This window comes from Criibacterium bergeronii (assembly GCF_001693775.2).
Classification (GTDB): domain Bacteria; phylum Bacillota; class Clostridia; order Peptostreptococcales; family Filifactoraceae; genus Peptoanaerobacter; species Peptoanaerobacter bergeronii.
Genome location: NZ_MBEW02000018.1, coordinates 1 through 41728, shown reverse-complemented (window position 1 = coordinate 41728; position 41728 = coordinate 1). Strand labels below are relative to the sequence as shown.

Annotated in this window: 47 protein-coding genes, 2 tRNA genes and 1 pseudogene; 38 read left to right on the top strand and 12 right to left on the bottom strand. The window is 34.3% G+C overall.

From position 1 onward, the window contains the following. The 4 genes from BBG48_RS07905 to BBG48_RS11300 form a co-directional block, all read right to left on the bottom strand. The coding region (locus BBG48_RS07905; RefSeq protein ID WP_199560398.1) for a replication initiator protein A at positions 1–166 on the bottom strand (166 nt) is incomplete at its 3' end. 89 nt (positions 167–255) lie between these two features. After that, on the bottom strand, positions 256–537 hold the full coding sequence (locus tag BBG48_RS07900) for a CD1845 family protein (protein ID WP_026074037.1): 282 nt from the start codon (positions 535–537) through the stop codon (positions 256–258). Positions 538–540: 3 nt separating this feature from the next. Next, on the bottom strand, positions 541–702 hold the full coding sequence (locus BBG48_RS07895) for a hypothetical protein (protein WP_001843395.1): 162 nt from the start codon (positions 700–702) through the stop codon (positions 541–543). Next, positions 699–2321: a class I SAM-dependent RNA methyltransferase gene (locus BBG48_RS11300; protein ID WP_068913836.1), complete on the bottom strand. Its 1623-nt coding sequence runs from the start codon at positions 2319–2321 to the stop codon at positions 699–701. Before BBG48_RS11300 ends, BBG48_RS07895 begins: the two co-directional genes overlap by 4 nt. Before the next feature lie 272 nt (positions 2322–2593). On the opposite strand from BBG48_RS11300, the gene BBG48_RS07885 reads away from it, so the two are divergent. From BBG48_RS07885 to BBG48_RS07815, 15 genes and pseudogenes are all read left to right on the top strand, one after another. Continuing rightward, on the top strand, positions 2594–3160 hold the full coding sequence (locus BBG48_RS07885; RefSeq protein ID WP_068913837.1) for a chromate transporter: 567 nt from the start codon (positions 2594–2596) through the stop codon (positions 3158–3160). Beyond that, positions 3157–3711: a chromate transporter gene (locus BBG48_RS07880; RefSeq protein WP_068913838.1), complete on the top strand. Its 555-nt coding sequence runs from the start codon at positions 3157–3159 to the stop codon at positions 3709–3711. The genes BBG48_RS07885 and BBG48_RS07880 overlap by 4 nt, the downstream gene beginning before the upstream one ends. Before the next feature lie 204 nt (positions 3712–3915). Next, positions 3916–3992: transfer RNA gene (locus BBG48_RS07875), tRNA-Arg, on the top strand. A gap of 709 nt (positions 3993–4701) precedes the next feature. After that, positions 4702–7854, top strand: a complete 3153-nt coding sequence (locus BBG48_RS07870; protein ID WP_068913839.1) for a stalk domain-containing protein — start codon at positions 4702–4704, stop codon at positions 7852–7854. A 427-nt stretch (positions 7855–8281) separates the two neighbouring features. After that, entirely contained in the window at positions 8282–9130 is an 849-nt protein-coding gene (locus tag BBG48_RS07865; RefSeq protein ID WP_068913840.1) for a flagellin N-terminal helical domain-containing protein, read from the top strand. A gap of 169 nt (positions 9131–9299) precedes the next feature. Continuing rightward, on the top strand, positions 9300–10382 hold the full coding sequence (locus tag BBG48_RS07860; protein ID WP_068913841.1) for a glycosyltransferase: 1083 nt from the start codon (positions 9300–9302) through the stop codon (positions 10380–10382). Between the two features lie 50 nt (positions 10383–10432). Next, a complete protein-coding gene (locus BBG48_RS07855) occupies positions 10433–11491 on the top strand; it encodes a glycosyltransferase family 2 protein (RefSeq protein WP_068913842.1) in 1059 nt (352 codons plus the stop codon). A 45-nt stretch (positions 11492–11536) separates the two neighbouring features. Then, positions 11537–12622, top strand: a complete 1086-nt coding sequence (locus BBG48_RS07850; protein ID WP_068913843.1) for a tetratricopeptide repeat-containing glycosyltransferase family 2 protein — start codon at positions 11537–11539, stop codon at positions 12620–12622. Between the two features lie 44 nt (positions 12623–12666). Then, positions 12667–13728 (top strand): tetratricopeptide repeat-containing glycosyltransferase family 2 protein, encoded by a 1062-nt coding sequence (locus tag BBG48_RS07845; RefSeq protein ID WP_068913844.1) that lies wholly within the window; start codon positions 12667–12669, stop codon positions 13726–13728. Between the two features lie 17 nt (positions 13729–13745). Continuing rightward, on the top strand, positions 13746–14816 hold the full coding sequence (locus BBG48_RS07840; protein WP_068913845.1) for a tetratricopeptide repeat-containing glycosyltransferase family 2 protein: 1071 nt from the start codon (positions 13746–13748) through the stop codon (positions 14814–14816). Between the two features lie 208 nt (positions 14817–15024). Next, positions 15025–15101: transfer RNA gene (locus BBG48_RS07835), tRNA-Arg, on the top strand. A 230-nt stretch (positions 15102–15331) separates the two neighbouring features. Further along, complete coding sequence (locus BBG48_RS07830) at positions 15332–15667, top strand: hypothetical protein (protein WP_068913846.1); 336 nt, start codon at positions 15332–15334, stop codon at positions 15665–15667. Between the two features lie 21 nt (positions 15668–15688). Beyond that, entirely contained in the window at positions 15689–16051 is a 363-nt protein-coding gene (locus BBG48_RS07825) for a hypothetical protein (protein WP_147292838.1), read from the top strand. 61 nt (positions 16052–16112) lie between these two features. After that, entirely contained in the window at positions 16113–18365 is a 2253-nt protein-coding gene (locus BBG48_RS07820) for a U32 family peptidase (protein WP_068913848.1), read from the top strand. A gap of 150 nt (positions 18366–18515) precedes the next feature. Beyond that, positions 18516–18656 (top strand): annotated as a pseudogene (locus BBG48_RS07815) (type II toxin-antitoxin system RelE family toxin); the annotation flags it as partial. Positions 18657–18717: 61 nt separating this feature from the next. Here BBG48_RS07815 and BBG48_RS07810 read toward each other — a convergent pair. Together BBG48_RS07810 and BBG48_RS07805 are read right to left on the bottom strand one after the other, a co-directional pair. Beyond that, positions 18718–19236 (bottom strand): flavin reductase family protein, encoded by a 519-nt coding sequence (locus BBG48_RS07810; RefSeq protein WP_068913849.1) that lies wholly within the window; start codon positions 19234–19236, stop codon positions 18718–18720. 118 nt (positions 19237–19354) lie between these two features. Continuing rightward, a complete protein-coding gene (locus tag BBG48_RS07805; protein ID WP_068913850.1) occupies positions 19355–19843 on the bottom strand; it encodes a ferritin in 489 nt (162 codons plus the stop codon). Positions 19844–20091: 248 nt separating this feature from the next. Here BBG48_RS07805 and BBG48_RS07800 point away from each other — a divergent pair, with 248 nt between their 5' ends. The 4 genes from BBG48_RS07800 to BBG48_RS07785 all read left to right on the top strand — a co-directional run bounded on the left by BBG48_RS07800 (position 20092) and on the right by BBG48_RS07785 (position 23640). Next, a complete protein-coding gene (locus tag BBG48_RS07800; RefSeq protein WP_068913851.1) occupies positions 20092–20520 on the top strand; it encodes a GNAT family N-acetyltransferase in 429 nt (142 codons plus the stop codon). Positions 20521–20544: 24 nt separating this feature from the next. Further along, positions 20545–22470 carry a 1,4-alpha-glucan branching protein GlgB gene (gene glgB, locus BBG48_RS07795; protein ID WP_068913852.1) on the top strand — a complete coding sequence of 642 codons (1926 nt, stop codon included), beginning with the start codon at positions 20545–20547 and terminating at the stop codon, positions 22468–22470. After that, a complete protein-coding gene (locus BBG48_RS07790) occupies positions 22463–23167 on the top strand; it encodes a response regulator transcription factor (RefSeq protein WP_068913853.1) in 705 nt (234 codons plus the stop codon). The genes glgB and BBG48_RS07790 overlap by 8 nt, the downstream gene beginning before the upstream one ends. A 62-nt stretch (positions 23168–23229) precedes the next feature. Then, positions 23230–23640 (top strand): flagellar protein, encoded by a 411-nt coding sequence (locus tag BBG48_RS07785; RefSeq protein ID WP_068913854.1) that lies wholly within the window; start codon positions 23230–23232, stop codon positions 23638–23640. A gap of 84 nt (positions 23641–23724) precedes the next feature. Here BBG48_RS07785 and murI read toward each other — a convergent pair whose 3' ends face one another. After that, entirely contained in the window at positions 23725–24552 is an 828-nt protein-coding gene (gene murI / locus BBG48_RS07780; RefSeq protein WP_068913855.1) for a glutamate racemase, read from the bottom strand. Between the two features lie 268 nt (positions 24553–24820). Between murI and flgM the strand changes: the two genes are divergently transcribed. From flgM to BBG48_RS07715, 13 genes are all read left to right on the top strand, one after another. Beyond that, the gene (flgM, locus tag BBG48_RS07775; protein ID WP_068913856.1) at positions 24821–25096 is read left to right on the top strand and encodes a flagellar biosynthesis anti-sigma factor FlgM; all 276 of its coding nucleotides are present in this window, start codon (positions 24821–24823) and stop codon (positions 25094–25096) included. Between the two features lie 80 nt (positions 25097–25176). Then, positions 25177–25674: a flagellar protein FlgN gene (locus BBG48_RS07770; protein ID WP_068913857.1), complete on the top strand. Its 498-nt coding sequence runs from the start codon at positions 25177–25179 to the stop codon at positions 25672–25674. Between the two features lie 112 nt (positions 25675–25786). Further along, positions 25787–27508: a flagellar hook-associated protein FlgK gene (gene flgK, locus BBG48_RS07765; protein ID WP_068913858.1), complete on the top strand. Its 1722-nt coding sequence runs from the start codon at positions 25787–25789 to the stop codon at positions 27506–27508. Positions 27509–27528: 20 nt separating this feature from the next. Further along, on the top strand, positions 27529–29067 hold the full coding sequence (gene flgL, locus BBG48_RS07760; RefSeq protein ID WP_068913859.1) for a flagellar hook-associated protein FlgL: 1539 nt from the start codon (positions 27529–27531) through the stop codon (positions 29065–29067). Between the two features lie 254 nt (positions 29068–29321). Further along, positions 29322–29522 (top strand): hypothetical protein, encoded by a 201-nt coding sequence (locus BBG48_RS07755; RefSeq protein WP_068913860.1) that lies wholly within the window; start codon positions 29322–29324, stop codon positions 29520–29522. A 10-nt stretch (positions 29523–29532) separates the two neighbouring features. After that, positions 29533–29958: a flagellar assembly protein FliW gene (fliW, locus tag BBG48_RS07750; RefSeq protein WP_068913861.1), complete on the top strand. Its 426-nt coding sequence runs from the start codon at positions 29533–29535 to the stop codon at positions 29956–29958. 2 nt (positions 29959–29960) lie between these two features. Continuing rightward, complete coding sequence (locus BBG48_RS07745) at positions 29961–30209, top strand: carbon storage regulator (RefSeq protein WP_068913862.1); 249 nt, start codon at positions 29961–29963, stop codon at positions 30207–30209. A gap of 62 nt (positions 30210–30271) precedes the next feature. Then, positions 30272–30706, top strand: a complete 435-nt coding sequence (locus BBG48_RS07740; RefSeq protein ID WP_068913863.1) for a MaoC/PaaZ C-terminal domain-containing protein — start codon at positions 30272–30274, stop codon at positions 30704–30706. Between the two features lie 7 nt (positions 30707–30713). After that, positions 30714–31304: a dephospho-CoA kinase gene (gene coaE / locus BBG48_RS07735; protein ID WP_068913864.1), complete on the top strand. Its 591-nt coding sequence runs from the start codon at positions 30714–30716 to the stop codon at positions 31302–31304. A gap of 4 nt (positions 31305–31308) precedes the next feature. Further along, the gene (locus BBG48_RS07730) at positions 31309–31866 is read left to right on the top strand and encodes a lytic transglycosylase domain-containing protein (protein ID WP_243446767.1); all 558 of its coding nucleotides are present in this window, start codon (positions 31309–31311) and stop codon (positions 31864–31866) included. 9 nt (positions 31867–31875) lie between these two features. After that, on the top strand, positions 31876–33135 hold the full coding sequence (gene brnQ, locus BBG48_RS07725) for a branched-chain amino acid transport system II carrier protein (RefSeq protein ID WP_068913866.1): 1260 nt from the start codon (positions 31876–31878) through the stop codon (positions 33133–33135). Between the two features lie 249 nt (positions 33136–33384). Further along, complete coding sequence (gene tpx / locus BBG48_RS07720; protein ID WP_068913867.1) at positions 33385–33903, top strand: thiol peroxidase; 519 nt, start codon at positions 33385–33387, stop codon at positions 33901–33903. Further along, a complete protein-coding gene (locus tag BBG48_RS07715) occupies positions 33896–34684 on the top strand; it encodes a TrmH family RNA methyltransferase (protein WP_068913868.1) in 789 nt (262 codons plus the stop codon). The genes tpx and BBG48_RS07715 overlap by 8 nt, the downstream gene beginning before the upstream one ends. Positions 34685–34736: 52 nt before the next feature. Here the strand turns inward: BBG48_RS07715 and BBG48_RS07710 are convergent, their stop codons facing one another. Then, entirely contained in the window at positions 34737–35309 is a 573-nt protein-coding gene (locus tag BBG48_RS07710; protein ID WP_068913869.1) for a zinc dependent phospholipase C family protein, read from the bottom strand. A gap of 247 nt (positions 35310–35556) precedes the next feature. On the opposite strand from BBG48_RS07710, the gene rpsF reads away from it, so the two are divergent. The 4 genes from rpsF to BBG48_RS07690 all read left to right on the top strand — a co-directional run bounded on the left by rpsF (position 35557) and on the right by BBG48_RS07690 (position 37920). Next, the gene (gene rpsF, locus BBG48_RS07705; protein ID WP_068913870.1) at positions 35557–35844 is read left to right on the top strand and encodes a 30S ribosomal protein S6; all 288 of its coding nucleotides are present in this window, start codon (positions 35557–35559) and stop codon (positions 35842–35844) included. A 9-nt stretch (positions 35845–35853) separates the two neighbouring features. Continuing rightward, positions 35854–36312 (top strand): single-stranded DNA-binding protein, encoded by a 459-nt coding sequence (locus BBG48_RS07700; protein ID WP_068913871.1) that lies wholly within the window; start codon positions 35854–35856, stop codon positions 36310–36312. A 26-nt stretch (positions 36313–36338) separates the two neighbouring features. After that, positions 36339–36593 carry a 30S ribosomal protein S18 gene (gene rpsR, locus BBG48_RS07695; protein ID WP_068913872.1) on the top strand — a complete coding sequence of 85 codons (255 nt, stop codon included), beginning with the start codon at positions 36339–36341 and terminating at the stop codon, positions 36591–36593. Positions 36594–36894: 301 nt separating this feature from the next. Beyond that, positions 36895–37920, top strand: coding sequence for a PDDEXK nuclease domain-containing protein (locus BBG48_RS07690; RefSeq protein WP_068913873.1), 1026 nt, complete (start codon positions 36895–36897; stop codon positions 37918–37920). 66 nt (positions 37921–37986) lie between these two features. On the opposite strand, the gene BBG48_RS07685 is transcribed toward BBG48_RS07690, so the two are convergent. The 4 genes from BBG48_RS07685 to BBG48_RS07670 all read right to left on the bottom strand — a co-directional run bounded on the left by BBG48_RS07685 (position 37987) and on the right by BBG48_RS07670 (position 39805). Beyond that, on the bottom strand, positions 37987–38205 hold the full coding sequence (locus BBG48_RS07685) for a DUF2922 domain-containing protein (RefSeq protein WP_068913874.1): 219 nt from the start codon (positions 38203–38205) through the stop codon (positions 37987–37989). A gap of 245 nt (positions 38206–38450) precedes the next feature. Beyond that, positions 38451–38663: a DUF1659 domain-containing protein gene (locus BBG48_RS07680; RefSeq protein ID WP_068913875.1), complete on the bottom strand. Its 213-nt coding sequence runs from the start codon at positions 38661–38663 to the stop codon at positions 38451–38453. 313 nt (positions 38664–38976) lie between these two features. After that, on the bottom strand, positions 38977–39132 hold the full coding sequence (locus BBG48_RS07675; protein WP_068913876.1) for a YvrJ family protein: 156 nt from the start codon (positions 39130–39132) through the stop codon (positions 38977–38979). Between the two features lie 145 nt (positions 39133–39277). Then, the gene (locus BBG48_RS07670; protein WP_068913877.1) at positions 39278–39805 is read right to left on the bottom strand and encodes a sigma-70 family RNA polymerase sigma factor; all 528 of its coding nucleotides are present in this window, start codon (positions 39803–39805) and stop codon (positions 39278–39280) included. Between the two features lie 337 nt (positions 39806–40142). Here BBG48_RS07670 and BBG48_RS07665 point away from each other — a divergent pair, with 337 nt between their 5' ends. Then, positions 40143–40979, top strand: a complete 837-nt coding sequence (locus BBG48_RS07665; RefSeq protein WP_068913878.1) for a peptidoglycan recognition protein family protein — start codon at positions 40143–40145, stop codon at positions 40977–40979. A 208-nt stretch (positions 40980–41187) separates the two neighbouring features. Beyond that, positions 41188–41613 carry a type II secretion system protein gene (locus BBG48_RS07660; protein WP_068913879.1) on the top strand — a complete coding sequence of 142 codons (426 nt, stop codon included), beginning with the start codon at positions 41188–41190 and terminating at the stop codon, positions 41611–41613. Positions 41614–41728 lie beyond the last annotated feature (115 nt).

Here is a 41728-nt window from a genome sequence, read left to right as displayed (position 1 = left end):
CCCAGTTATTCTTAAAGGACATTCCTGTGCGTTTCAAAAGCATGGAGTATAGGATAACGGCTTCAGCAGACAGTCCCTTAAATTCTTCTCCGTCTACCAATATTTCAGGCACTTTTAGAAAGTTAAATCTTTCCGCTTCTCTGTTATAGAAATAGTCAAAGTCCATGCAGGATCACCTCCCTCCTTAAAAATTTGCAAAGAAAAAGACGATAGTTTTTTCTCTATCGCCTTTGGTAACCATTTTTATGAAATTTTTTAGATTGATTTTATTGCTTCATTGATACCTTGTAAAAAAGCTATAACTGCTGCTCCAACCATCGGTATTCCGTATGGACTTAACAGGAATCCTAATATCAATGCTTCTATTCCGATGGTAACTTCTTTTTGCAGAAAAGAGGCAATTGCTCCAAATATGCAAAACATCATCAGCAAATATAGTAGGGCTGTTCCAATACCAAGTAGAAATGTCAGAAATGCTGTGAGGATACTTAACACCAAGCTAATTGGAAACAAGATTATTTTTATTATCCATCTCATCATTTAGTAGTCCTCACTTTCTAAAGCATTCTTTGTATCTCCACACACCATATCAATGCAAACATTCACATCAATATAATTTTTTAAGACTTTTTTTCGTCCTCCCTCTCCGTCTTCTACAAATACATAATGCTTGTAAAACTGCTTAAAATGCAGTATTTTCACGATTTCACTCTTTGTATCAACGCTATGCACTCTACATGCCAAGTATTCGGGAACATATCGACTGCCTTTATATCCTTTACCTCATACCCTGCGTCTTTTAGTTGATTTAGGTCATTTACAAACGACTTTGGATTACATGAAATATATACTAGATTTTTTGCTCCAAAGTCTATTATTTGCGGGAGAGCCTTTGGCATTATACCGCCTCTTGGCGGGTCTAGGACTATTACGTCCGGGTGTATCCCTCTTTGTGCCAAGTCGCCCACTTTTTCACCTACGTCACCGCAGATAAATTCTATATTTTCGATATCATTTCTTTCAGCGTTTATTTTTGCCATTTCTACGGCTTCTTTGACTATCTCTATAGAGTATACCTCATCAGCCACATCTGACAGAGCAATCCCGATTGTACCCGTACCACTATAAAGGTCAAACAGCACTATTTTATCGCTGTTCATATCGGCGGTTTTCATAATCGCTTTTCCAAAGCAAGCTACATCATTTTCGCCCAAAGCTTCCACATACATAGGCGACACACCATTACAATTACTACCTTTTGTGCTCACATTACCAGTACCTATAATCGATTTCACCATATCGATTGCTACACTGTATAAAGTCTGCGCACCCTTTGTATTAGTTTGAAAAAATGAAAACGGCGATATAAGGTATTGTTTACCTAGGACGACTTCTTTTAAAATTTCTTCGCCGTACAAAACCTCTAACTTATCCGCCTGCACAGTATCTGCAAGACTGTCATTTACAGTGTGCAAAATCCCGATAATTTTATCCCTAAAACCACCTGTAAATGAGAAAGAAGTAGAGCCGTTCACGTTCATAGCATCACTTAAAGACTTAGCCTCGCCAAAGTCACCATCACAGGCAAAGCTTTCACAGTCATTCTTGTCAAAAGCCCCATCAAGCGAAAGCAAACCTCTTACATATTCTGATAAATCCAGCTCCATCTGCGAAGTAGTCACCAAATTTACCAAAATCTGACCGGTATTTATACCACGCCTTAGCACCAAGTGGCGTAGCACACCACTATGGCTCATGATATGATAATGAGGAATATTTTTTGCCCTAAAAAACTCACAGGTAAATTTTAAAATCCTCCTGTAGTCCTCACTCACCAGCATACAATCACTCGCATCCAGTATACTCATTGACGAAGCCTTCCTATGCAGACCGATATTCAGCTCGCCGCCCTTTATCTCGTTTCCAAAAGTAAACTCCATCTTATTTTTATACTCTCTGTCAATGGGACTGCCGATTATCTCAAAATCTGATATATCCTTGTGACCGCCCTTAGCAAATAACTCCTGTAGCATCTGCTTTTTATATATCAGCTGTTTTTCATAAGGTACGCTAAGATAAGCACACCCGCCACACTTGCCAAAGCTTTTGCACACGCTTAGAGTTTCATCAGTGGATTTTTCCACCACCTCGATTATATTCGCCTCGACCTTGTCCTTCCTAATCTTTTTAACATAAGCTTTGACAATCTGCCCACGTATCCCTCCGGACAATACTACCCTTTTACCCTCGACCTCGCCCTCAGTCTTACCGCCAAAGTGCATTTTATTTATCTTCACATTGATTATATCTTTTTTCTTCATTATAATATCTTCCATAAGCTTAAATGTTATATTACTAATTATCTCATTTGCAAATATGAAAGTCAATTTTGATTTAAATATTTAAAAGTACAACACATCAAAAACCAATGATAATAGGTGGACTTAGTCCGCCTATAAGCGTAAGCTTTTATAAATAATTATCATTAAACCAACACATTTTTTTATTAGATATAAAAAAACTTTGAAAAATTTCCAAAAAATAATTATACTTATTAATAATATAAGAAAATCAAAACAAACAGGAAAACATAATGGAAAACAAATTAACAAAACTAAAAACCCTATTTCTAAGCAACCTCTACGTCAGTGCCTTCACCTTTGGCGGCGGCATGGTCATAGTAACCTTTATGAAAAAAAAGATGGTCGACCAGCTCCACCTCATAGACCAAGAAGAAATGCTCGACATCATAGCCATATCACAGACAAGCCCGGGCGTAATAGCAGTAAACGCATCCATATTACTCGGATGGAGGATAGCCGGCTTTGTAGGTATGCTAGTGTCAGTATTTGCCACGATATTGCCACCAATGACCATAATCCTGATCATCAGCAAATTTTACGAAGCCTTTATAAATAACATATATATCTCCACCATGCTAAAAGGTATGCAAGCAGGTGTCACAGCCGTCCTCATGGACGTGACAATCAGCCTGCTGTCAAACGTCTACAAGCAAAAAAATCCACTACACCTATTTATAATGGCAGTATGCTTTATAGCAAATTTCCTTTACAACGTCAACCTAGTATACCTTATCTCATTTGGCATACTAGTGGGCATAATAAGCGAATACATCAAACTGAAAGCAGGCAAACAATGATATACCTACAACTATTTATACAGTTTATGAAAATCGGAGTAATGAGCTTTGGCGGAGGCTATGTAGCAATCCCACTGATACAAAATCAAATCGTCAATACTAACCAATGGATAACCATGAAAGAATTCTCCGACCTCATCACCATAGCCGAAATGACACCCGGACCAATAGCCATAAACAGTGCTACCTTCGTAGGCTATAAAGTAGGGGGGTATCTCGGAGCAGTCCTAGCCAGTATAGGCGTAATCTTCCCATCACTATTTATAGTCTCAATATTATTTTTAATCTACAACAAATATAAAGACATCTCAATGATGAGCGGCGTACTAGGCTGCATGAGAGCCGTAGTAGTAGTGCTGATTGCAGACGCAGCATTTAGCTTTTTTAACCTCATGGCATTTGAAGGTAGATTTGCTGATATCAGCAGTATAGATAAATTTTCGTTAACTACATTTATATTGGCACTCATCGCCCTTAGAAAATTCAAACTAAGCCCAATATTAGTAATGCTAGCCTGCGGACTGGCTAGACTATTTACACTAATGATATAAAAATGGGACATAGGGACGGAGTTGGTATCGCATTTTATAGGATACCTACCCCGTTTCCCATTTTGATAGTAAATATTGAAGATTTTATACATAATATTATTTGTGATAGGCTCAATTGATAAAAAGAATGCAAAAAAATAAAAACACCTTGCATTTTCTGCCCAATTGTGAGATAATAATAAAGCCAAAAAACCGGATAAATATGCACCCATGGCTCAGCTGGATAGAGCGTATGGCTACGGACCATAAGATCGGGGGTTCGAATCCCTCTGGGTGCACCAATATGTTTTACAAAGTTTGGTAAAATAGATTTTTATTGAAATATCAATAAATTAAATTCAACTATATTTAACTATATTTGAATAAAACGTAACAATTTAAATCTCATATCTATCGGAATTTAATCCGCTAGGTATGAGCTTTTTAATTTGTTTATGAAGTCTATAAAATTATCAATTGTAGCTTGTTTTTGATTTTTTGTTAAGAATGAAAGACAAAGAGCTTTTGAGTCTGTTTTTAAAAAATGGGCGGGAAATAAGACGTATAATTTGTAACACATTTGTAAGTTTACAAACCTGCATTTTAGATTATAATCAAAATAAGCAAAGGAAAATATATGTGCAGCCACTCATAAACCTAACCCATATTATAAAGGACAGATGCATATCAGTATGCGGACAAATATATGGCTATAACCATAGCCGTATGTAGCCGTATATTTGTCCGTTAACATTAATAGAGGCTGTATAGATAGTGACATTACAATACCATCACCAGCTACCCGACATGACGATATTTACATCACATTGCCTTAGGACATATCCTAAGTGGCATATCAGCCGATGCAGGCAATAAGGTTATTTTACAACTGCATTACAATATATTTAATCACTTGACTTAAAAAAATGCCGGTGATATAATTCCATGGTAAATTACTTTAAGACAAGTAAATGGGCATACCGCTCAAAATTTTAAGGAGGACTTATAAACATGAAGAGAAAATTAGCTCTTGTAATGGCGTTCATGATGGCTGCTACATTAGTACCGGCAGTACCGGCAGACGCTGCAACAGAAAACTCTGTTAACAAACAGTTAACACTAGAAAGAAACGCTAACGTAACTACGAGTAATGGTCAGTATCTAAGAATAGAACCTAAAAACTCAGTTGTTGATAATTTGACAGCAGGTCAAATTTTTGAGTTACACCTAAACTATGGTGAATGGGATTTCGGAGTTGACTCTAAAGGAAATTCACTACCAGTAGCAATAAACAACGGTGGCGCTACAACTTTAGCTACTATGACTAAAAAGACTGACACAATAGCAGAAGTAAAAATAGCTGATGGCGTTACTATAGGTGAGGGATTAGGTTCTACCGCTAAAGCAGCAGCTACAGGCGGAGTTACTGAAACAAAAGTAGATAAAATAAAAGTATCTTCTGGAGCAGAATTTAAATGGACCAAGGTTACTGGCCTATCTGCAGGTGATAGCGTTAACTTAAAAATAACTGTTAACGGAACTGAAACAACAATAAACGTAAAGGCAGATGCTGCTAAAGAAATCAAGAGTGATGCAGTTGTTGATGCTATAAATAGTAATGAAAACTTTAGAAAAATGTTCTATACAACTGTAGTGACTGGCACACCTGACCAAGTTGTTTTAACAAGTAAAGACAACACTGCTGTTAATTCATTCACAGTAGAACAAACATACGATTTAGCAAATCCAACAGCTCCAGTAGGGATGGGAGTTAGTGCTGCAGCAAAAAGACCAGCAGAATATGAAAGACCAGAAATATTAGTTCCTTATGCTGAAATTTCTACAGCTACTCTTCCAACAGCAGGATATACTTTAACAGTAAAATTGGAAGGAACAGAAAAAACTTTTACTGTAAAAGCTGATGCTGATACTGATAACGATAAAAAAATAAGTGCTACTGAGTTTGCTAATGCACTTGTAGGTTTGCAAACTAGCTGGACTGCAGCTCCAAGTGGAGATAATATAAAATTCTCATACGGTGGTGCTGTTAAAACAGAAACAAAACCAGAAGATTACCTTATAAAAGGTGCTTTCGGTGCTGCCGATGCAGTTGCTAATGCCCAAGCAGATGAACTAAGAATACCAATGCTTTACAAAGCGTCTGAACTTAAAGAAGAACCTATGAAAGTAACTATAGTTCCTAGAGATACTACAATGACTGAAGGAACATACACACTTTCTACAGTAAATGCTGATGAATTAAAGATATCTACAGACAAGAAATACAAAATCTCTCGTTCAGGAAGCTCTAACGAAGTTAAGTTTGCTATCTCAGAAGTAAACAACAAAGCAATGGATGGACAAACAGTACAATTTAAGTTGCCTACAGGCTTTGCTTGGGATTTATCAAATGTTAAAAATCCTGATGCTACAGATGTAAAAATATATGATGAAGTTGTTGATGGAAAGACAAAAACTTACAACAGAATATTGAGCGTTACACTTAAGAAAGGTAGCGATACAAACCTTGATGTAGCATACATCAACGCTAATATTATACCTGACAGAGATGCTAGACTTGGTGATGTAGATATCACTGTATTACAAGGTGACATAGCTCCATCTTCTCTAGTAATAGCTGAATACGTTATAGATGGTGTTTCAGTTAAAGTTGACAAAGTTCTTGACGTTATAGCCGGTAAAGACGTAGAAAAGAAATACGAAGCTAAAGTAATCGTTGACGAAAACGTAGCAAATGCTCTTCTTGATGGAAGATATGTTGAATTCTCATTTGTAGATGATGCTGCATTCTTACAAGATGGTGAAGTATTAAAAGTTAAATCTTTAGATGGCTCTGCAGGAGATGCTTTAAATATAGATATTAATTCAAACAACGATTTGTCCGGCAAAGCTGACGCAGCAACAATTGATGGTGCAGGTACAGATGTTGGCTCTTTCTGGGATATGAAAGTAGTTCAAGATGCTGATAAGACTAAGAAAGCTAAATACGAAATCACAGTACCATTCGTAGTAAACTCTGACTTTACCGGTGACCTTATGTTAAACGTTAAGGGCGCTGGTGTTACAGGCGACGCTAAAAATGGTGGTGTAGATGTAAAAGTAGCTAACGTTAAAGCTCCAGTTACTATCGAAGCTGCTAAACCACTTCCACAAGTTAAGATAGGGCTTCAAAACCAAGTAGGTTCTGATATCACTATCAAAGAAACTGAAGCTGGTGCATTACAAGATTACGTTCCAAATGTTTCTAAAGATGATGCAACATACGAATTGGTTCCAGAAAAGCTTGGTTATGCAACATTTGATAACGCCAAAGTAGAAGTTACAGATGGTAACCTTTCTATAGATAAAGATGCATCTGATGTAGATGATGTTAAAGAACACAACAATGTTTATAAAGATGGTCGAATCAAGATAGTTGTTGACAGAGTATCTACAAAACCATCTACTATTAAAGTATCTGATATTAAAGCAACTCTAGACAGAACAGTACCTTACGGTAAACTTCAAATGAAGGGAAAATTTGGTGTTGTAGCTGCTAGACATTCAAGTAAAAAAGATATTGAAACAAACAAAACTGTTAAATTTGATTACTTCACAACTGTAACTCCAGTTGATGAAACTAAGAGAATAACTACAGTATTTACTATCGGTGAAAAGAACTACACTGAAGTAAACGGAAAAATCAAAGAAGAAAAGACTGCTGAAGTAGCTCCATTCATTCAAAATGATAGAACTATGTTACCAGTTAGATACGTTGCCAATGCTCTTGATGCAGCAGTATCTTATGACCCTAACACTAGAGTAGCAACATTCACTAAGAACCAAATCGTTGCAACTATCAACATAGACAAAGACATCATGTATGTAAATGGTTCTCCAGTACAACTTGATGGCAAACCAGCTAACGTAGAAGGCAGAATCTTCTTACCAGTAGCTAACATAGCTCAAGCATTTGGTCTTGAACATGGAAAGACTATAATCTGGAACGCAGAAGCTAAGACAGTTACAATCCTTCCTCAAAACGCTACAGAAGCTGAAATCAAAGAAGCTAAAGAAGGAAAAACTCTTGAAAATGCTGTAACTAAAGAAGAAACTAAAACTGAAGCTCCAGCTGACACTAAAACTGAAACTCCAGCAAAATAGTTTTGACTAAATAGTTATAACGGACAAGTACTGGGATAAATTCGTATAATTTAAAATTCAATTCGAATATAGATTATATAAGTAATTACAATATTCAGATATAAGTCCTAAAAAACCCTCCATTATCTTGGAGGGTTTTTTGTTGTACTTTTTTGAGTGTGGCGGTGAGTATGATGTTGAATATTATTATAAAAATAAAAATAATTTATAAAAAAGCTAAAGTAAAAAAAACTATGTCCGATATATTGAGTGTAAGGCAGATATACTGAATGAAAACTAAATATATAATTACTGACGATTATGCAGTCACGGCGCGCATGGCTATGTGAAAATTGGTATTATATTTATGTTACTTACAGTATATTTTAAATTATAATTTAAAATATTAGGGCAAGAAGCCCAATTACAAATTTCAGGAGGAAATAAAATGATAATTAACCACAATATGATGGCTGACAATGCACACAGATTTATGGGTGTTAACTCAAGCGGAATGGGCAAGAACGTAGAAAAGCTTTCTTCAGGTATGAAAATAAACAGAGCTGCTGATGATGCTGCCGGTCTATTTATATCTGAAAAAATGAGATCTCAGGTTAGAGGTCTTAACCAAGCTTCTCAAAACTCTTTAGATGGTATTTCTGCAGTACAGACTGCTGAAGGTGCACTAGATGAAGTACACGCTATGCTACAAAGAATGAGAGAACTAGCTGTTAAAGCCGGTAACACTACTTTACAAAGCTCTGACGTACAAGCTATCCAAGATGAAATTTCTCAGTTAACTTCAGAAATAGACCAAGTTGCTAAAACTACTCAGTTCAATAAAACAACTTTATTAAACGGAGACTTCAAAAATAAGATGCTTCAAGTAGGTGCAAATGCAGGACAGACTCTTGCTCTTTCTATATCTGCTATGACTGCTAAAGGTCTTGGATTATCAGGAACTTCTATAAAAGTTGGAGCCGGTGAAGCTAAAAAGATAACTGCTGCAAGCAACAAAGCTGCTACTACAGTTCTTAAAGCAGTAGACAAAGCTATCGCATCTGTATCTAAACAACGTTCTAGCCTTGGTGCTATCCAAAACAGACTTGAACACAAGATCAGAAACTTAGATAACGCTGCTGAAAATACTCAGACTGCTGAAAGCAGAATCAGAGATACTGATATGGCTAAGACAATGTCTAAGTTCACTAAGGATAACATCCTTACTCAGGCATCTCAGGCTATGCTTGCTCAAGCAAATCAGCTACCACAACAAGTTCTTCAATTACTAAGATAGTTTTGAAGATTAGTTTCGAGCTATATTATCATGAAACAGAGACCGTAAGGTCTCTGTTTTTTTGTTGTTAAAATTGCAGGTATGATGTATAATTAAATAAATTGCATTTATTAATTTTAACTTGATATTGTTTTATAACAATTATAATAAATTAGTTGATGGAGCTATGATGATATCTATATGTATTATTACAAAAAACGAGTCAAATAAAATTAAAAAGTGTCTTGAAAATGTATCTAAGCTGGGATATGAGATAGTGGTAGTAGATACCGGCTCTACTGACGATACAAGGAATATAGCGTTGCAATATACTGATAAGGTGTATGATTTTGAATGGGTTGATGATTTTTCGGCAGCTCGTAATTTTTGTGCATCCAAGGCTAGTAATGATTTTATTTTCGTTATTGATTCTGATGAATATTTGATTGAATTTGACAAAAAATATATACAGAACAAATTGCTTAAAAATCCACAATGTTTAGGTAGTATCAAGAGGAATGAAAAAGCTCCTTTTTATGGAGAAAATATAGCAGAGCTGCAGATTTCTTATGCAGATAGGATTTATAACAAGAATAAATACCATTATGTGGGATATGTGCATGAGCAAATAAAGCCGATAAATCCTTTGCTTAAAAATGTAGAGGCTAGTGATTGTGTTGACTTACCGGTGACGGTTGAGCATGATGGATATATGCAGACTCCGGAGCAAAAAAAACACAAGGCGAAAAGATATGTAGACTTGCTGGAAAAACAGCTTAGAGATGAGAACATTAATAAGTATATTCAAAAAGAATACACGATGTATCAGATAGGTAAATCCTATGTATATGGTGGAGATTTTGTCAGGGGATATGCATATTTAAAGGCTACACTTGATTATGACTTAGAGCCTAGGACTCCGTGGGTGTTGGATTTAATAATTACTTATATGCAGGTGCTGGTAGAGTTAAGACAATACGATGAAGCGTTGCAATTGTATGGAGTATATGATGCATTTGATTATTCTGCCGACTTTGTTTTTTATATGGGATATATTCATTATCTTATAGGAGATTATGAAAATGCAATCAGCGAGTATAAAAAAGCTACTAAATTTGAAAATAGCATCGTTAAAGGGCGTAACTCGTATTTAGCGTTATATAACATCGGGGTAATATATGAAGGGCTTGGAGATATGGAAAATGCAAAGGCTTATTACAAAAAAGCTCTGCCATACACCATGGCCAAAGAATCTTTAGAGCAGATTAAGTAAGTATGGTTTTTTAATACAACTACAATTGACTAATATTATGGAGAGAATCTATGATTTCGATATGTATCCTAGCTAAAAATGAGGCAGGTAGGATAGAGCATTGTCTAGAAAGGTTATCTCATTTGGGATATGAGATTGTGGTGACGGATACAGGCTCTACTGATGATACAAAGAAAATAGCGAAGATGTATACTGACTGTGTGTATGAGTTTGAATGGGTGGATGACTTTGCTCTTGCTCGCAACTTTTGTGCGTATAAGGCAACTAATGACATGGTAATGTTTGTAGATGCAGATGAATATTTGATAAATTTTGATAAAGAACAATTTGAAAGTGAATTAAAAGCTCACAGCGATTATATAGGAAAGATAACAAACAACATTGTTATGAATTACAATGGTAAGAAAGCTATATCAAAATCTAGTTTGGCAAGGGTATATAACAGAAATTTATATCATTATGTTGGTATTGTGCATGAGCAGATTGCAAGGATATGTCATGACAATGAGCCGATTTTATATTATGATTTGCCTGTAGAGTTTGAGCATTTTGGATATGACCAATCTTTAGAGCAAAAAAAGAAAAAGGCAAATTTTTATTTGAAGCTTTTGGAAATTGAGAACAAAAAAAATCCAAACAACCCATACACTTTGTATCAGATGGGAAAATCTTATGTATATATACAAGACTACGCTAAGGCATATGATTATTTTAAGGGGGTTATGGACTACGATTTAAATCCAAAAACAGACTGGGTTTTAACTTTAGTACTGATGTATGCTCAGGTCCTGATGAAGCTGAGTAAATATGATGAGGCGATGCAGATGTTAAATATTTATGATGAATTTTCGTATTCGCCTGATTATGTGGCTACTATGGGCAATATATTATTTAACTGCAAATTATATGATGATGCATTGGTGCTGTATAATACGGTTTTGAAATCTGACATTCCTATGATGTATGACAATATCAGGAATGTAAGCTACAATATGGGTAATATTTATCTAGCTAAGGGTGATAAACAGGGTGCTATAAAATATTTTAAAGATGCTTTGCCACTTGGTGTTGCCAAAAAGGCTCTTTCAAAATTAGGTATTGTATCTTAATAATAAATTATTAGTAAAAATAATTATGGGGTATTGGGGATTTGTATGATATCTATTTGTATTATTACAAAAAATGAAGCCGGCAGGATTGGAAACTGTTTAGAAAGATTGGTGCCACTAGGCTATGAGATAGTAGTGACGGACACAGGCTCTACTGATGATACAAAAAATATTGCAATGAAGTATACGTATAAGGTATTTGACTTTGAATGGATAAATGATTTTTCAGCGGCTAGGAATTTTTGTGCGTCTAAGGCATCAAATAAATTTATAATGGCACTTGACTCAGACGAATATCTTACAAGGTTTGACAAGAAATGGGTGGAAGATACTCTAAAAAAACATCCGAATTATATAGGTCAAATTAAGATAAATAATAAGGTTGGGACTACTGATGTAAACGACTCTATAGAGATTAATTCTCTTTATATACCAAGGGTTTACAATAAGCAAATCCATCATTTTGAGGGCTATGCACATGAGCAGATAAAGTTTAGAGTGGCTACAAGCTTTGACTCACCTATAAAGGATTTTCCGATTGAAGTAGACCATGTGGGATATTTACAGACTGTAGAGCAAAAAAAAGAAAAGATGCAAAGAAATATTGCTCTTTTGGAAAAACAGCTAGTAAGTGGATTTGAAAAAGAATATACTATGTTTCAAATAGGTAAGACTTATGCTTATGGACAGGATTTTATTAGAGCTTATGGATTTTTAAAGGCGACATTAGATTACGATTTAGACCCAAAAGAAGAATGGGTCTTAGAGCTGATGTTGACTTATATGATAACTTTGGTGGAGCTTAATCAATATGATGAGGCGTTGCAAATAGCAGGAGTATATGATGCGTTTTCTTATTCTGCTGATTTTGTTTTCTTGATGGGTAATATTTATGAGCAAACCAAGCATTTTAATGAGGCAATTGTAGAATATAAAAAGGCTACGACTTATGACAGTTGTAGGGTAGATGGCAGGAATTCTTACTTAGCATATTTCCAGCTTGGCGGTGTCTACTATCAGATGGGTGATATTGAAAATGCTAAAAAATATTATAAAAAGGCTCTGCCGTATGAAGCAGCTAGAAAAAATCTTGAAGAACTGGCAAAATTGGATAAATTTGATAAAAATTAATTAAAAATGAGATTATATATCAACCGCCTTTGAGGAGCTTATCTATGATTTCTATATGTATAATTACAAAAAACGAAGAGGATAAATTGCAAAGATGCTTGGAATGTGTGAAAAATCTTGGGTATGAGATAATAGTCACAGATACAGGTTCTACTGACAATACTGTAGAGATTGCAAAGAGATTTACAAAGAATGTCTATTATTTTAAGTGGATAGACGATTTTTCCGCTGCTAGAAATTTTTGTGCATCTAAGGCGTCAAATGACTTTGTTTTTGCTCTTGATGCGGATGAATTTGTACTTGATTTTGATAAAAATGTTATAGAGACTACTCTAAAAAAGCATCCGGACTATATTGGAGCAATCAAGAGAAATGAAATATCAGCGACTATTGGTGAGGAGGAGTCGTCAAGGCAAACAGCGATAACTTACGCCACAAGGATATATAACAAAAATTTGTTTCATTATGTAGGGTTTGTGCATGAGCAGATTAGATATATTTCAGGGCAAGGAAACGAAATCTATGTAAAATTTCCTGTCACTGCTGACCATGTGGGATATATGCAGAGCCTAGAGCAAAAAAAGGCAAAATCCCAAAGGGAGCTAAATCTACTACAAAAGCAGCTACAAACCGGTGAAGATAAGGAATATACTATGTATCAAATAGGCAAGGCTTATGCGTATTCGGGTGAATTGGTCAAGGCTTATGGATTTTTGAAAGCAACTATGGACTTTGACATTGACCCAAAAAAAGAATGGGTCATCGATATGATGATTACATATATGATTATACTGATAGAATTAAAGCAGTACGATGAGGCTTTGCAGTTACAAGGGGTTTATGACGTATTTGACTATTGTGCGGACTTTGTATATTATATGGGTAAGATTTATGAGCTCACCGGAAACCTTGAGCCTGCTATACTGGAGTATAAAAAGGCGACGACTTTAACCGATTTTTACGAAGTAGGCAGAAATTCTTTTTATGCCTATGACAGCTTGGGTGATGTATATGTGAAAATCGGTGATGTGGTAAACGCTAAGAAATATTATAAAAAAGCCTTGCCATATCAGCCGGCAAGGGAAAAGCTGGAAAAGCTTAAATAAATTTTATGGAGACTGGTATGATTTCTATATGTATTATAACTAAAAATGAGTCTGAACGGATAGGCAAGTGTCTTGAAAGGTTAGTACCTCTAGGGTATGAAATCGTGGTTGCGGATACAGGCTCTACTGATGACACTAAGCAAATTGCGTTAAAATTTACTGATAAAGTGTATGATTTTGAATGGGTGGATGATTTTTCAGCGGCTCGTAATTTTTGTGCATCAAAGGCTTTTAACAATTTTATTTTTGTGCTTGACTCTGACGAATATCTTTTCGAGTTTAACAAAAAATGGGTAGAGTCAAATTTAAAAAAATATCCTAATCATATTGGAGAAATACAGATAAATAATTTGGTAGGGACTACTGATGTAAATGCTTTGACAAATGTGGATACTTCCTATGTACCAAGAATTTATAACAAAAAGCTTTACCATTTTGAAGGTATTGTGCATGAGCAAATAGAAAGTATTTCAAACATTAAAAAACTTCCTATAGAAGCTTTTCCGGTGACTGTTGAGCACGTGGGATATATTCAAACTTTAGAGCAAAAGAAGATTAAAGCTCAAAGAAACATCGCTTTACTTGAAAAACAGTTAAGGACAGGCAAAGACAAGGAATACACGATGTATCAGATTGGCAATACATACGTCTACGAAAAGGACTACATCCGTGGGTATGCGTATTTAAAGGCAACGCTGGATTTTGACTTAGACCCTAAGAAAGACTGGGTTTTAGACTTGATGATTACTTATATGATAGTCTTGCAAGAGTTAAAGCTATATGATGAGGCTCTACAAATAATCGGGGTCTATGACGCATTTGACTACTCTTCTGATTTTTTATATGAGATGGGGCAAATATATAGACTTACTAATAATCCTGACCAAGCCATAGAGGAATATAAAAAGGCTACAAAAATTAAGACGTCTTTAGTAGATGGAAAGAACTCTTATATGTCATATTACAGCATAGGTGCGATTTACTATGAAAAGGGCGATATGGAAAATGCTAAGCTATACTTTAAAAAGGCTCTGCCTTTTGAAATGGCAAAGGATAGTCTGGAGATTATAAAAAATCAGGAAAACTAGTAAGTGATATAGGTGATAAAATAGAAAAGCGGTGTGTGCATTATTATACAGTGTTTAACAATACTCAGCTAACTAAGGATTGTGGACTTGTACCATATTTTTTGTATAAAAATCATGGCTTTGACAGCTATATGTTATCTGCAAAATTAGGTTAATATCCTTGACTATAAGTTTATTTTAATATATAATTATTAAGCCAAGATATAAAGTATCCGTAGCTCAGGTGGATAGAGCAGCAGTTTCCTAAACTGTGTGTCGGGGGTTCAAGTCCCCCCGGGTGCACCAATATGTTTTACAAGCAATTCGTAAAACTAGATTTTATTGAAATATCAACAAAGTAAATTAAACTATATTTAATTATATTTGAATAAAACGCAACAATTTTCACAACAATTGGAAAAGCTCCTTTCTTATGTGATAAGAGCTTTTTATTTACAATTTTTGTTTTAAGTGTATATGATATCTGTTGAGGGTTGGTAACTCTCAGCAGATATTTTTTGGTTTGAAAAATCAAATTGAAAGATAAAGTGAAAAATGATATACTAAAAAATAAGGGCTCGGTAACATATATTGGGGGTTGTGGAGATACCCATGAGAAGGTTGCACAAGCAAATGCAATTAATAAGGCTAAACGTGAAAAAGAGGCAAAACAGCGCAAGAATTTATTAGAACGTAGCCAACAGGAAACATATCAGCAGAGGCTACTCATAGAAAGAAAAAATCAGGATAGAATTTTAGTGGATTTTCTTAAAGAAAATGGATTATATATAATGACCAACGATGTTACAGCATCGAGTTATGCAGTATCTTCACATGGTATTTATGAAAATAAAATTAATAATTATAACTAAGGAGTATAAAAGAGCGAAGGTATGATTATGAAGAAAATAATTTCTTTGGTATTGATATTTTCATCATTTTTCTTAATGGTTGGGTGTTCTATTAAAAATAAAGACTGGGATAAATTATCTACAAAAAAGGTTATCCAACTTTCTCAAAAGGGAGCTGAGTTATCATGGCGAGATTTTGAAAAGTATGAAGGTAAAGAGGTTGGTTCAGGATTATATATTCTAAAATATGAAGTGGATGATGAATATTATCTACTTATTGGAGGTCCGGGAAAAGATGAAAGACCTATGTATATTAGACTAGTACGCAATGACAATAAGAAGGACTATATAGATATAACAGAAGAGAGCGTAGAAGAATTTATTAAAAGCCACAATTTAAAATAGCTATTAAATTTATAGGGACACAGGTACTGGCGATGTGTCCCATATTTATGGAAGGTAAAACATGAAAACAGAACTACTTGCTCCTGCAGGGAGTATGGAGGCATTAAAGGCTGCTATTGCAAATGGATGCGATGCGATATATCTTGGCACGAAAAAATTTGGAGCTAGAGCCTATTCAGTAAACTTTGACTATGATATGCTTGAAAAAGCGACTAATTATGCACACCTTAGAGGTGTAAAAATTTACGTTACTATGAACACCATTGTCTTTGAGGACGAAATAAAAGACATGAAAGAGCAGCTCGAAGTTTTATACAATATTGGTGTTGATGGAGTAATTGTGCAGGATTTGGCTGCACTGAATGTAATTGTGTCGCTTTATCCGGACATGGAGGTTCATTGCTCCACTCAGATGGGGATTGATGATGCTGAAGGGGCATTACTTATGAAAGAGCTTGGGGCAAAAAGAGTAGTGCTGGCAAGAGAAGTGCCGATTGAAAAGGTAAAGCAAGTTCGTGAAAAGGTAGATGTTAAGGTAGAGGTTTTTGCCCATGGGGCACTTTGCGTATCATTTTCCGGAAACTGTCTAATGTCAGGACTAATTGGCTTTAGGTCAGGCAACAGAGGCAGATGCGTTGGTTCATGTCGCAAGGAGTACGATATGATAAACACAACCACCGGCGACTCACTGGGTAGCAGCTACATTTTATCCATGAAAGACCTTAACACTGTCGATTATGTATCAAAATTGGACGGCATAGACTCCTTAAAAATCGAAGGCAGAATGAAAGAGCCTGAATATGTGGCAAATGTCGTGGCAACGTATAGAAAAGCTATTGACGGCAATGCAACTAAGCAGGATAAAGCAGATTTACAAAAAACATTTAACCGTACTTATACAAAAGGCTATCTATTCCATGAGGACAAAAAAGACATCACAAACACTGACAGACCAAACAATTTTGGCTATGAAATCGGGAAAGTGAGCAAATTTGTAAAAGGCTATTATGAGATAAAATTAAACAAGGCTTTACACCAAAATGACATAATAAGAATAAGCCATGGCACTGAGGACGTAAATTTAAAAGCGGTAAAGCTTTACGATAAAAATGGTAATTTAATAAATAAAGCCGACAAAGAGGTCTACATCAAAATCAAGGAAAAATTAAATATTGGAGATTTGGTATACATCACCAAGGACTACAATTTTTATAAAGAGCTGGATAATCAGCTAGACGGAGAATACAAAAGATTTGCTCTGGATATGCAAATAAGAGCCTACATTGGCAATCCACTTGTCATAGATGCAAAGGGACTGGGGGAGTCTTACAGATACCAATCGGAGGAAACACTGGATGAGGCTACAAATTTGCCATCTGATGATAACCAAGTAAAAAAACAGCTTGGAAAACTGGGGGATACTGTATTTACACTTGGAAAAGTCGATTATCATGCGAATAATGTATTTATTCCATCAAAACTGTTAAATAACGCAAGAAGAGAAATAGTGCAGGCACTTTACGATAGAAGGCTCACCATCGTAAGAAAAAAAATTAATAAGAAAAATTTACTACCGGAGGTAAAAAATTTTTGGAATGAAGAAAAATCTTACCTAACCGCTACAGTGAGTAACAAAGAGCAATATCAGGCGTGCAAAGACGCAGGCATAAAAGATATTTATTTTGAAAATATTATCCCAAGAAATTTAAATGAATACAAAGAAATGGACGCAGAGGTTTTAGTAGGCGGATATGGAGGTATACAAAGGTATAAAGCTACAAATCCGTTTATTACAGACTATTCATTAAACGTAGTAAACAGTGCAAGCGTAGCAATATTACAAGAGCTTGGAGCAAAGAGAGTTACACTTTCATACGAAATGAACAGCAATCAGATACAAGAGCTGGTAGATGCCTATCAAGAAAGGTATGAAAAATTGCCAAACCTAGAGTTGATTGTCTATGGCAGAGCACCGCTAATGGTTACAAACTACTGTCCGTTAAAAGCAAAAGGCAAATGCACAGATTGTAGAAAAAATAGCTACGAATTAAAAGACAAATACGGCAGTTTTCCATTGGTATTTCATCAGGATTGCACAGTAACTATTTTAAATGGTCGTGTACTAAATCTATTAGACGAAATGCCAACAATACATGGAATAGAGGCTTTTAGATTAAACTTTACCACAGAACCTGTTGAGGAAGTAAAAGATATCGTAAAAAAGGCACAAAAAAAATTATCGGGTGAGCTTTGCGAATCAGTGTTTGAACCCAAAGGACAGACAAGAGGACATTTTAATAAAGAGATTTTGTGATTTTAATAAAAAGTGCTGAAAAATTAGACAGCAACTAAGTTTTCTTGTGACAGATATCTCACTTGATATTTTGTCATATTAGTATTACAATGTACTACAAAGAGGTGGTTATTATGAGTTTTTCTATAGGGTTGTGAAAATCCTAGACTTCATGGCAAGGCACTCACAGCCAACTTGAGTGGATTATGGCGATACCGAATAGGTGATTACAGATTAATATGTAAAATTGAAGACGAAATACTTATAATAACAGCAGTCAATGTGGGACATAGACGAAAAATATATGAATAACAAAAAAGACTGAGTTCAAACAATTTTTTTGAACTCAGTCTTTTTAGATAAGATATAAAATTTATTTTTGCTGCTCAGGTGGTACATAGGTTGCGGCTTTTTTAGATGTTTTGCCACGCAGTACCCTATGATAATATTCATATGTCATTGGCTCACAGCCTGTTTCAGGGTTCACCTCTGCATTTATTACTTCACCCAAAAATATTGTGTGTGTTGGAGCCTCCAGTTGACCTATTACTTTACAGGTTATATATGATGATACGTCCTTTAGTACAGGTAGGTCATCAACTATTTGGTATTCAAAATTTTCAAACTTATTTTTGTCCTTGCTTGAGAAAAATCCAAAGGTTCCGATAATTTTTGGGTTTGAATGTTCGCTTAATACCGATATTGCAAATTTTTTAGTTCTTTGTATTATATCGTGCGAAAAATTATCATGGTTGATTGATATTGCTATTGTCACCGGGGTAGCGGTAATTTGTACGGCTGCATTTATTGTGCATCCTACTAATTTATCTGCTTCTTTGGCGGTTGCGATATAAACCCCATAATTCATTTTTTCTAAAGCTGCGTAATCCATAAATTCCTCCTGTTAAAAAATTCACATAATAAATTGTTTTGATTATTATGTATTAAATTTATAAGTCCAAGTTAAATTTGGACTTATAAATTTATTAAATATATTTATTTAAAAAAAATTATCTTTGTCCAAGACTAAGGTTGAAGTTCATTACAGCGTTTATATCACCGTTGATAAAGTCAAGGGTTTCAACTATTTTTCTAAAGTTGTCCTCTTCTTCAACCTGTTCGTCTACAAAGTGACGTAGGAAGTTTTCAGTAGCATAATCTTTTTCAGCTATTGCAGTCTCCAATAGCTCTATGATGGATTTAGAGATATATTGCTCATGTTCGTAAGCTTTTTTGAATACATCTATGAAATCGCTATAGGCTGTAGGTGGTTGAGGGATTGCCTTTAGCTCAACTTTTTTGTCTACAGAATGTAAAAAATTCATCATTTTGTAAGTATGTTCAATTTCTTCTTCGGCTTGCTTTTTCATAAAATGTTCAAATCCGGAAAAATCATAAGAGTTTGCAAGATACTGCTCCATTGCAAAATAAATGTAAGCGGACTGGATTTCTTTATTCACCTGCTCAGATAGCAATTCAGCCATTTTTTCACTAACCATTGTATACCTCCATTATTCTATTTATTTTTTTCATTGCTTTTATTTATACTTACCCTATTAATTTCTTTATATTCGCATATTTTTTAAATAATTGATAAATCAATTAAGTATTTTGAAATCGATACTTTTTATTGAAATATAGTATTTTTAATGGTAAAATGGAATAAAATAGAATAAGTATATTTAAAGTAAAAATAACATCATATAAGTTTATAAATAAGCATATCATTCATATATTTGGAGGGATTATGCACATAAGATTAAAGGAATACGAGCTTTACGATACACCCACAATGCAAGAAATGATACAGAGCTTTTGCCAGCAGACAAATTTGCAAGCATATGATAAGGAAATTGCGATTAGAAAGCTCAATCAGGGTAGCCCATCTTATAAGGCGTTCATTTGCATGCTGGATAAAAAGGCTGTAGGCTATATACTGGTTGAATTTACTTATCCGATTTATCTTGATGGCATGATTTTGCTAATTAGAGAAATTTTTGTAAAAAATGAATACAGGAAAAAAGGTATCGCCAAGCAAATGATAAAGACAGTCATGAATGATTATGACAAGGCAATATCAGTAGGTGTGCTGGTAAATAAAGAAAATGATATAGCAATGAAACTGATGCAAAGTATGAAATTTACCCGAAAAAATGTAGAGCTTTTTGAAAAATAATTTGACTTACCAAAGAGGTGTGCTATGGATTTAAAGGAGTTTTGGCAAGGAAACTGTTTTGACGCATATGAATATTTTGGAGCACATATACAGGACGAAGGGGTTTGTTTTCGTATATATGCACCAAATGCCAAAAAAGTCAGCCTCATTGGTGATTTTAACGGTTGGCAAAATGAAACTGTAATGAATTACAACTTTAATGGCGTATACGAAATAAAAATACCTAGTGCAAAAAAAGGTCAAATGTATAAATATAAAGTATATTCTGACGAATATAATTATGTAGAGCATACAGACCCATACGCATTTTATATGGAGCTAAGACCTGCTTTTGCATCTATTATTACCGATTTAAATTCTTATAAATTTACTGATGAAAAATATTTAGAAAAAAGGACAAAATCCTTTGACGAGCCGTTAAATATTTACGAAATGCACTTGGGTTCGTGGAAAGAGCCAAAGGATAGGGATAAACAAGAGTTTTTGAGCTATGTGCAAATAGCAGAGCTGTTAGTACCTTACCTTAAAGAGCATGGCTACAATGCGGTTGAGTTTATGCCACTTACAGAGCATCCTATGGATATATCGTGGGGTTATCAGTCTACGGGATATTTTTCGCCTACGTCAAGATATGGCACACCTGATGAATTAAAGGCTCTTATTAACACTTTGCACCTAAATGATATAAAAGTAATAATGGATTTTGTGCCGGTGCACTTTGCCACAGATTATTATGCTCTTGCAAAAATGGGCGGCAGAGCATTTTATGAATATCCTGATGATGAAATGGAGCTAAGTGAGTGGGGTAGCTACAACTTTATCCATGCCAAGGGAGAGGTCGCATCATTTTTGTGTTCCTCCGCAAATTATTGGCTAAAGGAGTTCCACTTTGATGGTCTTAGGATGGATGCAATCAGCAGGATTATATATTATCATGGTGACTCAAACAGGGGAGTAAATCTAAACGGAGTAGAATTTTTAAAAAAATTAAATATAGGTCTTAACAGAATTAATAAAAACATTATAATGATAGCAGAGGATAGCTCAGATTATAAAAAAGTGACATTTCCTGTCTATGATGGAGGATTAGGCTTTGACTACAAATGGGATATGGGCTGGATGAATGACACCTTGGATTTTTTCAAAAAAACCCCTAGTCAAAGAGCAAAGGTCTACAATCAGATTAGCTTTTCGATGATGTATTTTTATAGTGAAAAATTTTTATTACCATTTTCCCATGACGAAAATGTGCATGGAAAAGCCACAATCATGCAAAAAATGTACGGTATGGACAAATTTGCACAGGCAAGGGCATTATATATGTATATGTATACGCATCCGGGTAAAAAGCTAAATTTTATGGGTAACGAGCTGGGACAGCTCAGAGAATGGGACGAGACTAGACAGCAAGATTATGATATATTAAGATTTCCTATACACGACTCATTTAATAGATATATCAAGGATTTAAACGCACTATATTTAAACAATACGGCACTTTATCAGCAGGACTACAGGGTTGGTGCATTCAAATGGATAGCTGTAAATGATGACATCGGAGTTACCTATGCGTATGTGAGAAAAAGTGACGACCAAAAAATATTTTGCGTGTTTAATTTTTCAGATAAAATTCATAAGGATTATGGATTTGAATTCGATAATAAATTAAGGATAAAAGAATTATTAAATTCTGACTGGGATATTTATAGCGGCAGTACAAAATACGAAAAAGATAACATCTTATCTACGATTTGCATAAAAAAAGAAGAAATAGTAACCTCATACAAAGACATATTCACCACAACAAAAGATGTGATAAACTCCGAAGCAGATATTATAGGCTGCGAAAAGAAAGTATATTGCAAGCATTATTTGAAAATGGATTTGCAACCATTTTCTGCTAGAATGTTCTTAGAGCTACCCATTGAAAGAGAGGTAAAATTTGAATAATAACGTACTTATAGTTGAAGATGAAAAAAATATATCAGACATCATAAAATACAACCTAGAAAAAGAAGACTTAGTTTGCGACCAAGCCTATGATGGAGAAGATGGACTAAATAAAGCACTTGAGGATAAATACGACCTTATACTGCTAGATATAATGCTGCCGGGTATGAATGGCTTTGAAGTATGTAAAAGAATAAGAAAAACATTAAGAACCCCGATAATCATGCTGACAGCCTTAGAAGAAGAAAATGATAAAATAAAAGGACTTGAAATCGGTGCAGACGATTACATCACCAAGCCATTTTCACCAAAAGAGCTTATAGCAAGAGTAAAAGCCAACATTAGACGTATGAATATGAACTCCACTGACGAGGAGGCAGGAGAGGGCAAGCTTATCTTTGGAGATTTAGAAATAGACATCGCCACATATACAGCCTACAAAAATGGACAAGAGCTAAAGGTCACCTACAGAGAGTTTGAGCTGTTAAAATTTTTAGCCATGAGCCCGTCTAAAATTTACTCTAGGGAGCAGCTGCTCACCTTAGTATGGAAGTATGAATACATTGGAGTAGACAGTGAACGTACGGTAGACGTCACAGTAAGAAGACTTAGAGAAAAAATTGAGGACGACCCGTCTAATCCAAAATATATAATCACAAAAAGAGGGGTGGGCTATTACTTTAAAGAAGAGGACTAAAAAATATAAAAAAACCTTGTAACTATACAATTAAAATACATTATATTATGAAAGGAATAACCATGGAATTAAAAACTTGTGAAGAATGTGGAAGAACATTTGCCGCCGAAAACGGCAGAACACTTTGCAAAAGATGTTTTGACAAAAAGATAGATAATGACTTTAAGCTGGTAAGAGATTATCTTTATGACCATCCCGGAGCAGATATAAAGGAAGTCGCTGATGAAACCGGAGTTGATGAGGCAGTTATCTTAAAATTATTAAAGCAAGACAGAATAGAAGTAGTCGAAGAGGCAAACACCTTGTTGAGATGCGAAAAATGTGGTAAATCCATAAAATCCGGCAGACTTTGTGATGACTGTAAAAAAATGGATACAATGAAACAGATGAGAGATGTAAGAGACCAAATGAAAGAAAATCTTGATAAGTCACAAGAAGCAAATAAAAATTCAGTCACCTATCACTCAAGATAAGAGACTAAAAAATATTTATTTAAAAAAAACAAGCACCATCTAATATTTATTAGATTATGCTTGTTTTTTAAATACATTTAAAAATTATTTATTTGACTTTTCAGCTAATTCCTTTTCAATATCCACATGATGTATATCTGTAAGCTCAAAATCAACTAGATTTTTAGCTACTTCTATAAAAGACTTGACAGTAGAAGTGACAAAATATTTTATAGAGCCATGAACACTTGAATTTGTCAGCATAGCTTTTTTAGTCAGTATATCCATAGCAGTTTTAGCAGTGCTTAGACCAGGGTCTACAAGATTGCCATCATAGTATTTTTTAAATACATCAGCTATCATTGGATAATGAGTGCAGCCTAATATTAGAGTATCTATATCCTTGCCGTCAAACCTGCCTACAAATTCTTCTATTATATGAGCATCTTTTTCTTTGTCAAAACCGCTTTCTATAGTATGAGCCAAGTCTATACTACCCTCTTCAAACACTTCGATATTTTTGTCTTTAGCAAACTGTTCAATCTTATCTTTATAGGCATGGGAGTTCGCAGTAAAGCAGGTTGCACACACACCAATTTTAGCATTTTTAGTGACCTTGATAGCATCCTTTGCTCCGCCCTCTATTACACCTATTATATCTATATCTTTAAACTTGCCCTGTAGATATTCCAAAGAGGCAACAGTCGCAGTATTACAAGCTATGACAATTATTTTTACATCATGTTTAATCAAAAATTCAGCGATAACCTCACAAAGCGTTTGCAACTGCTGCTTTGTTTTTTGCCCATAAGGGTTATGCCCGCTATCTCCAAAAAAAACATAATTTTCATTAGGCATAATTTTTACTAACTGCTCCAGCACTGAAAATGCACCTACACCTGAGTCGAAAACCCCTATTGGTCTATTATCCATGACATCTCCTTAAAATAAAACTGCTTACAAAAATTATATATCAACAAATTTAGAAAACATTTTCTCTTATAAAATTATATAGCAGGAAAAACAAAATGTCAAAAATAAAATTCCAGTTATATTGTGTGATAGGCAGACGTGGCTGTTAGCCTGACATATTTTTAAGTCATATATTTAATATTCTTTTATAAAAATATTTAAAAAATCAAACTACCTGTCGATATAATTAATACATTGAAATAATCAACAAACAGACAAGGAGTTATTTATGAAAGTATCAAGTACCAGTTCAGTAAATGGCATTTATAATACTTATAAGAAAAGTGCAGTTAGCCAAAGTACATCACCGGCAGCCAGCGGGTTTGATGTTCAGATTTCTAAAACTGCTATGGATTTTTCAGTTGCAATGGATAAACTAAAAAATCTTGAGCCTATCAGGACAGGAAAAGTCGAAAATATTAAAAATCAAATTAGTAACGGCAGTTATGTTGTTGACTCTTCTAAGATAGCTAGAGCAATGCTATTAGGAGAGATTAACGACTAATATCAATCTTATAATAGCAAGAATAGTAAAGATTACTTTGTTTCATAAAATTAAGTTAAGTGAACTGGAGTAGAAAGAGTATGGACTCACAGCAATATAATAGCCTTGTGGATACATTTAAAAACCAGCTACAAGCTACAAACGAATTAATTACCCTTGCAGGCAAAAAAATGATGGTAATACAAAATAATGACACCTCAGAGCTTTTGGAAATCACAAATAAAGAAGAAAAGCTTGCAGCTCAGATAATAAATTTAGAGAAAATTAGAGACTCCATAATTAAAGAAGAAGAAAAGGCTCAGGGCAAAAAAATTACAAATATCAGGACGGTGATTGACACATTGTCTCAGGAAAAATCCATGGAGCTTGCGGAGATTGCAAAACAGCTAAAAAATTCTATGGAGATGCTGAAAGACCAAAATGACGTCAATAAAGACCTAATACTCTTTATACTTGAAGAAATAGAGATAGCAAACAATCTTTTGGTAGGAGATGCTCAAATGACCACCTATAATGACATTAAGGGTAAAACGAAAAATAATGTCGTCGGGGGGTCACTTTTCGATAGCAAATACTAAAAAGTTATAAATAAGCATTAGCTAAAATATGCCCATTTATAACTTTTTAATTTAAACATTGTATATAAATATTCAACTTTGATGAGTTTAAGAGCAAAAGTTGGGAGGAAAAATGAGATCTACATTTTCTGGCTTTAATGCAGCAGTATCTGGATTATTCGCAGCACAAAGAGCTATGGATGTCCTAGGGCACAACATAGCAAATATAGACACCGAAGGCTATACAAGACAAAGGTCTGACCAAGTAAATGCAACTCCTACATATGATGGGACTAGCGGTTGGCTTGGTACAGGCGTTAGAATGAAATATATAAAACAGATTAGAGATGAGCTAATCGATATAAGATATAGAGCAAAGCTAAGCACAAAAGAGTATTGGAGCGAAACATCTGCATCACTTAGAAATCTTGAAAATATCTTTGCAGAACCAAGTGACAAGGGAATTACATCAATTATAGACAACTTTTTTAATGCGATAGATGCTGTCATAAAACACCCCGAAAATAACACGACAAGGTCAAATTTTATCACCACAGCAATTACCATGACAAACTACTTCAACAGCTTGTCAGAAAAGTTGGAAACAGCGGTTAAAGACTTGGACAAAGATGCAAACGCAATGGTAACAGATTTAAACTCTATGTTCCATCAGGTTGCAACACTAAACCAAGAAATATTTATCAGCGAGTCAGACGGCTCAATGGCAAACGACCTTAGAGATAGACGTAACAATTTAGTAGATAAAATATCAGAATTAGTAGACGTAAAAGTGCAAAAGCAAGTACTAAAAGACTCCACAGGCAAACCACAAGAGACTTGGAATCTTATAGTAGACGGTCATCCGGTAGTAATGCACAATGACGTATTTGAGATAAAAAATGCCGGTAAAGTTACTACAGATTTAAACAATGTAGCTCAAAATTATAGAACTACAACAAGCTCTAAAGACGCAAATGGAAATGCACTCAAAGAGGCAAAAGATAAAGATGGTAACCTTATAAAAGATGCAAAGGGCAACCAACTGTATTATGAACCTACCACAGATGCCCTAGGCTTGCAAGTGACTAGGTTTGAGTTTTATGACGGACAAAAAGTCGACATGAACAATGTTGGCGGAAGATTAGGTGCAGCATTACAGCAAAGAGACAGCGTTGGTGACCCATCTATGAACCACAAGGTAAAGGGTGTACCATTTTACATCAGAGCTACCAATGAATATATGAAGGCTTTTGCAGAAGAGGCAAACAGAATTCATACATCAGGAATAGATGCAAACGGAGAGCAGGGAGAGCCGCTATTTGAGTCCTTCGGACAGACGATGGCAGATGGTAAACCTGCACCAATAAATGCAAAGAATGTCAGAGTAAACTCTCACATAGTCAACTCCACAGCTAAGCTTGCAATAGGATTGGTAAAAGGTAAAGACGGCAAGGCAGACCAATCAGACCAAGAAAACTTCCACAGATTTTTTGCAATGAAAGAGTCACAGCTAAGCGTGGAATTAAACATAGTAAACCCTAATGCCTTAGATGCTAAAGGTAAATCAAGGATGGTTACAATAGGTAAAGGTATACCTGAGGATATCATAAAGTCAGTAGTTACATCAGTATTAGGTGTAGATGCCAAAGAGGCAAAGGATACGCTTAAAAATGCAACTATAGAAGAGCTAGAGCTAAACATGACCCGATTATCAGTATCAGGAGTTAGTGAAAACGAAGAGCTGACAAATATGCTAAAATTCCAGCACGCATACAATGCCTCAGCTAGGATGATAACCACAGTCGATGAGATGCTAGACGTCATAATCAATCGTATGGGTAGAGTAGGTCTATAATATAGTTAAGGAGTAATAAAATGCTAAGAATAACTAATCAAATGACATCTGCAAGGACGTTGTTAGACCAGTTTAATCATTTGAACAAAATGGATAAAATATACAATGATATGTCATCAAGATATAAACTTCATAGACCATCAGACGACCCTATTGCAGTGGCAAGGGCGCTTAGACTTATGTCTGAGGTAAGTGTCAACGAGATGTATAGACAAGACGTATTAGATGCCGACTCTTGGACATCAAAAAGTGATGAGTCAATGAGGTCACTTAACGATATGATGAAGAGGATAAAAGAGCTTACCATCAGCGGAGCATCAGACGGCAAGACAGTAGAAGATAGAAAACAAATACAAAAAGAAATAGAGGAGCTGAAAAATTCGTGCATTACAGTAGCAAATGATGACTTCATGGGTAGATTTCAGTTTTCAGGCTATGACACCACAAAAAAATTTGTAAACAAAGATGGAAGATACAACACGGATTTATATCTAGCAGGACTAAACTATGAAAAAATCAACTACAACATAGGTGTAGGGCAAAAAACAGGCATAAACCTATCAGGAGTAGACATCTTCGGCAACGAATACTTCCATACATCAACCACAGCGAAAACAGATATCCCGTTTGACAAGGACAAAGATAAGTCCGTACATCTAAATATAGATTTAAGCATAGATTTGCAAGAATATGACTTAATGAACACCAAGTATGACGGTACAAATACATTTGCACAGACAACAGTTGACGGATATAAAATAAAAGGCACGCAAACAAACGGCATTGGCTTAGATACAAAAATCAATGATAAGGATAAAGCTGTAAGTACAAAAGTATCAAATGACTTGAAGAACGCAAAAGATAAAGTAGACGCTGCCTATGAGAGCCTTACAAAGCTCACAGCCACAGGCCCAAATGCAACACCTATTAAAACTAAACTTCCTACAGTCAATGTTAAATTAGAAGGGGACTTTAAAGCAAAGGACTTAACAGATATAATTAATAAATTAAACGAAAACTTGAGAAAACAAATTCCGGATGTTCAAATCGGACAATTTGTAAATGACGAAGGCAAAATAGGTTTTGTATCTGATAAAAACTATGGGGCAAAAATAACAGTAAATAAAGCTGAAGTTACTGACCCGATAACAAAAAATGTAATCCCTTCAGATGGTAGTTGGTTGCCTACTACAAATGGCGAAATGAAAGAGCCTGAACGTGAGCATATGGGATTTTTTGAAATGATGGACAGAATTTCAAAATTCCTAGGAGAGGGAAACACTCAAGGCTTATCTAGAATGCAAAAGATGGTCGAAGCCCATGAAAATAACTTCCTAGCTTGCCAAGGTAAGGCAGGAGCTAGAATGAATATGTATAGCATAATGGACTCAAGAGCACAAAGAATAAACTTAAACTATCGTGATGTTTTGTCAAGAGTACGAGATACAGATTACAACGAGGCATCCATGCAGTTATCACAAGCATATTATGTATACAAGGCTGCACTTTCAGTATCAGCAAAAATATTACAGCCGTCCTTGTTAGATTTTATAAGATAGTGAATTGATATAAATAAACTATGCAAAAACTGACTTGTCTTTGAAAATAATTTCATCGACAAGTCTTTTTTTAAAGAAAAATTAATTACAAATCTCAAAATCTATGCTATACTAGAAAAAAATTTATTTATAGGTATGGCTTTACCATTTTTAGTAAAGAGGTAGAGTTTTTTAACCGATAGTAAAAATAAATATCTCTTGATTATTAATTTATAAAACATATTTTAATGTATATGTAAACAAAGGAGAAGATTATGTTAATTAAAAGTGTATTAGAAAGAAGAGACAACCTACGTTCATACATATATTCCATTTCAATTGCAAAGAATTATTGTGACATAGGTATAGGAAATAAAAAAATGGTTGAGGATTTAGAGGCAGTTTTAGACGAACTGCAAAAAGAATTTGATGACCTTGACACGAGCCTAAGACAGATAGAAAATATTGAAATGTAGAGGTGCAGACATGAAAATATCTACTAGATACCATGGAGAGATGGATATAGAAGAGTCAAATATACTCACATTAGACGAAGGTATGCTGGGCTTTGAAGATTTAAAAAGATATATCATCATTGTAGAAGAAGATATATTTTTGCAGTATCTACAATGTATTGATGAAAATATAGCCTTTGCTATTATGGATCCATTTTTTGTAAAACCTGACTATTCATTTGAGATACCTGATAATGTTATGAAAAAACTAGGCATTACTTCTGAACAAGATATAGTTATCAGAACCACAGTAGTGATACCTGATGATATAGAAAAAATCAGGACAAACCTTCAAGCTCCAATCATATTTAACAGAGCAAACAACAAGGGAATGCAAATCATACTTGGAGACGAATATCCTATGAGATATGAATTTTATCATAGGGAGGGAGAATAATAATGCTAGTTCTCAAAAGAAAATATGGAGAATCAATCATTATATCTACTGCTGACGGTACAGAGTTTGAAATAAAAGTCTCTGACATATCTGAGGGCAGAGTAAAGTTAGCCATTGACGCTCCAAAAAGTGTTCATATCATGAGAAAAGAAGTAGTAGAAGAAGCTAAAGAAGAAAACAAGAGTGCTCTAGAAATGATAGATTTCGACAAGGAAAAATTAAAAGGCTTACTTTCAAAAAACAATGATTAGTTAGCTTATGTATCCTTAGCTCATAGCTGAGCTAAGGATATTTTGTAGACGGAGGAGCTAAGGTGTATTTGCAAGAGTATGAACCGGGGAAAAAATATATACTTGAGCCTATCGAATTTACCTTGGAGGACATAAAAGATTTTGCGGCAAAATATGACCCAAGATATTTCCATTTAGACGAGGAGGCTGCCAAAAACACAAGGTTTAATGGCATTTTTGCGTCAGGCTTTCACACCTTAGTCGCCTGCTGGGCTCAATGGGTAAAAACCGGCATAGACGCAGCCCACATGATTGCAGGGGCACAGATTAATTATGCAAAATGGCTTGCACCGGTATATCCGGCAGACGTACTATCAGGTATAATTACAATTACAGGTATTAAAAAAAATTCTAACGGCAAGACAGGTCTAGTAGATTATCAATTATTAGTTACCAATCAAAAAGGTATACAAGTTTTAGATATGTCAGCAAAGGCTTTAGTAGAGGCAAAGCAATAGTAAAATTATGAAATTAATCGGATTGACAGGCACGATAGCCAGTGGAAAAACTACAGTCAGCAAATATTTAATACAAAAAGGCTACAAGATTATAGACGCAGATAAAATCTCCCATAAGGTTACAAATATAGGCAATAGAGGATATAAGGCTATCCTAGAGCTTTTTCCGCAAGTCATTGATGCTGAAAATAATATAGATAGAAAAAAATTATCCGGAATAGTTTTTTCGGACAAAAATCAATTACAGCTTTTAAATGAAACCCTGCACCCAATCATATTAGACGAGATAGATAATAAAATAAAAGAAAGTCAAAGTTATCATATTGTTTTTTTAGATGCACCATTACTTTTTGAGACAGGCTTGGATAAAAAATGTGATTTAGTGCTTTTAATAGCTGTTGACGAACAAATTCAAATACAAAGGCTGACCAAAAGAGATGGCATAGATATCTTTACCGCAAGAAAAATTATAGCCTCACAAATGGGTATAGAAAAAAGAATAGAAAAATCAGATGTAGTAATATATAACAATGAGGACTTAGTCCAATTAAAATTGAAAATTGATGAGTTCTTATTGAGAATAGATAAAGGAAATTAAGGCTTTGAAAATAATAATCGGCTTACTAAAGCTTATAGTCCTAGTGATAGTCCTACTTTTTGCGGCAAATTATTTTTTGTCTGACAAAGTAAATGACTATACATATCCAATCAGATACAAAGAATATGTAGACAAGTATTCTAGGCAGTACAATGTAGATAGAGCACTTATATATGCAATTATAAAAAATGAGTCGGATTTTAACCCTTACGCTGAGTCAAATGCACAGGCAAAGGGGCTTATGCAGATAATGGATACGTCCTATGAGTTTGCAAAAAAAAGTATAGTATTAAATAATGATGATATCTTTGACAAAAAGACTAATATTCAAATAGGTACATGGCTTTTATCACATTTAACGCAAAGATTTGGCGACATAAGATATGCAGTAATGGCATATAACGCCGGACCTGAAAATGTGGCAAGCTGGATAAACAGTGGGTATCTACCGCAAGACGCTAACTACAGCACATGGAATATCCCCTTTGGCGAAACCGCCATATATTTAGACAAGGTCATGAAAACCAAAGAAATATATCATAAAAAACTACAACACAATTAAGGAGTGAAGATGAATAAAACAACAAGAGACGTACTAGTAGTATCTTTTGCGTTATTTTCAATGTTTTTTGGAGCGGGAAACGTAATATTCCCACCATTTTTAGGATTAATATCAGGTAAAGAATATTTAATATCAACATTAGGGTTCGTAATCACAGGCGCAGGACTGCCAATACTTGGCATAGTGGCAATATCAAAAGCAAAGTCCTTTGAAAATTTTGCCGGAAAAGTTGCTCCCGGCTTTGCAACCCTTCTTGGTGCAGTAATAATGATAATGATTGGACCACTACTTGCAATACCAAAGACAGGAGCATTAACATACGAAGTGCTGCAAAATACAGTTGCACCCGGACTAGTTAATTATGTAGGACTTGGCATATTTTTCATAGTAACAATATTCTTCTCACTAAATGAAAACTCAGTTATAGACAAGCTAGGAGCGATACTTACACCGGTATTATTAATATCATTGATAATTTTAATAGTAAAAGGCTTTGTTTCACCAATAGGCGATATAGTAGTAACTGAAACCCCAAAGGGCTTCATAGGAGGCTTCGTTGAGGGCTATCAGACAATGGATGCCATAGCTGCAATCATGTTTGCCTTTACAATCATAAAATCAATCAATGAAAAAGGCTATGTCGGAAATCAAGCAATAAAATTATCCTCACTCACAGGAGTGATAGCAGGCTGCTGCTTAGCGTTAATCTATGTAGGCTTATCACACATAGGTGCTACAGCAAGCACAGTATATCCTAACGATATTTCAAGAACACAGCTGTTGATATCGGCATCTCAAGCTATACTAGGCAATTTCGGCATCATAATATTAGCTATGATTATATCTCTTGCCTGTCTTACCACATCAGTAGGACTTACAACGACAGCAGCATTATACTTTAGAGATTTGAGTAAGGGCAAGCTAAACTATAAAGCGTTGGTTTTAATAATAAACGTCATAAGCTTTTATTTTGCCCTAAACGGAGTTGACAAGATAGTCGCAATATCAGGACCGATACTTTCTGTAGTCTATCCTGTAGCAATAATACTTATGCTACTAAATGTATTTGGAGTAAAAAGGAACATGGTCTACTCACTTTCTGCCTTACCAACACTAGTATTTTCAGCCCTAGTAGTATTTTTACCGGCAGATACGGTAAAAATGGTAGAAAGCTTTTACCCAATGTTTTCAAATGGCTTTGGCTGGATACCTATAGCAGTAATTGGCGGAATTATAGGATATTTCATATCACCAAAGGCGACTGAATAATATAATTAAATAGCGAATATCTTATACAATATAAAATCCGTAGGGGCGAACTTTGCTTGCCTGAATTTAAAAAAATATTTTAATTTGTTTACTGGATTTTGCATAAAAAGATATTTGCTATTTTTTTACATAATGTTAGATTATAATATAAAGAATAAGGGTATTTTAAAAAAGCAAAAGCAAATTTATACTTCAATACAATACTAAAAAAGTATTTAAATTAAAAAAATAAATTAAGAGGAGTCTATCATGAACGAAAGAAAAAACGTAGTAACATTTGCATCAAATCCGGTAACATTAATAGGTGACGAAACAAAAGTAGGAGAAAAAGCACCTGAATTTACACTTGTAAAACAAGATTTATCAGAATTTAAACTTAGCGAAACATCAGGCAAAATCAGACTAATATCAATAGTGCCATCACTTGATACCAGCGTATGCTCACTACAAACAAGAAAATTTAACGAAGACGCATCAAAAATCAAAGACTTACAAATAATAACAATCTCAATGGATTTACCATTTGCACAAGGTAGATTTTGCGGAGCAAACGACATAGAAAATATACTAGTGGCATCTGACTATAAAGACAGAGCATTTGGCGAAAAATACGGCTTTATCATGAAAGAAAATATGCTCCTTGCAAGAGGTATTGTAATTATAGATAAAAATGATAAAATAAGATATGTAGAATATGTACCGGAAGTTACAAATGAAGTAAATTTTGAAAAAGCCTTGGAAGTAGCTAAAGAATTAGAAAATGAATAAAATCGCATCAAAACAAAACAACGTAATAAAATTAATAAAAAAATTAAAAGAAAAAAAATATAGATATCAGTACAGATTATTTTTTGATGAGGGGATAAAAAACATAGATTTATCCCTATCATCAAATTACATAATAAAATATCTAATAGTAAGAGAAAATTTTAAAGAGCTGGGATTTTTGCAAAAAATAACAGCTCAGCTTGGCGAGCAAAAAATCTACCAAGTCACAGAAGAAATATTTGACACACTAAAAGATACAGTAAACTCCCAAGGAATACTTGCAGTTTATGAAATGCCAAGCGAAGTGAATTTTTCTAAAGAAAATGAAAATGCTGATAGAGTACTATTTTTAGACCACCTAAACGATCCCGGCAATCTTGGCACTATCATTAGGACAGCACTAGCAGGAGGAATAAGTACAATCTACTATACCAAAGGCACAGTAGACATATATTCGCCAAAAGTAGTCAGGTCAGCCATGGGTTCGCTATATTTTGCCAATATGCAGATTATAGACAATATAAAAACCTTACATGAAATGGGATATAAAATTTACTCCAGCTCCCTAGAGGGCAGTGCACCTTATAAAGACAGCTTTACAGACGAAAAAATAGCACTAGTAATAGGCTCAGAGGCAAACGGGATATCTGACGAGGTAATAGCCATATCCGATAAGAAAATAAAAATACCAATGGATAATAAAGTAGCTGAGTCACTAAACGCATCAGTTGCAGCAGGAATATTGATATTTGAAATGATGAAAGATAAATTAAGCCTGTAATTTAAAAAAAGACTTGTTACCAAAAAGATAACAAGTCTTTAAAATTATATACCTAAATGTGAGCAATACCAACTGCCGTATCCAAACCTTCTACATACGCCTCAGATAATGACAGACCTATAGCTGACACAGCATCAAGAGTGAATTTAATGTCATTTTTAATGCACATACCCTCTTGAAGATATATTTTTCTAAAGCTATTTATGATTTGAGTTTCATCTAAATCATAAAAAGAAGTATCGCATATATGCCACTTGGCAATTGAGCTAAAGCTACCATGCAATTTATATTCATATTGCATATGCTCCTTTAATCTGCCCTTAAAGTACGCCCTATCATTGTGAGGATAACAAAAAAAATCAGAAACATAGTGAGAAATTATGCCAAGACGCAGACTAAACTCCTTCATACTAATCCTGTCCATATCATTTTCAAGAGAATTAATAAGCGAAATCACATAATCAAACGAAACACAGTAAAAATGCTTTCTTTTTATATAATAAGGATTAACATCAGGCAATACATTGCCAAAAGTAAACCATTTTTTGTCTAAACTTATACCAGCCTTTAGTTGTATATAATTATAAACATAATGAGCAATCAAGCGGTGTGTAGGAACTATCATCTAATAAGCCTTCCATTAAATAAAAACTATACAAATAATTTATCGACCAAAAAAATTTTATCATTAGAAATAAAAACTGCCTGTTAACTATTATACTACAAACTTAAAAAAATAACAGGATAAACTAAAAAATTAAACTTGCTAAAATATAAAAAAAATGATACAATAAATCGTTGTATTAAAGACCAACAGGTCGAAAAACTTCTGCTCTTGAAAAAAGAGCCTTATGTCCGAAGGAGGTGAAACGATGAATAAATATGAATTAGTTTACATTCTTAAAACAGCTACTGATGACGAAACAAAAGAAAAAGTAGCTAACAAAATCAAAGAAATAATAGAAACTAATGGAAATATTGAGTCCATCGACGTTTGGGGTAATAAAAAACTTGCTTATGAAATCCAAAAGCTTACAGATGGATACTATGTACTAGTTAAATTTAACGCTGGTGCAGACATACCAAAAGAGCTTGACAGAAATCTTAAAATCATGGACCAAGTTATCCGCCACTTAATCGTTAATGTCGATAACAATTAGGAGGAAACGATGAATAACGTTATTCTAATAGGAAGATTGACAAGAGACCCGGAGCTCAGATATGCACAAAGCGGCATGGCAGTCACAAGGTTTGGATTAGCAGTAGACAGACCATTTGCTAAAAAAGAAGACCCAAATGCAGTCACAGCAGACTTTTTTAACGTCACAATCTTTGGAAAAAGAGCTGAAACTTGTGCACAATATCTAGCAAAAGGCAGACTGACAGCAGTCAGAGGTAGGATACAAAACGATAACTATACAGATAAAGATGGTATAAAAAGGTATAGCGTATCAATAATAGCAGACGATGTGCAGTTCTTGGAATGGTCAGATAAAGGACAAAGACCGCAATCTCAGACCTACCAAAGAAATGATACAGACATAGCATCTGATGATGTATTTATGCCTGAAGAAGGACTCGACTCCGAAGGCTATAGAGCTTTAAGCGATGACGATGTACCATTTTAAGATTAAAGGATGAAGGAGGTGCACTAATGGCATTTCAAAAAAATACAGCAAACTCAAACAACAATTTTAGAAAAAGAAGAAAAAAAGTAGACCCATTTTTGGGAGATAAAATCAACCAAATTGACTATAAAGACGTAGTGCTACTAAAGAAATTTATCTCTGAAAGAGGTAAAATACTACCAAGAAGAGTAACCGGCACATCTGCCAAAGCTCAAAGAAAGCTTACAATAGCTATAAAAAGAGCTAGAACTCTAGCATTAATACCTTACACAGTACAGTAGTCAAGACAAATAAAAAGCCTGATTTCATTTTCATGAAATCAGGCTTTTTTGAGTGCGTGCTTGGTAAGTAGGAGAGCTAACTGGTAAAAGCAGTTAGCTCTCCTAGACAACTACGTAATGTACATATAGTAAAAATGAATTATAGAAAAACTACTATAACTTTGCTATAATTACCACGATTAGACATTTTTGATTTTGATAAATAAATTAGCTTACAAGCTGTAAGTTAAATTATATATAATAAAGTAAATTTTATATTGTAAAACTCGCACCACTGGTGCGAGAATTGGAGAAATAAAAAGTGAATAACTTAGAAACACAAAATTATACAACTCTTGTAAATGATGTAAAATCTATAATTCATAAAAAACAATACAATGTCATTAAAAAAATAAACTCTGAAACGATAAATTTATATTGGGATATAGGAAAAGAAATATATAACAAGCAAGAAGAAAAAGGTTGGGGCAAATCTGTTGTAGAAGTACTATCAAAAGAGTTGCAAAAAGAATTCCCGGGAGCAAAAGGGTATTCAGCAGGAAACCTATGGAGAATGAGAACATTCTATTTGAATTATTGTAAGTGTGAAAAACTCGCACCACTGGTGCGAGAAATTAGTTGGTCTAATAATATTGTTATTATGGAAAAATGTAAAGATGATTTAGAAAGAGAATTTTATATCCAAATGACAAAAAGATATGGATGGACTAAAAGGATATTGACTAATTTTATAGAGGTTAAAACTTACGAAAAGTATCTAACAAATCAAAATAATTTTGACTTGACACTTCCTGAAGAAAGAAGAAATCAAGCAAAGCTGGCGATAAAAGATGAATATACATTTGATTTTGCTGAGTTATCCCCTGAATATACTGAACACGAACTAGAAATTCAGCTTATGAATAATATAAGAACCTTTTTGATTGAAATGGGAGGAGATTTTACTTTTGTAGGCAATCAGTATCATATAAAAGCGGGAACAAAGGACTTATATATTGACTTGCTGCTATTTCACAGAAGATTAAAAAGTTTAGTAGCTATAGAACTTAAAATAGGAGATTTTGAGGCGGAATATGCAGGGAAAATGCAGCTGTATTTAGAAGTTTTAGATGAAAAAGTTAAGTTGCCTGATGAAAACCCATCAATCGGGATAATTATATGTAAGAGTAAAGATAAAACATTTGTGGAATATGCTTTAAGACGTACGAATGCTCCCATTGGAGTGGCGACATATCAGTTAAGAAATACATTGCCTGATGATATGAAAAATATGTTGCCGCAGCCAAGTGAGATAGTAGAAAAATTAAAAATATTTGACAACGAATAGAAATACGCAATAAAAAAAGCCTGATTTCATTTTCATGAAATCAGGCTTTTTTGAGCTTTTAAAAGACTATTGAAGATTTATTTGTCTTTCAGTGACAGATACTACAGTAGCCTCTTTAAGAGTGACCAGCTTTGCACCGTTTACTTCAAGCATATTATTTTGTATTAGATAAGTGCCAAGAGTTTTTACCTCATCGTCACCGGCATCCTGTTTGGCGTTAGCTATGCTAACTATCTTGTTCTTGCTGTTTGAAAGCTCATATTTTAGTTTAAGAGTATTTTCCATAGTTTTCTCCTTTTTTTAAATAAATTTAATACCGATTATGACATTTTAAAATCCAAATATAGGGGCTTTCCTGCGTTGGCCCTCAAGTATCAAGGATTAGCGAATTTTACTATAATACTAACTTACATAAGAAAGTGTAGTATTAGTTTTCATTGTAAAAAATTTTGCATAAGGTAGTAGCATAAATTTCTTTTCAATATTTATACTATAATTTTCAAAGTAAGTTACTATAAATTGCTCAACAATTATTTTATAGTAGTGACTTGTACCACATCTATCTCGGTAGATGGTGTGCTCTGTATAGCACCCATTAGAGGTAGCATGGCGAATATTTTGTCGTCTGTCGCATCAGTAGCTAGGTTGTTGATAGTGTTGTAAGAATATTTTGGCTTACCTGCAGAGGTTACACCATCTTCATACTTAAATTTCATTGCTCTTGATTTTACAGTAGCTTGCATAGATTTTCTCCTTTTTTTAAAATAAATAAATTAAAGCAGCTTTGCCGGCGAGACTTGCTTTTGTGTGTTTACACTAATAATATCGATATTGATGTGCAAAAGGGATACAAAAATTTTACTATAAAAATTTTTATCACAAAAAAATAGGCGAACCATGTTCAAACTAAACATCGCCAGCCATAAAATTTTGTTCACAAAATAAAAATATATCAGCTTTGCCTAGCTTGCCAAAAATTTTTTTGACAAAAAAAGTAGGAGTGAACCTAGCTTTCCCGAAACCATGTTCGGGTTTAACTTAGTTCACCCCTTACTTTTAATCAGCCCTTTGCTCTTTGATTGCGTGTGCAAGCTCCGTGATACTTTGGTTGAGATTTTCCATCTTAGCCTCTAGCCTAGTCAGCACATAGACAGTGACAGCTATCGGAAAACCGACATTACCCACAAGAGCTACAACATCTGAGTATTGCATAATATACTATCCCCCTTTTAATAATGAAAATATATGAAATAAAATACAATAATTTAAAATTTAGCCGTAGGGGCTTTTTTTAGTTCGCCTGTTTGCCAAAAATTATAATGCTTTATCACAAATTAAATTAATTTAGCCATTGTTATCATGCAAGCTCAGCTTTTAGCTTGCAAAGTGCCTCTTTTTTCAGCTTTTTGGCATAAGGATAGGAGATGTCAAGACTTTTTGCGACCTCCTTCAATGATTTACCGTTTATAACGTGTTGTTTGACTATATAGTACATTTTATAGGGCAAATATTGTAAAATACTTTGTAGCTCAAAGTCATAGCTATCCTCAAAACACGCATTATCAGCAAGACTCTCATCATATTCAGCATAAGCTACATATTTATTTTTATTAATCTGTCTTTTAAAAAATATATCCAAATAATATTTCACATATCCTGCAAACTTGTTGTAGCTCTTGTAGTCATAGTCCAAAGTACGCTCTATTAGCCACACTACAGCCTCTTGGTAAATATCCTCATCAAACCTGTTAAAATACCTAAAACATAGCTTCACAATAAGAGGTCTAAAAGCCTCAATAATTTGCTCCAAGGCATCAGATTTTTCACATTCATCGCCCTCAAAAAATATCACTACAAGCTCTTCAATACGTTCGTAATTATTCATTATGCTCCTTTACTAAAATAAAATGGCTCAATATTTGGCGGTGTGTATAGCCACACCTATACACCCGCCAAATATCAAGAGTGGTTTGTAGATAACAACTGTTAGCTGTTTAGTAGTTTAACTTCTATCAAGATTATAATTACGAAATTATTTTTAGTCAAGTAAATTATTTTTTTTATTTTGTATACCTTTTTGTGATTTTAGTGATATTAATATTAAAGATTGAAATTTTAATAACATAAAAAATATTTCAATTAATACAGCAATATAACTCACGCATAAAATTTCAATCAAGTAGTGTAGTTTAACTTCTGAAAAATTAAAACAAGGAGCAAATATGAAAATAATTAATTACTATCTAAAAAACAACGACTGCTACAAATTAGCAAAAAAAATTACACCAAAAGGCATAATACTTCATTCAGTAGGCTGTAGCCAAGAAGAGCCGACAGTATTTTGCAAAAGCTTTGACAAGCCAAACCTGCAAAAATGCGTCCACGCCTTTGTGGGAGCAGGGGTAGTATATCAGACCCTGCCGCTTGACTATAAGGCATGGCACTGCGGACTGGGCAGTAGAGGTAGCTACAACAGTAGCCATATAGGCATAGAAATGTGTGAGCCAAACACTATAAAATACACTTCGTCAAATAGCTTTATAGACATAGACCCGATAAGAAGTAAGGCATTTATCGCCGGCACACTAAATACAGCTATCGAATACATTGTATATTTGTGCAATATTTTATCCATTGACCCGTCAAAAAGTGGCAGTATACTATCACATCACGAGGCTTATTTGCAAGGATATGCTACCAATCACTCAGACCCTGAGCATTTATTAAACTACGCAGGTATATCCATGGATACGATAAGACAAAGGATAATACACTCCCATAAAAATAATATAAATATGGACAAAAATATTAATGTATTTGACAAAACTGACGATAAAATAAAATGTAAGGAGCAAGACTATAAAAATTACTTATCTGACCAAATAAAAAAAGCCAAGGACAAATTTGACCTATATATCAACGATGAATACAAGGACGCAGACATGATAAACGTTGACGGGTTTGTGTATGTCAGACTTAGAGATATGACGGGCAAATATATAGGAGTAGACTTTGACAAGCAAAAAAATATAATCACACTAAGCACAAAAGCTAAGTAATTTGACTTACCTGTAAACTACAGTAAATTTGTATAGTTACGACAAAGCTATAGCAAATAATTAGTGTAAGTAGTAAAAAAATAGCGGGAATTGTGTAGACAAAATGAAAAATCGGTGATATAATGACTAGACATGCAGGCATAATTATTATGACCTATTTGTCGGTTATATTAGACATAACTAAATTTAATTTATTTTGGAGGGAATTATGAAAAACTTAATGTTAAGAAAGAAAAAAGGCTTTACGCTAGTTGAATTGCTAGTTGTTGTTGCAATCATTGCTATACTTATGTTATTAGCTATACCTAAGTTTACCAGCCAAACAAAAGGTGCTACAATAAGAACCTTTGAAGGAAACGTAAGAACATTGGCATCTCAGGTAGTGCAAGAAGTGGCTGCAACTGGTGGTAATATTAACACTAAAACAAATAAAAATATAGAAGAATTTCTTAAAACTATTAAGGACAAACCAAATTCTGCAACATATACAGCAGCAGATGATAAAATCACCTGCACATTAAAAGTGGATGCAGTTGACTACGTACTCGAAGTAGATTCTAGTGGACAAATAAAAAGAACTGCTCCAACTGATAAAGATGACATTGGCGGAGTTAAACTATCATTTGCTAAGTAAATGAATAATAATTTTAATGTAAAAAACGCACCCACGGGTGCGTTTTTTGTGCTTATATATGGTACAAGGACAATGGGATAAATATGTTGACTTAGTCGCTGACACACTTTTATAA

Excerpts from the sequence above, each read along its gene's own strand:
- BBG48_RS07805 (WP_068913850.1), bottom strand. The coding sequence starts at position 19,843 with ATGGTTAGTGAAAAAATGGCTGAATTGCTATCTGAGCAGGTGAATAAA.
- BBG48_RS07800 (WP_068913851.1), top strand. The coding sequence starts at position 20,092 with ATGCACATAAGATTAAAGGAATACGAGCTTTACGATACACCCACAATG.
- BBG48_RS07825 (WP_147292838.1), top strand. The coding sequence starts at position 15,689 with ATGATTATGAAGAAAATAATTTCTTTGGTATTGATATTTTCATCATTT.
- BBG48_RS07865 (WP_068913840.1), top strand. The coding sequence starts at position 8,282 with ATGATAATTAACCACAATATGATGGCTGACAATGCACACAGATTTATG.
- glgB (WP_068913852.1), top strand. The coding sequence starts at position 20,545 with ATGGATTTAAAGGAGTTTTGGCAAGGAAACTGTTTTGACGCATATGAA.
- BBG48_RS07785 (WP_068913854.1), top strand. The coding sequence starts at position 23,230 with ATGGAATTAAAAACTTGTGAAGAATGTGGAAGAACATTTGCCGCCGAA.
- brnQ (WP_068913866.1), top strand. The coding sequence starts at position 31,876 with ATGAATAAAACAACAAGAGACGTACTAGTAGTATCTTTTGCGTTATTT.
- flgM (WP_068913856.1), top strand. The coding sequence starts at position 24,821 with ATGAAAGTATCAAGTACCAGTTCAGTAAATGGCATTTATAATACTTAT.
- BBG48_RS07900 (WP_026074037.1), bottom strand. The coding sequence starts at position 537 with ATGAGATGGATAATAAAAATAATCTTGTTTCCAATTAGCTTGGTGTTA.
- coaE (WP_068913864.1), top strand. The coding sequence starts at position 30,714 with ATGAAATTAATCGGATTGACAGGCACGATAGCCAGTGGAAAAACTACA.
- BBG48_RS07820 (WP_068913848.1), top strand. The coding sequence starts at position 16,113 with ATGAAAACAGAACTACTTGCTCCTGCAGGGAGTATGGAGGCATTAAAG.
- BBG48_RS07715 (WP_068913868.1), top strand. The coding sequence starts at position 33,896 with ATGAATAAAATCGCATCAAAACAAAACAACGTAATAAAATTAATAAAA.
- fliW (WP_068913861.1), top strand. The coding sequence starts at position 29,533 with ATGAAAATATCTACTAGATACCATGGAGAGATGGATATAGAAGAGTCA.
- tpx (WP_068913867.1), top strand. The coding sequence starts at position 33,385 with ATGAACGAAAGAAAAAACGTAGTAACATTTGCATCAAATCCGGTAACA.
- BBG48_RS07880 (WP_068913838.1), top strand. The coding sequence starts at position 3,157 with ATGATATACCTACAACTATTTATACAGTTTATGAAAATCGGAGTAATG.
- murI (WP_068913855.1), bottom strand. The coding sequence starts at position 24,552 with ATGGATAATAGACCAATAGGGGTTTTCGACTCAGGTGTAGGTGCATTT.
- BBG48_RS07680 (WP_068913875.1), bottom strand. The coding sequence starts at position 38,663 with ATGCAAGCTACTGTAAAATCAAGAGCAATGAAATTTAAGTATGAAGAT.
- flgL (WP_068913859.1), top strand. The coding sequence starts at position 27,529 with ATGCTAAGAATAACTAATCAAATGACATCTGCAAGGACGTTGTTAGAC.
- rpsR (WP_068913872.1), top strand. The coding sequence starts at position 36,339 with ATGGCATTTCAAAAAAATACAGCAAACTCAAACAACAATTTTAGAAAA.
- BBG48_RS07685 (WP_068913874.1), bottom strand. The coding sequence starts at position 38,205 with ATGGAAAATACTCTTAAACTAAAATATGAGCTTTCAAACAGCAAGAAC.
- BBG48_RS11300 (WP_068913836.1), bottom strand. The coding sequence starts at position 2,321 with ATGAAGAAAAAAGATATAATCAATGTGAAGATAAATAAAATGCACTTT.
- BBG48_RS07860 (WP_068913841.1), top strand. The coding sequence starts at position 9,300 with ATGATATCTATATGTATTATTACAAAAAACGAGTCAAATAAAATTAAA.
- BBG48_RS07700 (WP_068913871.1), top strand. The coding sequence starts at position 35,854 with ATGAATAACGTTATTCTAATAGGAAGATTGACAAGAGACCCGGAGCTC.
- BBG48_RS07850 (WP_068913843.1), top strand. The coding sequence starts at position 11,537 with ATGATATCTATTTGTATTATTACAAAAAATGAAGCCGGCAGGATTGGA.
- BBG48_RS07660 (WP_068913879.1), top strand. The coding sequence starts at position 41,188 with ATGAAAAACTTAATGTTAAGAAAGAAAAAAGGCTTTACGCTAGTTGAA.
- BBG48_RS07770 (WP_068913857.1), top strand. The coding sequence starts at position 25,177 with ATGGACTCACAGCAATATAATAGCCTTGTGGATACATTTAAAAACCAG.
- BBG48_RS07840 (WP_068913845.1), top strand. The coding sequence starts at position 13,746 with ATGATTTCTATATGTATTATAACTAAAAATGAGTCTGAACGGATAGGC.
- BBG48_RS07810 (WP_068913849.1), bottom strand. The coding sequence starts at position 19,236 with ATGGATTACGCAGCTTTAGAAAAAATGAATTATGGGGTTTATATCGCA.
- rpsF (WP_068913870.1), top strand. The coding sequence starts at position 35,557 with ATGAATAAATATGAATTAGTTTACATTCTTAAAACAGCTACTGATGAC.
- BBG48_RS07675 (WP_068913876.1), bottom strand. The coding sequence starts at position 39,132 with ATGCAATACTCAGATGTTGTAGCTCTTGTGGGTAATGTCGGTTTTCCG.
- flgK (WP_068913858.1), top strand. The coding sequence starts at position 25,787 with ATGAGATCTACATTTTCTGGCTTTAATGCAGCAGTATCTGGATTATTC.
- BBG48_RS07665 (WP_068913878.1), top strand. The coding sequence starts at position 40,143 with ATGAAAATAATTAATTACTATCTAAAAAACAACGACTGCTACAAATTA.
- BBG48_RS07670 (WP_068913877.1), bottom strand. The coding sequence starts at position 39,805 with ATGAATAATTACGAACGTATTGAAGAGCTTGTAGTGATATTTTTTGAG.
- BBG48_RS07870 (WP_068913839.1), top strand. The coding sequence starts at position 4,702 with ATGAAGAGAAAATTAGCTCTTGTAATGGCGTTCATGATGGCTGCTACA.
- BBG48_RS07855 (WP_068913842.1), top strand. The coding sequence starts at position 10,433 with ATGATTTCGATATGTATCCTAGCTAAAAATGAGGCAGGTAGGATAGAG.
- BBG48_RS07755 (WP_068913860.1), top strand. The coding sequence starts at position 29,322 with ATGTTAATTAAAAGTGTATTAGAAAGAAGAGACAACCTACGTTCATAC.
- BBG48_RS07745 (WP_068913862.1), top strand. The coding sequence starts at position 29,961 with ATGCTAGTTCTCAAAAGAAAATATGGAGAATCAATCATTATATCTACT.
- BBG48_RS07885 (WP_068913837.1), top strand. The coding sequence starts at position 2,594 with ATGGAAAACAAATTAACAAAACTAAAAACCCTATTTCTAAGCAACCTC.
- BBG48_RS07710 (WP_068913869.1), bottom strand. The coding sequence starts at position 35,309 with ATGATAGTTCCTACACACCGCTTGATTGCTCATTATGTTTATAATTAT.
- BBG48_RS07845 (WP_068913844.1), top strand. The coding sequence starts at position 12,667 with ATGATTTCTATATGTATAATTACAAAAAACGAAGAGGATAAATTGCAA.